Annotated in this window: 57 protein-coding genes and 1 pseudogene (1 of these 58 cut by a window edge); 17 read left to right on the top strand and 41 right to left on the bottom strand. The window is 69.2% G+C overall.

All coding sequences use genetic code 11. From position 1 onward, the window contains the following. Positions 1-149, bottom strand: partial view of a DUF4229 domain-containing protein gene (locus tag MOQ72_RS06280; protein ID WP_242181124.1) — the 5' portion only. The gene continues 163 nt to the left of window position 1, outside the view; only the first 149 of its 312 coding nucleotides appear in the window; the start codon lies at positions 147-149; its stop codon lies off the left edge, out of view. 196 nt (positions 150-345) lie between these two features. On the opposite strand from MOQ72_RS06280, the gene MOQ72_RS06275 reads away from it, so the two are divergent. After that, the gene (locus MOQ72_RS06275; RefSeq protein WP_168585575.1) at positions 346-570 is read left to right on the top strand and encodes a BldC family transcriptional regulator; all 225 of its coding nucleotides are present in this window, start codon (positions 346-348) and stop codon (positions 568-570) included. A 395-nt stretch (positions 571-965) separates the two neighbouring features. Further along, positions 966-1157 carry a hypothetical protein gene (locus tag MOQ72_RS06270; protein WP_242181123.1) on the top strand — a complete coding sequence of 64 codons (192 nt, stop codon included), beginning with the start codon at positions 966-968 and terminating at the stop codon, positions 1155-1157. Between the two features lie 37 nt (positions 1158-1194). On the opposite strand, the gene MOQ72_RS06265 is transcribed toward MOQ72_RS06270, so the two are convergent. The 16 genes from MOQ72_RS06265 to hemB all read right to left on the bottom strand — a co-directional run bounded on the left by MOQ72_RS06265 (position 1195) and on the right by hemB (position 15190). Beyond that, positions 1195-2778: an AAA family ATPase gene (locus MOQ72_RS06265; protein ID WP_242181122.1), complete on the bottom strand. Its 1584-nt coding sequence runs from the start codon at positions 2776-2778 to the stop codon at positions 1195-1197. 236 nt (positions 2779-3014) lie between these two features. Then, a complete protein-coding gene (gene ccsB, locus MOQ72_RS06260; RefSeq protein ID WP_242181121.1) occupies positions 3015-4016 on the bottom strand; it encodes a c-type cytochrome biogenesis protein CcsB in 1002 nt (333 codons plus the stop codon). Beyond that, the gene (gene resB / locus MOQ72_RS06255) at positions 4016-5638 is read right to left on the bottom strand and encodes a cytochrome c biogenesis protein ResB (RefSeq protein WP_242181120.1); all 1623 of its coding nucleotides are present in this window, start codon (positions 5636-5638) and stop codon (positions 4016-4018) included. Before resB ends, ccsB begins: the two co-directional genes overlap by 1 nt. Beyond that, positions 5638-6420 carry a cytochrome c biogenesis CcdA family protein gene (locus MOQ72_RS06250; protein WP_242181119.1) on the bottom strand — a complete coding sequence of 261 codons (783 nt, stop codon included), beginning with the start codon at positions 6418-6420 and terminating at the stop codon, positions 5638-5640. The genes resB and MOQ72_RS06250 overlap by 1 nt, the downstream gene beginning before the upstream one ends. A 493-nt stretch (positions 6421-6913) precedes the next feature. Next, positions 6914-7504 carry a TlpA family protein disulfide reductase gene (locus MOQ72_RS06245; protein WP_242181118.1) on the bottom strand — a complete coding sequence of 197 codons (591 nt, stop codon included), beginning with the start codon at positions 7502-7504 and terminating at the stop codon, positions 6914-6916. Then, on the bottom strand, positions 7501-8136 hold the full coding sequence (locus MOQ72_RS06240) for a histidine phosphatase family protein (protein WP_242181117.1): 636 nt from the start codon (positions 8134-8136) through the stop codon (positions 7501-7503). Before MOQ72_RS06240 ends, MOQ72_RS06245 begins: the two co-directional genes overlap by 4 nt. Beyond that, entirely contained in the window at positions 8133-9482 is a 1350-nt protein-coding gene (gene hemL / locus MOQ72_RS06235) for a glutamate-1-semialdehyde 2,1-aminomutase (protein ID WP_242181116.1), read from the bottom strand. The genes MOQ72_RS06240 and hemL overlap by 4 nt, the downstream gene beginning before the upstream one ends. Before the next feature lie 34 nt (positions 9483-9516). Next, complete coding sequence (locus MOQ72_RS06230; protein ID WP_242181115.1) at positions 9517-9879, bottom strand: hypothetical protein; 363 nt, start codon at positions 9877-9879, stop codon at positions 9517-9519. Between the two features lie 51 nt (positions 9880-9930). Then, positions 9931-10596 (bottom strand): hypothetical protein, encoded by a 666-nt coding sequence (locus MOQ72_RS06225; protein WP_242181114.1) that lies wholly within the window; start codon positions 10594-10596, stop codon positions 9931-9933. Between the two features lie 199 nt (positions 10597-10795). Next, positions 10796-11230, bottom strand: a complete 435-nt coding sequence (gene mce1N / locus MOQ72_RS06220; protein WP_242181113.1) for a transport-regulating membrane protein Mce1N — start codon at positions 11228-11230, stop codon at positions 10796-10798. Beyond that, positions 11223-11642: a hypothetical protein gene (locus MOQ72_RS06215; protein ID WP_242181112.1), complete on the bottom strand. Its 420-nt coding sequence runs from the start codon at positions 11640-11642 to the stop codon at positions 11223-11225. Before MOQ72_RS06215 ends, mce1N begins: the two co-directional genes overlap by 8 nt. After that, positions 11642-12301 (bottom strand): hypothetical protein, encoded by a 660-nt coding sequence (locus MOQ72_RS06210; protein ID WP_242181111.1) that lies wholly within the window; start codon positions 12299-12301, stop codon positions 11642-11644. The genes MOQ72_RS06215 and MOQ72_RS06210 overlap by 1 nt, the downstream gene beginning before the upstream one ends. A 52-nt stretch (positions 12302-12353) precedes the next feature. Beyond that, positions 12354-12914 carry a hypothetical protein gene (locus tag MOQ72_RS06205; protein WP_242181110.1) on the bottom strand — a complete coding sequence of 187 codons (561 nt, stop codon included), beginning with the start codon at positions 12912-12914 and terminating at the stop codon, positions 12354-12356. A gap of 134 nt (positions 12915-13048) precedes the next feature. Beyond that, complete coding sequence (locus MOQ72_RS06200) at positions 13049-13585, bottom strand: hypothetical protein (protein WP_242181109.1); 537 nt, start codon at positions 13583-13585, stop codon at positions 13049-13051. Positions 13586-13625: 40 nt separating this feature from the next. Then, complete coding sequence (locus tag MOQ72_RS06195) at positions 13626-14210, bottom strand: hypothetical protein (protein WP_242181108.1); 585 nt, start codon at positions 14208-14210, stop codon at positions 13626-13628. Beyond that, positions 14207-15190 carry a porphobilinogen synthase gene (gene hemB / locus MOQ72_RS06190; protein WP_242181107.1) on the bottom strand — a complete coding sequence of 328 codons (984 nt, stop codon included), beginning with the start codon at positions 15188-15190 and terminating at the stop codon, positions 14207-14209. The genes MOQ72_RS06195 and hemB overlap by 4 nt, the downstream gene beginning before the upstream one ends. A 322-nt stretch (positions 15191-15512) precedes the next feature. On the opposite strand from hemB, the gene MOQ72_RS06185 reads away from it, so the two are divergent. From MOQ72_RS06185 to MOQ72_RS06160, 6 genes and pseudogenes are all read left to right on the top strand, one after another. Beyond that, positions 15513-16700 (top strand): ROK family protein, encoded by a 1188-nt coding sequence (locus MOQ72_RS06185; RefSeq protein ID WP_242181106.1) that lies wholly within the window; start codon positions 15513-15515, stop codon positions 16698-16700. Continuing rightward, positions 16697-17980: an extracellular solute-binding protein gene (locus tag MOQ72_RS06180; RefSeq protein ID WP_242181105.1), complete on the top strand. Its 1284-nt coding sequence runs from the start codon at positions 16697-16699 to the stop codon at positions 17978-17980. The genes MOQ72_RS06185 and MOQ72_RS06180 overlap by 4 nt, the downstream gene beginning before the upstream one ends. Before the next feature lie 39 nt (positions 17981-18019). Beyond that, the gene (locus tag MOQ72_RS06175) at positions 18020-18967 is read left to right on the top strand and encodes a carbohydrate ABC transporter permease (RefSeq protein ID WP_242181104.1); all 948 of its coding nucleotides are present in this window, start codon (positions 18020-18022) and stop codon (positions 18965-18967) included. Continuing rightward, the gene (locus MOQ72_RS06170) at positions 18964-19797 is read left to right on the top strand and encodes a carbohydrate ABC transporter permease (RefSeq protein WP_242181103.1); all 834 of its coding nucleotides are present in this window, start codon (positions 18964-18966) and stop codon (positions 19795-19797) included. Before MOQ72_RS06175 ends, MOQ72_RS06170 begins: the two co-directional genes overlap by 4 nt. Before the next feature lie 16 nt (positions 19798-19813). Continuing rightward, positions 19814-21292 carry a glycoside hydrolase family 3 protein gene (locus tag MOQ72_RS06165; protein ID WP_242181102.1) on the top strand — a complete coding sequence of 493 codons (1479 nt, stop codon included), beginning with the start codon at positions 19814-19816 and terminating at the stop codon, positions 21290-21292. Beyond that, positions 21238-21920: pseudogene (locus MOQ72_RS06160) on the top strand (DUF2891 family protein). The gene MOQ72_RS06165 and the pseudogene MOQ72_RS06160 overlap by 55 nt, the downstream one beginning before the upstream one ends. A gap of 254 nt (positions 21921-22174) precedes the next feature. Here the strand turns inward: MOQ72_RS06160 and MOQ72_RS06155 are convergent. The 5 genes from MOQ72_RS06155 to MOQ72_RS06135 all read right to left on the bottom strand — a co-directional run bounded on the left by MOQ72_RS06155 (position 22175) and on the right by MOQ72_RS06135 (position 27514). Next, positions 22175-23707 (bottom strand): bifunctional uroporphyrinogen-III C-methyltransferase/uroporphyrinogen-III synthase, encoded by a 1533-nt coding sequence (locus MOQ72_RS06155; RefSeq protein ID WP_242181100.1) that lies wholly within the window; start codon positions 23705-23707, stop codon positions 22175-22177. 14 nt (positions 23708-23721) lie between these two features. Continuing rightward, positions 23722-24660 carry a hydroxymethylbilane synthase gene (hemC, locus tag MOQ72_RS06150; protein WP_242181099.1) on the bottom strand — a complete coding sequence of 313 codons (939 nt, stop codon included), beginning with the start codon at positions 24658-24660 and terminating at the stop codon, positions 23722-23724. After that, entirely contained in the window at positions 24657-26042 is a 1386-nt protein-coding gene (locus MOQ72_RS06145) for a glutamyl-tRNA reductase (protein WP_242181098.1), read from the bottom strand. Before MOQ72_RS06145 ends, hemC begins: the two co-directional genes overlap by 4 nt. Further along, positions 26039-26884 carry a redox-sensing transcriptional repressor Rex gene (locus MOQ72_RS06140; RefSeq protein WP_372495300.1) on the bottom strand — a complete coding sequence of 282 codons (846 nt, stop codon included), beginning with the start codon at positions 26882-26884 and terminating at the stop codon, positions 26039-26041. The genes MOQ72_RS06145 and MOQ72_RS06140 overlap by 4 nt, the downstream gene beginning before the upstream one ends. Positions 26885-27277: 393 nt before the next feature. Continuing rightward, positions 27278-27514: a glutaredoxin family protein gene (locus MOQ72_RS06135; protein ID WP_242181319.1), complete on the bottom strand. Its 237-nt coding sequence runs from the start codon at positions 27512-27514 to the stop codon at positions 27278-27280. Between the two features lie 395 nt (positions 27515-27909). Here MOQ72_RS06135 and MOQ72_RS06130 point away from each other — a divergent pair, with 395 nt between their 5' ends. Then, positions 27910-28542, top strand: a complete 633-nt coding sequence (locus MOQ72_RS06130; RefSeq protein WP_242181097.1) for a sigma-70 family RNA polymerase sigma factor — start codon at positions 27910-27912, stop codon at positions 28540-28542. A gap of 214 nt (positions 28543-28756) precedes the next feature. After that, positions 28757-29620 carry an HAD family hydrolase gene (locus MOQ72_RS06125; protein ID WP_242181318.1) on the top strand — a complete coding sequence of 288 codons (864 nt, stop codon included), beginning with the start codon at positions 28757-28759 and terminating at the stop codon, positions 29618-29620. Between the two features lie 60 nt (positions 29621-29680). Here MOQ72_RS06125 and MOQ72_RS06120 read toward each other — a convergent pair whose 3' ends face one another. From MOQ72_RS06120 to proC, 7 genes are all read right to left on the bottom strand, one after another. Beyond that, on the bottom strand, positions 29681-30088 hold the full coding sequence (locus MOQ72_RS06120) for a VOC family protein (protein ID WP_242181096.1): 408 nt from the start codon (positions 30086-30088) through the stop codon (positions 29681-29683). A gap of 241 nt (positions 30089-30329) precedes the next feature. After that, positions 30330-31262 (bottom strand): ClpB D2-like domain containing protein, encoded by a 933-nt coding sequence (locus tag MOQ72_RS06115; RefSeq protein WP_242181095.1) that lies wholly within the window; start codon positions 31260-31262, stop codon positions 30330-30332. Between the two features lie 27 nt (positions 31263-31289). Continuing rightward, positions 31290-32213 carry a lysophospholipid acyltransferase family protein gene (locus tag MOQ72_RS06110; protein ID WP_242181094.1) on the bottom strand — a complete coding sequence of 308 codons (924 nt, stop codon included), beginning with the start codon at positions 32211-32213 and terminating at the stop codon, positions 31290-31292. 152 nt (positions 32214-32365) lie between these two features. Further along, positions 32366-33400 carry an NAD-dependent epimerase/dehydratase family protein gene (locus MOQ72_RS06105; protein ID WP_242181093.1) on the bottom strand — a complete coding sequence of 345 codons (1035 nt, stop codon included), beginning with the start codon at positions 33398-33400 and terminating at the stop codon, positions 32366-32368. 173 nt (positions 33401-33573) lie between these two features. Beyond that, positions 33574-33675 carry a 30S ribosomal protein bS22 gene (locus MOQ72_RS06100; protein WP_010241351.1) on the bottom strand — a complete coding sequence of 34 codons (102 nt, stop codon included), beginning with the start codon at positions 33673-33675 and terminating at the stop codon, positions 33574-33576. 341 nt (positions 33676-34016) lie between these two features. Beyond that, the gene (locus tag MOQ72_RS06095) at positions 34017-34241 is read right to left on the bottom strand and encodes a helix-turn-helix domain-containing protein (protein ID WP_242181092.1); all 225 of its coding nucleotides are present in this window, start codon (positions 34239-34241) and stop codon (positions 34017-34019) included. A 243-nt stretch (positions 34242-34484) separates the two neighbouring features. Continuing rightward, complete coding sequence (gene proC, locus MOQ72_RS06090) at positions 34485-35306, bottom strand: pyrroline-5-carboxylate reductase (RefSeq protein WP_242181091.1); 822 nt, start codon at positions 35304-35306, stop codon at positions 34485-34487. Positions 35307-35460: 154 nt separating this feature from the next. Here proC and MOQ72_RS06085 point away from each other — a divergent pair, with 154 nt between their 5' ends. Next, a complete protein-coding gene (locus MOQ72_RS06085) occupies positions 35461-37089 on the top strand; it encodes a long-chain fatty acid--CoA ligase (protein WP_242181090.1) in 1629 nt (542 codons plus the stop codon). A gap of 441 nt (positions 37090-37530) precedes the next feature. On the opposite strand, the gene MOQ72_RS06080 is transcribed toward MOQ72_RS06085, so the two are convergent. The 7 genes from MOQ72_RS06080 to MOQ72_RS06045 form a co-directional block, all read right to left on the bottom strand. Further along, a complete protein-coding gene (locus tag MOQ72_RS06080; protein WP_242181089.1) occupies positions 37531-38322 on the bottom strand; it encodes a thioesterase family protein in 792 nt (263 codons plus the stop codon). Between the two features lie 259 nt (positions 38323-38581). Beyond that, complete coding sequence (locus MOQ72_RS06075) at positions 38582-39439, bottom strand: sugar phosphate isomerase/epimerase family protein (protein WP_242181088.1); 858 nt, start codon at positions 39437-39439, stop codon at positions 38582-38584. Positions 39440-39647: 208 nt separating this feature from the next. Beyond that, positions 39648-40709 (bottom strand): Rv0497 family membrane protein, encoded by a 1062-nt coding sequence (locus MOQ72_RS44345; RefSeq protein ID WP_277953638.1) that lies wholly within the window; start codon positions 40707-40709, stop codon positions 39648-39650. Further along, a complete protein-coding gene (locus MOQ72_RS06060; protein WP_242181086.1) occupies positions 40706-41740 on the bottom strand; it encodes a Ppx/GppA family phosphatase in 1035 nt (344 codons plus the stop codon). The genes MOQ72_RS44345 and MOQ72_RS06060 overlap by 4 nt, the downstream gene beginning before the upstream one ends. Positions 41741-41869: 129 nt before the next feature. Then, entirely contained in the window at positions 41870-42550 is a 681-nt protein-coding gene (locus tag MOQ72_RS06055) for a response regulator (protein ID WP_242181085.1), read from the bottom strand. Continuing rightward, positions 42547-43770 carry a sensor histidine kinase gene (locus MOQ72_RS06050; protein WP_372495298.1) on the bottom strand — a complete coding sequence of 408 codons (1224 nt, stop codon included), beginning with the start codon at positions 43768-43770 and terminating at the stop codon, positions 42547-42549. Before MOQ72_RS06050 ends, MOQ72_RS06055 begins: the two co-directional genes overlap by 4 nt. A gap of 262 nt (positions 43771-44032) precedes the next feature. Further along, positions 44033-44776, bottom strand: coding sequence for a phosphoglyceromutase (locus tag MOQ72_RS06045; RefSeq protein ID WP_242181084.1), 744 nt, complete (start codon positions 44774-44776; stop codon positions 44033-44035). 848 nt (positions 44777-45624) lie between these two features. Between MOQ72_RS06045 and MOQ72_RS06040 the strand changes: the two genes are divergently transcribed. Further along, positions 45625-46467 (top strand): DUF4349 domain-containing protein, encoded by an 843-nt coding sequence (locus MOQ72_RS06040; RefSeq protein WP_242181083.1) that lies wholly within the window; start codon positions 45625-45627, stop codon positions 46465-46467. Between the two features lie 15 nt (positions 46468-46482). On the opposite strand, the gene MOQ72_RS06035 is transcribed toward MOQ72_RS06040, so the two are convergent. The 3 genes from MOQ72_RS06035 to MOQ72_RS06025 all read right to left on the bottom strand — a co-directional run bounded on the left by MOQ72_RS06035 (position 46483) and on the right by MOQ72_RS06025 (position 49757). Next, the gene (locus MOQ72_RS06035) at positions 46483-46989 is read right to left on the bottom strand and encodes a type III secretion system chaperone family protein (protein ID WP_242181082.1); all 507 of its coding nucleotides are present in this window, start codon (positions 46987-46989) and stop codon (positions 46483-46485) included. After that, complete coding sequence (gene mshA, locus MOQ72_RS06030) at positions 46986-48281, bottom strand: D-inositol-3-phosphate glycosyltransferase (protein WP_372495297.1); 1296 nt, start codon at positions 48279-48281, stop codon at positions 46986-46988. Before mshA ends, MOQ72_RS06035 begins: the two co-directional genes overlap by 4 nt. Before the next feature lie 321 nt (positions 48282-48602). Then, positions 48603-49757 (bottom strand): L,D-transpeptidase, encoded by a 1155-nt coding sequence (locus MOQ72_RS06025; RefSeq protein ID WP_242181080.1) that lies wholly within the window; start codon positions 49755-49757, stop codon positions 48603-48605. A gap of 239 nt (positions 49758-49996) precedes the next feature. Here MOQ72_RS06025 and MOQ72_RS06020 point away from each other — a divergent pair, with 239 nt between their 5' ends. After that, entirely contained in the window at positions 49997-50743 is a 747-nt protein-coding gene (locus MOQ72_RS06020) for an SDR family NAD(P)-dependent oxidoreductase (RefSeq protein ID WP_242181079.1), read from the top strand. Positions 50744-50930: 187 nt separating this feature from the next. On the opposite strand, the gene MOQ72_RS06015 is transcribed toward MOQ72_RS06020, so the two are convergent. Together MOQ72_RS06015 and MOQ72_RS06010 are read right to left on the bottom strand one after the other, a co-directional pair. Beyond that, positions 50931-51938, bottom strand: a complete 1008-nt coding sequence (locus MOQ72_RS06015) for a chymotrypsin family serine protease (RefSeq protein ID WP_242181078.1) — start codon at positions 51936-51938, stop codon at positions 50931-50933. Between the two features lie 89 nt (positions 51939-52027). Continuing rightward, positions 52028-53143, bottom strand: coding sequence for a UDP-N-acetylmuramate dehydrogenase (locus tag MOQ72_RS06010; RefSeq protein WP_242181316.1), 1116 nt, complete (start codon positions 53141-53143; stop codon positions 52028-52030). Between the two features lie 37 nt (positions 53144-53180). Between MOQ72_RS06010 and MOQ72_RS06005 the strand changes: the two genes are divergently transcribed. The 4 genes from MOQ72_RS06005 to purU all read left to right on the top strand — a co-directional run bounded on the left by MOQ72_RS06005 (position 53181) and on the right by purU (position 56386). Next, positions 53181-53699, top strand: coding sequence for a DUF2505 domain-containing protein (locus tag MOQ72_RS06005; protein WP_242181077.1), 519 nt, complete (start codon positions 53181-53183; stop codon positions 53697-53699). A gap of 46 nt (positions 53700-53745) precedes the next feature. Continuing rightward, entirely contained in the window at positions 53746-54615 is an 870-nt protein-coding gene (locus tag MOQ72_RS06000; RefSeq protein ID WP_242181076.1) for a class I SAM-dependent methyltransferase, read from the top strand. A gap of 33 nt (positions 54616-54648) precedes the next feature. After that, positions 54649-55392: a maleylpyruvate isomerase family mycothiol-dependent enzyme gene (locus tag MOQ72_RS05995; RefSeq protein WP_242181075.1), complete on the top strand. Its 744-nt coding sequence runs from the start codon at positions 54649-54651 to the stop codon at positions 55390-55392. Positions 55393-55513: 121 nt separating this feature from the next. After that, positions 55514-56386 (top strand): formyltetrahydrofolate deformylase, encoded by an 873-nt coding sequence (gene purU, locus MOQ72_RS05990; RefSeq protein WP_242181074.1) that lies wholly within the window; start codon positions 55514-55516, stop codon positions 56384-56386. Positions 56387-56506: the final 120 nt, after the last annotated feature.

The raw sequence follows: 56506 nt of genomic DNA, 5'->3' as shown, positions 1-56506 counted from the left end.
AACGCGACCAGCACGGGCGCCACCTGCATCAACACCGCGGTGACCGCCGCCACCATCCCCAGCCGGAGGACGGTGTAGAGCGCGATGTCCCGCGCGAGGTTCGACTTCGAACCTTGGCCCGGAGTTTCGGCGTCTCGCTGTTCCTGCACGTCATCCAGGGTAGAGCAACCGGATGAGCGCCTGGCCGGGCGCCTGCGGGCACGGCTTGCGACCTCGCCCGAAGCGCCGTTTTCGTCCCTTACCTTCCCTTTACCTAAACCCAAATGTTCGAGTACCTGACCATCCAGGTGCCAGGATGCGACCGGAATGCCCGAATAACCATTTCTCGCAACGTGGAGGTCACCTGTGACCGCGACGACCCAGCAGCCTCGCCAGAACGGTCAGGAGCAGCTCCTCACCCCCGGTGAGGTCGCGGCGCTCTTCCGGGTCGATCCCAAGACCGTGACGCGGTGGGCGACCGCTGGCCGGATCGGCTCCATCCGAACCCCCGGAGGCCACCGCCGCTTCCGCGAGTCCGAGGTCCGCACCCTGCTCGCCGAACTGACCAACGACGTCAACCGGTCGGCCTGACGGAAGGCCACCCGCATTCGCTGAAAAGGATGCTCAGATCGGCTCGCACAGCGTGCCGATAGCGGAACCTCAGACGCCGCCTCGCCCCAGGAATCACCGTCACCACGCGGGGGGCCCTGCACCAGCGAGACGACGCCTGAGAATCCGCGAAGGTCCGAGTCAGCGGCGTGCGCGCCGCCCACCTGGGACCGAATGGGGATGCCCACAACCGCTGGAGCGCCCCTGACGAAGATCTGAAGATCGCTGGCGGTCCGCCGACGACCGCCGATCGAGGTGGTTCCTCGCCCACCAGCGAGGCGCCACCTGGATCCGCCGTGCCACCGTGCCACCTACGACGACGACAACCGCAGCTGGGATTGGCTAATCTCGAAGCGGGACAGTTGGAGGTGGCCACGATGGTCTATGTGCTGGCAGCGATCGGTGCGCTCACCATCGTCGTGCTGATGTGGAAGGCGTTCGGCCCCGACCCGACCGGGGCGGCGCGGCGGCGTCCCCGGCAGGCGCCGATCGCGCCGGATGACGATCCCGATTTCCTGCGTCGGCTCGACGAGCAGAAGCGCAAGCCGCACCCGGGGGAAGAGGACTGAACTCCGGCGGTGTGGGCGCGAGCCGCCCACACCGGCGTCAGGAGTGCCGATTGCGGCCGGGCGCGTGCGGGAAGTCGTCGGCCACGATCGCGGCCAGTTCCAACAGCGCCATCCGGGTCGGCGCGTCGAGCCGGTCCAGTTCCACTTCGGCACCCTCCTCCAGGTGCGGGTCGAACGGGATCTTCGACACCGCGCGGCAGCGCGCCGCGAAGTGCGCCGCCAACTTGTCCACGTCGACCTTGCCGGAGGCCGGGCGCACCGAGTTGATCACCGCGACGGACCGGGCCACCAGATCGCCGTACCCGTGCGCATCCAGCCAGTCCAATGTGGCCGAAGCGCTGCGCGCGCCGTCGATCGAGCTGGACGAGACGATGACCAGCGAGTCGGCCAGGTCCAGCACGCCCTTCATCGCGGAGTGCATCAGACCGGTGCCGCAGTCGGTCAGCACCACGTTGTAGAAGTGCTCCAGCAGCGTGACGGTGCGTCGGTAGTCGTCCTCGCTGAACGCCTCGGAAACGGCTGGGTCCTGCTCGCTGGCGAGGATCTCCAGTCGACTCGGCCCCTGCGAGGTGTATGCGCGGACGTCGCTGTACTTGCGGATCCGGTGCGCGTCCCGCAGCAGGTGGCGGACCGTCGCGGTGGTCTCCAGCGGGATCTTCTGGCTCAGCGTGCCGCGGTCGGGGTTCGCGTCGACGGCGATTACCCGATCGCCACGCAGCGAGGAGAAGGTGGAGCCGAGCGTCGCGGTGGTCGTGGTCTTGCCGACCCCGCCCTTGAGACTCAGCATCGCGATCTTGTAGCAGCCCTGCAGCGGTTGGTTGACCCTGGTGATCAGCTCGCGGCGCCGCCGGTCGGCCGGTCCTTCGCCGAAGTTCACCGTCTTGCCACTGGCCACGTAGACGGCCTTGCGCCAACCCGATTGGGGTGACCTTTTGGTCTGCCGGAGTAGCTGAGCGGACGAGAGGTCCTGGCCGAATGGCCGATCCCCACTGCCTGCGGATGGAGCAGCCTGGGGATATGACGAAAACGACTGCTGCGGGCCGGGTTGCGGCACGCCCTGCTGGTTCTGCTGTCCGTACGGCTGCCCTGGGAAGGGTTGGTCGCCTGTCGAGTACGGTCCGGACGGCCCACCGGAAGCTGGTGGGAACGGTCCGGACGGTCCACCGGAAACCGAGTAGGGCCCCGACTGCGCCCCAGGTACCGAGTGCGGCCCCGAAACGTTCGGTTGGTGGTGCGGGCCGGATGCCGTCGCATCGCCGTAGTACGGCGCCGCTGGAAACTGCTGCGGACCGGACTGGCTCGGGTCGACGTACTGGGGTGGCGCCGCGGCGCCGGTCGGTGCGCCGCCCGGGTAATACGGTTGCGGCGGGGCGCCGATCGGATATGGCCCGGAATGCGGACCTGACTGCTCGACCTGCGATGGGTCCACATACGACGGTGTCGGGTGCTCGGTGGCCGGATGCGGTTGCCCCGGCGACGTCTCCGGCTCGACGTACTGCCCTTCCGAAGTCGGCGCCGCGCCGTTGCCCGTGGCTTGGGGCTCGGCGAGCGCACCATCGGCCTGCGCCGCGGCAGCTCCGGTCTCGCGCCGCGCTTCGGACTCTTCGTACTGTCCGGTCACCGTTGCCGTCCCTCCAACAATCGAGTCGGGCCCTGCCGGACCGAATCGAGATCTCCCCGCCCCAGCAAGGCACGGTAGTCCCAGATATACCCGCAAGTCACCGGGGGTGGGCGGTCGGCTCCGCCGCCGATCAGGGCTCGCGGAGCCGGGATTGCGCAGGTGGCGGGCAGTGCACCGGGCGATGCGACCGGTGCGGCCAACTCGTGGCGGTGCCCCGGCGCACCCCGATCATGAACTCACAGTCCAGCGTACGAGTGAAGACCGGCGACAACGATGTTGATGAAGAACAGGTTGAAGATCATGACCGCCAGACCGAAGATGTTGATCCACGCGGCACGGATGCCCCGCCAACCGGCGGTGGCCCGAGCGTGCAAGTACGCCGCGTAGACGACCCAGGCGATGAACGAGCAGGTCTCCTTCGGGTCCCAACCCCAGAAGCGACCCCACGCCGCCTCCGCCCAGATCGCGCCCGCGACGATGGCGAACGTCCAGACCGGGAAGATGATCACGGTGGCGCGGTAGGCGATCCGGTCCAGCGCCTGGCTGGTCGGCAGCCGGGAGCCGAACCGGGTCAGCTTCAACGGGTTGTTCTCGTACCGGGAGCGCAGCAGGTACAGCACGCTGGCGACACCGGCGAACAGCAGGGCACCGCTGGAGATGATCGCCGCGGTCACGTGGATCACGATCCAGTAGGACTGCAGCGCTGGCTGCAGCGGCGCGGCCTGGGCGTAGAGCACCGTGCCGGACAGGAAAAGCAGCACGACGACCGGCAGCATCAGGAACCCGCCGAGCCCGCGCAGCTGCGCCGGAGTGGCTTCGCGCCGCTCGGTGCGCAACTGCCGGAACAGCACGATCAGCCACGCGATCACCGCGGCGAGGCAGATCGCCGAGCCGAATTCGTACATGTTGCCCCACGGCACCCGGCCGGTGGCGACACCGCGCAGCAGAAGGGAGGCAGCGTGCACCAACGCGCCGAGCACGGTCATGGAGACGGCCATGCCGCCCAGTCGTTCGGCCAGCGGGCGCTTCTTCGGGGTCTCCACGTGCCCGATCACGCCGGTCGCGGTGGACTCGCCGCGGCCAGCGTTGACCAGCACCGACTCACGTCGGCGGCCAACCGTCCCGGCCCGGCCGTAGGCGAATTCGCCGAAGTACAGCAGCATCGCGGCGATGTAGATGACCACGGAGGTCGCGTACGCCATGTCGCTGTAGGTCGACAGCGTCTGGTTGACCGACATCAGCTCTTCCTTTCGCGCGCGGGTCCAGCGACCGCGCGGGACTGCGGCGAGTGGTCGACACCCGTAACCAGCAGGTCGGCGGCCAGCTTGGTGAACTCCTCGCCGTAGCCAGCCTGATCGGTGCGGGCGAGTCCGCCGACTTCGACAACGGTACGCGCGGAACCGGATTCATCCGGTTCCGGGCTCGGCCCGGCTCGAACCCACACCCGACGTCGCTTGATGGTCAGCGAAGTGCCGATGCCGAAGATGATCGTGATGGCGAAGCCGAGCACCCACGGCTGGAACGGATCGTGCGAGATCTGCAGGTTCGCCCAGCGCTCGACGCCGTCGAAGCGGATCGTGGTGCCGTCGTCGAGGCGGATCTCCTGGCCGAGGCGCAGGTTCTGGCGGGCGACCCGCTTGAGCCTGCCCTGGTCCACCATCGACTGGTCCACCCCGAAGATCGACTGGCCGCGCCCGGAGTCGAGCCCGAGGTCGCCGCGCAGCACGTCCACGGCCACGGTCGGGTCCAGCAGGTCCGGGAAACCGGAGCTCAGCACGGCTCCGTCGAAGGTGGCGGTGGGGGCGAACAGGCCGGTGATCGCGAGTTGGTTCTGGCGGCGCTGCGCCTCGTCCTGCACGCCCGGCGGATCGAACTTGGTGGCGCCTTGCGAAAGCATCGTCTGCGTGGAAACCGGCTGCCACTGGACGAGTCCGGTGCGCTGCTGACCGTCGGGGAAGGTCACCGTGAACTTCGGGGCGTATCCGTTGCCGCTGAGGTAGATGCGGTCACCGGCCGTGCGCAGCGGGTGGTTGACCTGCAGCAGGTAGGGGCGCCACGTGTTGGTCGCCAGGTCGTCACCGGACTGGTACTGGGTGTCGACGCGGAAGCTTTCGACCTGCCCGGTCGGCAGGTACTTCACGTCGAAGTCGTTGACGCGCACGCAGAACGGGCTGAGCTGGGTGCCGTCGACAGTGAGCCCGGCGCGGAAGGAGTCGTAGTTGTAGGTCCCGGAGTTGCAGAACTCGGAGCCGTCGGCCAGCACGATGACCTGGCCCTCGTAGCCGTACAGCTTGCCGCCCGCTACCCCGATGAGGAGGCCGACCAGGGCGAAGTGGAAGACGAGGTTGCCGATTTCGCGCAGGAATCCGCGCTCGGCGCTGATCGAACGCGAGCCGTCGGCTTCGTCGCGTTCGACCATCCGCCAGCCGCGCAGCCGCTTGCGCGCCGCGGTCATCACCTCGTCGACCGAGGCGTCGAGGGTGGCCGTCTCGTGGTGCGGCATCCGGCTGAGGTTGCGCGGCGTCCGCACCGGCTTGCTGCGCCACTGCTTGTAGTACTCGTAGCAGCGCGGAAGCAGGCAGCCGATCAGGGAGATGAACAGCAGCACGTAGATGGAGGCGAACCAGACCGAACTGAAGACTTCGAACGCGCCGAGCTTGTCGAGGATCGGCGCCAGCGTCGGGTATTCGCGGAAGTACCGGTCCACTTCGGACTGGTTCAGCGAGCGCTGCGGGATCAGCGCGCCGGGCAACGCGGCCAGCGCGAGCAGGAACAGCAGCACCAGCGCGGTGCGCATGGAAGTCAACCCGCGCCAGGTGTTGCGCAGGAACGCCAGGGTGGTGGTCAGGTAGCCGCGCATCAGATCGGCGTCTCGAAACCGGCGATCGGGCCACGAAGCATGGCGATCAGCTCTCCCCACAAACCGGTGACGAGCAGCAGGCCCACCACGACCAGCAGCGCCCCGCCCGCGATCTGGATGGCGCGCCCCCGCCGACGCAGCCAGCTCGCGCTGCGGACCGCCCACCTCGCACCGATGGCGAGCAGCACGAACGGCACGCCGAGCCCCAGGCAGTAGGCAATGACCAGCAGCACGCCGCGGACCGCGGTGCCCGTGTCGACTTCGGTGCCTGCCGCGACCGAAATGACGCCGACCAACGTCGGCCCGAGGCAGGGAGTCCACCCGAGTCCGAAAACCGCGCCCAGCAGCGGTGCGCCCCAAACCCCGGCGCGGGGCACGCTGTGCACCCGCACATCACGTTGCAGGGCAGGCACCAAGCCGAGGAACACGAGTCCCATCGCAACGGTGACGATCCCACCGATGCGCTGCAGGACCAGTTCGTTGGCCAGCAGAACGTCCGACAACCCGAGGAGGAGCACAGCACCGGCCGCGAACACCACGCTGAACCCCGCCACGAAGAGCAGGGCGGCCCCGGCCACCCGCCAGCGTCCGCGACGGCCTTGCTCGGCTTCCACGACATCAACCGGCGGGGCATCGGCGCCGACGACACCGGCCAGATAGGCCAGGTATCCGGGCACCAGCGGCACCACGCAGGGCGAGGCGAAGCTGATCGCCCCGGCGAGCGCTGCGACCGCCGCCGCGAACAGCAGCGGACCGGACGCGGCGAGCTCGGTGGGGTTCACGCTTCGAGGGTAGGAAAGTCAAGACCACGACCACGCACCGGGCTGGGTGAACCGGCCCACATCGTTCCTGGTGAAGGCGTTGCCCAGGCACGAGGCAAGGCTGCCAGGGCCTTTGGTCCCGCGTTTTCGGGACCACCGGCCACCCGCGCTGACCAGCTAGGAGGCGAGTATCACACCCGAAGGAACGGCCGCGTGTGCCAGCGAACGGCGAACGCTGCGTCCCCTGGGCGGCGCGGGTCCAGGCGGAGCCCGCAGTGGAGGCGGTCTGAGCTGAGTGCCTGTCTTTGATCTTGTTTTTGAAGCGGCGCCAGCCGCTTAGCCCACGTGCGCAACTGGCACCGCCGCGGGTTCTCAGGGGCTTTCTCGCGAGGACAGCCACGACGCGGTGTATCGGACATACATGATGTCGGGGATCCCGGAGTCGAGAAAGCCCCTGAGGTTCCGCTACCCGCACCGCAACGCAAAACGAGTTCGAGGACAGACTCTGAACCGGTCAACGCGGTTCGGCGGCGACCTTCTGCACCTCGGGGAGCAGGTCGCTTTCCAACATCGCCTCCAGGAAGATCGCCGCGACCCGGTGTTGCCGGTCGAGCACGATCGTCGCTGGCACGGTGCTGCGCGGGAACTGGCGCAGGGCCAATAGCGATCGCCCCGCCGGGTCGAAGATCGACGGGTAGGTCAGCTGCCGGTCGCGGTGGAAGTCGGTCGCCGCCGAGCGGCTGTCCCGCACGTCGACGCCGAGCACCTGTACCCCTTGGCTGGCGGTCTTGTCCTGCACCGCCTGCAGATCGTCGGCTTCGGACCGGCACGGTCCGCACCACGAGCCCCAGATGTTCAGGACCACGACCTGGCCCTTGAAGTCGTCCAGCCCGATCTGCTTGCCCGGTTCCAGGAGGCTTTCGCCAGCCAGCCCGGAGACCCGGCCGCGCTCCTGCTGCGGGTAGAAGAGCCGGGTCTGCCCGCCGGGCGAGACGAAGGTGAACTCGCTGCCCTGCGAAACTGCGTCGTCGCCCTGGGTAGCGCACCCGCCGACCAGGGCTAACGCCGCAGCGACCAGCCCGAAGCGCACCAACAGCTGTTTCATGCCCCTGTCACCTTCGGATCGGTTCCCCCGGCGGGTTCCACGTAGGCGATTCGCACCAGTTCCTCGCCGCGGAAGACCAGGCTGGTCAGCGACGCCAGCGAGCACTGCCGCCGCCGCGGGTCGTGCCACATCGGCTTGCCCTCCAGGAAGCGGCGCAGCGTCCAGATCGGCAGCTGGTGCGAAACGCACACCGCTTCCCGACCGGACGCCGCCGCACGGGCCCGGTGCGCCGCGCCCAGCATGCGGTGCGCGATCTTCAGGTACGGCTCGCCCCACGACGGCCGAAGCGGGTTCCACAGCTTCGGCCAGTGCTTGGGCGACCGCAGCGCACCGTCCCCGACGGAGACCTTCAGCCCTTCGAAGCGGTTGTCGGCCTCGATGAGCCGGTCGTCGGTGGCGACGTCGAGCTGGCACATCGCGCTGATCGGCAGGGCGGTCTGCTGGGCCCGTTGCAGCGGCGAAGCGACGACGTGGGCGATGTCACGCCCGGCCAGAAACTCGGCGACGACCTTGGCTTGCTGTTCGCCGCGGTCCGACAACCCGTATCCCGGCAGCCGCCCGTAGAGGATCCCCTCGGGGTTGTGCACTTCACCGTGGCGCAGGAAGTGCACCACGGTCTTCACGTCGCTCATGCTCCCGCCTCCGGCGCCTTCGCCGCGGCGGCAGCCCGGGCCGCGTGCGGCAGCGCATCGGCGATCGCCTCGAACGCCGCGTCGTCCATCGCCGCGTTGACGAACCAGCACTCGAACGCGCTCGGCGGTGGGTAGACGCCGCGCTTGAGCAGCTCGTGGAAGAACGCGGGGAACCGCCAGACCTGCTGGGCCTGGGCCTGCTCGTAGTCCCGCACCGGCGTCTCGCTGAAGAAGACGCTGACCATGTTCGCCGCGAACGCGACCTGGTGCGGCACGCCTTCGGCGGTCAGCGCCTTGCCGAGCAGGTCGCCGAGCCGCTCGCCGTTGCGGTCCAGCGCCGCGTAGACCTCGGCGTCGGCAGCGCGCAGGTTGGCGAGCCCAGCTGCCACGGCGACCGGGTTCCCGGACAACGTGCCCGCCTGGTACACCGGGCCGGACGGGGCAAGGCGGTCCATGACGTCGGCTCGACCACCGAACGCCGCAGCGGGCAACCCGCCGGACATCACCTTGCCGAAGGTGTAGAGATCACCCGCGACGCCGTCGATGCCGAACCAGCCAGCCGCGGAGACCCGGAAACCGGTCATCACCTCGTCCATGATCAACAGCGCCCCGGCTGCGCTGGTGATCTCCCGCAGCCCGGCGTTGAAACCGGGCAGCGGCGCTACCGCGCCCATGTTGCCCGCTGCGGCTTCGGTGATCACGCACGCGATCTCGTCACCCTGGTCGGCGAACACCTGCCGCACCACGTCGAGGTCGTTGTAGGGCAGCACGATGGTGTCGGCCGCCTGGGCACCGGTGACCCCCGGCGAGGTCGGCAGACCGAGGGTCGCGACCCCCGACCCGGCGCTGGCCAGCAGCGCGTCGACGTGGCCGTGGTAGCACCCGGCGAACTTGACGATCTTCTGCCGTCCGGTGAAACCGCGTGCCAGCCGGACGGCGCTCATCGTCGCCTCGGTGCCCGAATTGACCAACCGGACCTGTTCGACCGGCTCGACGCGGTCGATGATCTCCTGCGCGAGGTCGATCTCGCCGACACCCGGGGTGCCGAAGGAAAGGCCGTGCGAAGCAGCCTCCTGAACAGCCCGAACCACGTCCGGGTGCGCGTGCCCGTTGATCATCGGTCCCCACGACGACACCAGGTCCACGTACCGGTTGTCGTCGGCGTCCCAGAGGTAGGCACCTTCGCCGCGCACCATGAACCTCGGCGTTCCGCCGACCGAGTGGAACGCTCGGACCGGCGAATTGACGCCGCCCGGCGTCACCGCGAGAGCGCGTTCGAACAGCTGCCGCGACCGCGGAGCCGGATCGTCGTTCGTATTCGATGCGGGGTTCGCAGAAGCTGTCACGTCCCCAGTTTGACAGGCGCAGCGCAGCGGCCGGTCACACCCCGTGGGACTCCCGACGGCGGGCCCGCGAGGCCAACATCAACTGCCGAACCGCATCGAGCAGCAGCAACCCGGCCAAGGTCACCGCGCCCACCGCAGCCGCCAGCCAACTCCCGATCGACCTGGTGACGACATCGACGGCGCCGTGCGGGCCGGACAGGTAGATCGTCACCGCGCCATGCCGCCACGCCCACCAAGCCGCCAGCAACAGGCCAACCGCCACGACGAACTCGATCCCGGCCACAGCAGCCCGCCAGGGTTGGTTCAACCTGGCCGAACCGACGGAATAGTCGACGGGTTCGGCTGCGTCGGCGCTGTGCTTCGGCCCATCCGAAGGCTGCGGTTCGGGATTCGTCACGCAGCGAAGCGTCTCACGACGTGCCGTGCGCACCCCAACCCAGCCGCGCGTCTACCCCATCCGAGGCCAAACCTCGTCGCGCCGTTCGAGGACGTCGGTGATCAGGTCGGTCCGGCCAGCGTGTTCGGCCGCGTCCGGCGACAGGTAACCCAGCAGTCGATAGATCCGCTGGTGGTACTCCGGCAGGTCGAGGTAGAAGATCGGTTCGTGGTGCATGACCCGGTTCCGGAAGTCCAGCATGCCCATGAAATCTCCGTGGAGCGCATGCCGAGAACCCGCGTAGTTCGGAAAGGACTTGTGCAGCACCGGAACCCAGAACATGCGGTCGTGGACCCGGCTGAGCAGCGAAACCCAGAACCCGAAGGTGAGCTCGGCGACCACGTCATCCGGGGAGAACTGCCCGACTTTCTGCTGACCGAGCTTCCGGCGAGCACGGGAGACCTTGAGCCGACCGTTGTCCGTCAACGGCGCTGCTGACCACCAGTCATCTTGACCGTACCGATGGCGCAGCCGGTGGTTCAGCGCGTTGCGGAGGGAAACCTCAAGCCAGTGCAGCGGGCCGAAGAACGCCGCTGACACCTCGACGTTCCAGTCGTAAAGGCGGACGGCTACGTCGATCTCGCCACCAGCGGCCTTGAGGTACCGATCGAAGCGGGATTCCGACAGCAGGGTGCGGACCCATTCCGGCAGTTCGGCGTGCGTCGTTCGTCTGGTCAAGCCGGATCTCCTCCGCTGCCAATGGTCTTGTGGTAAATTGATCCGCGTAGGCCCCGGGTCCGCCTCTGCTCTGCATGCCGCCCGGGGCACTTTGCTGTCCGGGTCTGCTCCCGCCGCTAGACAGCGGAGATCATTCAAGCGCACCACAGCGGGCTAGCTCACTTAATTCGATCAGGTGTTCGTAGACCCGAAAGCATGGCTACTGCTCCACTAGGCGGGCCAGTGCCCTCGTCAGTGCTTCGGGGTTCCTCGCCCAGGCCAGGACTACTTCGTCGGCTTCGATTCGAAGCGGTACTTCGCCCGTTCCCTTCGGGACCGTCCAGCTTCCGCCGAGCACCCGTGCCCCCACCGGCGCTCCCACGTCGGTGACAGCGGTGATGCGGCTGACCGCGAGTTCTTCCCGCCCCTGCGCCAGCTCGGTCGGTGTGAGCCGCACCGAGACCAGCCGACGGCGACCGTAGACCCAGATCGCTGCGGTGACCGCGAGCGCACCAGCGATCAGCAGCCACGTCGTCAGGTGCACCGGGCCAGGCGTCAACGCCTCGACGCCCAGCCCGAGCACCGCGAACGCTGGGCCCCACAGCACCGGCCACCAGCTGCTGCCGCGCTCCGCGTACAACACCGGCTCAGTCATGTTCACCCGTCAGCCATTCCGTGCTCGGCCGCCGCCACATGAGCACCGCCGCAGCCACGCCGAGGATCAGCAAGATCGCGTTCGTGCTGAACACCGCCCCAGTACCCAGCAACAACACCAGGTGCACCAACGCGAACGCCGACAGGGCGATCCGCGCCCACGGCCGCCGGTTGAACAGCATCGCCCCCAACAGCAGGTAGGCGCCCGCGAGAACGGCGGCGAACCCGGTGTTGACCAGCAGGAGCTGCTCCGCGCGGGCAGCAGCGTCCGCCGCCGTCGCCTGCCGCCCTTCGATCAGCCGTTGCGGCAAAGCGTCGCGACCGACCCACATCAGCACCGTCTGCAGCACCAGGACGAACGCCACCACCCACCACAGGACGATGGCGTAGCGCAGCGGTCGCGGCGATTCCATCAGTGCCGGTTCGCCGCCTGGAAGAACCAGTTCGACGGCTTCAGGAAGACCAGCGTGATGAACACCGCCATCGCGACCAGGCCCAATCCGGACTGCGCGTAGGCCATCGCGTAGTACGAGCCGGGCACCTCCAGGTCGCCCAGCGAGCCGGTCGTGGTCATCGTGCCGCCCTGGATCAGGCCGACGACGCCGGACAGCGCCCAAACGCTGGCGAACACCGTGAGCGTGATCCGCGCCCAGTTCCGGCCGACCCGCATCTTGAAGCCGAACAGGATCCACAACGCGGTCAGGACCAGGTAGATGATCGTGAGCACGATGAAGAAGAACAGCATGACGCCGTTGGCGACGGACGAGATCTGCGCGTCGATCTCCGTCGAGCCGCTGCCCGCGCTGCCGATGGCGTCGTTCACGACGCCCTGCAGCAGCAGATAGCTCACCACTGAGAGCACCGTCGCGAGCAGTGGCACCACGACCGCGATCCAGAACGCGATCTCGATGGTCATCGGCCGCCGAACCGCGCCCATCTCGTGCGCCGACACCGGCGGCGCCGCGAACGGGTTCTGCCGCGGGTACTGCGGGTATTGCTGCGGAAAACCGCCGGAAGGAGTCCCGCTCTGCGGGTACCCACCTTGTTGCCAAGGATTTTGTGGCGAAGTCACAGGGCAAACAGTATGAACACGGCTCACCCGCTGTCCACTTGGTTGGCGAAACTCATCGGCCGCGCATGAGCTTGAAGTAGTCGTTCGACGGTTTCAGGAACACCAGAACCAGGAAGAGCACCGTTGTGACGAACACCAGCAACATCTGCACGACACCGATCAGCATGGTCGGGTAGCGGATGACCATTCCCAGATCTCCGCCGGTGTTCACGAAGAACATGACGATCGAGTAGAGGTCGTAGAGCAGCCAGAGCACGGCCAGGATCGCCAAAGTGGTCCGCGCCCACCCCCGACCGGCCCGCATCCGCAGTGAGAACACCACCCACAACACGCTGAGCACCACGGCGGAGAAGGTGAAGGAGGTGTTCCAGGCGACGACGCCCCACATGCTGCTCAGGTACTCGCCGATTTGCACGAACATGAGCGCGAGGCTGACGACGCTCAACACGGCGGAGAGGAGCGGAACCGCGATGCCGAGCAGGCTCGCGAAGGCCACCGCGCCGGGTGGCTTCGGGCCCGCGAACTGCGGCGGATAACCACCGGCGAAGCCGGGTTGTGGCGCGAACTGCGGCGGATTCGGCGCGTGCTGCCAAGGGTTTTGCGGAGACGTCACGCGCCGACCGTAATACAGCGAGTACCAGTTGGGTGGGGCTCCGACATTAATGCGCGCTCAAATGCCAGCGAAAGCGGCTGGCTTTTGTACGCCGCGCCACGCCGGGGCTGTCCTCGCGAAAACCTCCGACGACCTCAACCGCGCCGGGCGAGTTGGAAGTACTGGTTCGACGGTGCGAGATGAGCGAAAACCACCGTCGCCGCCACCGCCAGCAGTTGGAGCACCGCGAGCAGCGCGGTGGTGATGTCGCCCGCGGAACCACCGACCACTGACGGGATGGTCAGCAGGAACCACAGCGCACCGGCGACCGTGATCACGATGCGGGCCCAGTTCCGCCCCCGGCGCATGAAGAACAGGAACATGATCCACAATCCCGCGATGACCGCGACGATCGCGGTCATCACCGCCACCACCGCGAGGTAGATGCCGCGCGCCTGTTCCAGGGTGATCCGCTGGCCCTGGACCTCGGTCTCCCGCACCACCAGTTGCAGTTCCGCGTCGGACACCAGCAGGAAGGCCGCCGCCAGCATCGCGAAACCGACGACCACGCTGGCGATGCCCGCCCAGAACGAGTAGTCGACCGTGTTCGGCCGACCCGGCCCGGACAGCTCGTTCGCGGATACCGGCGGCGCGGCGAACGGCTCGCGTTCAGGTTCCTGCGGCGACGTCACATGCCTCAGATTAGGAACCGGACCAGCCGCTGTCCAGGCACTATGACCAACCGTTACCAACCGGACCCGGCGGGTGACCGGCTCGCCGCCGGTCGCGCGCCGCCCGGATGAACTGGTTGGACTCCGGGCGGTACATGAACACGACCGCGGCGATCTCGATGACCATCACGACCAACGAGAAGGCGACGTCGACGCCCGTGATGGCGACCCCGCTGAGCTCCCGGACCAGCGCGGTGCCGACCAGCGCGACCAGGAGCACCGTGAGCAGCGCGTTGAACACCCCGAACCCGCCGAAGACGGTGAGCACGACGCGGGCCCAGTTGCGGCCTTCCAGCAGCCGCCTGGACAACAGCACGTACACCAGCAGGATCATCGCCTTGAGCAGGAACGTGAACATGATCCCGCTGTTGGCCGCGGCGTCCAGGTCCTGCTGGCTCATCTCCGGTTGCAGCTGGCGAAGTTCGGCGATCAGCCTCGGCCGGTCGACGAGCTGGATGAACGCCTGCACGACACCGACCAGCACCGCCCCGATCCACAGCCAACGCGCCAGCAGCAACGACCGCGGCACCGACGGATCCGGTTGCGGTCGGCCGAATGCGTCCACCTGCTGCCCCAACTCGGTCATGCCCGTGCGTCCCGCAGCCACCCCGCGGCCTCGACCGCCCAATAGGTCAGGACGATGTCCGCACCTGCCCGGCGGATCGAGGTCAGCGTCTCCAACACGGTGCGCTGCCGGTCCAGCCAGCCGTTGGCGACCGCAGCCTCGATCATCGAGTACTCACCGGACACCTGGTAGGCGGCCACCGGCACGTCGGCAACTTCCGCGACGTTGCGCACAACGTCCAAATAGGACATCGCCGGTTTGACCATCACCAGGTCGGCGCCCTCGGCGAGGTCCAGGTCCACCTCGCGCAGCGCTTCCCGGCCGTTGGCCGGGTCCTGCTGGTAGGTCTTGCGGTCGCCCTTCAACTGCGAGTCGACCGCGTCGCGGAACGGGCCGTAGAACGCCGAGGCGTACTTCACCGAGTAGGCGAGGATCGAGGTGTCGCTGAAGCCCGTCGCGTCCAACGACTCGCGGATCACGCCGACCTGGCCGTCCATCATGCCGCTGGGACCCACCACGTGTGCCCCGGACTGGGCCTGCGCCACGGCCATCTCGCCGTAGAGCTGGAGCGTGCGGTCGTTGTCCACGGAGCCGTCGTCGTCCAGCACGCCGCAGTGCCCGTGATCGGTGAACTCGTCCAGGCACAGGTCGGCCATCAGGACGGTGTCGTCGCCGACCTCGGCGGCAACGTCGCGCAGCGCGACGTTGAGGATGCCGTCCGGGTCGACCGCGCCCGAACCCACCGCGTCCCGCTGCGCGGGCACGCCGTAGAGCATCAGGCCACCTACCCCGGCGCTGACCGCGTCGACCGCGGCCTTGCGCAGCGAATCCCGGCTGTGCTGCACGACACCGGGCATCGACGGGATCGGCACCGGCTCGCCGACGCCCTCGCGAACGAACATCGGCAGCACCAGGTGCCGCGGCTCCACGGACGTCTCGGACACCAAGCGGCGCACGGCGGCGTTTCGCCGCAGGCGACGCGGACGGTGCGAGGGATACATAACAGCGGCTCCCCAGGCAGACTCGGCGGGGTGACACCACGAGCCTAACGACCCGAGGAACCCTCGGGTCGAGGGCGTCGGATCAGCGATCCGGTCGCGGCTCGCCGGACCCTGTCGACCACCCGCGGGGAACTGCCCTGTTTCGAAGCGACGCCGCTCCCGCTGGGGTGCAGCCACCCGAAACGAGCACGGAGACGGGTTGTCAGCCTTTACCCGAACGTAATGACGAGGTCTGGCCGGAAGCCGGGTGGACCAATTAGAGTCAGCGCATTCAATTCTTCTCACTGTGAGAGTAATTGTGGCCGACACTTCCCTTTCCCGCGTGTCCAACCGCAGCACCGTCCTGGCGGCGCTGCTGTCCGGCCATGAGATGGATCGCCAGCAACTGATCCGCGACACCGGCCTGAGCCGGGCAACGGTGTTCCGCATCGTCGACGACCTGATGTCCGGCCAGCTGGTGCTGGAACGCCGCCGCATCCTGCGGGAGGGCCCTGGGCGCAATTCCACGGCCGTCGGGTTCAACGGCCGTTCCGCGGTGGTGTGCGGCGTGGACCTCGGCGGCACCCACTGCCGCGTGCTCGTTTCCGATGCGCTGGGCCGACCGCTGATCCGCAGCCGGGACGCCACCCCGCGGCAACTCCCGGCCGAAGCGCTCGCGCGGTGGGTCGCGGAGCGCATCAGCGGGCTGGTGCGTGACCACGGTGCGGGCATCCCCCTGCACGCGGTGACGATCGGCCTACCCGGTGCCGTCGCGGGGGACAGCAAGACGGTCGTCGGTTCGCACAACCTCGAACAGATCCAGGGAACCGCCTTCATAGCGGAAGTCTCGCGGCTGCTGCGGGTCCCGACGATCATCGCCAACGATTCGAACCTGGCCCTGCTCGGCGAGCGCCAATACGGCTCGCTGCCCGAGTCGGAGACCGCCGTGCTGCTGAGCATGGGCACCGGGCTGGGGGTCGCGATCTCGATCAACGGCCAGATCCTCACCGGCGCGGGCGGGCTGCTCGGCGAGTTCGGCCGACTGCGACTGCCGGGGCGGACGCACCGGCTCCGGGACCTCATCTCCGGGGCTGGTCTCGCCGCGTACGCGCGGGACCGGGGCATCGACGTGGCGTCCACCTCATCGCTGTTCGCCGACCGCGAGAAGTACGGTGCGCTGCTGCACGAGGTCGACGAGGCGATCACCCACCTCGTCTCCATCGTCGCACTCGCCTACGAACCGCGAACCGTGGTGCTCACCGGCGGCTTCTCCGATTCCTTCACCGGGGCAGCGCTGCACCGCATCAGCGACGAGGTCGCGGCGACGGTCGGCGTCCGCACCGTCATCAAGAAGTCCGCCCTCGGTGACTCGGCCGGGCTGCTCGGGGCGATGGCCTCCTCGCTGTCCCGCCTGTACACGGCCTTGGGGGTCAGTCCGGATCACCTCGCCTCGATCGACGTCGACCGCGAGCAGATCCTCGGCCAGCTCGAAAGCTGCGCAATCGACGAACCGAAGGAGCGAAAGGAATGAGCCGAACACGATCGCGTTTCGCGCTCGCCGCACTGTCGGTCGCGGTCCTCGCGTTGAGCGGGTGCGGCGGCGCGGGCCCCAGCGGCGAATCGGACAACACCCTCACCATCTGGATGATGACCGGCGGCCCCGGTGATAGCCCGCTCGTCCAGGACGTCAACGCCGAGTTCGCCCGCCAGCACCCCGGCGTCCAGGTGCACGTCGAGATCCAGCAGTGGGACAACATCGTCACCAAGCTGACCACGGCGCTGGCCACCAACAACCCGCCCGACATCGTCGAGATGGGCAACACCCAGACCCCGCTGCAGACCTACTCGGGCGGGCTCGCCGAACTCGACCGCAATTCCTTCGAGGACTCCGCGAACTGGCTGTCCGGACTGGCCGCGCCATCGGAGTACGACGGGAAGTTGTACGCGACGCCGCTGTACGGCGGGACCAAAGTGGTGATGTACAACAAGGAACTGTTCGCGGCCGCCGGTATCACCGAACCCCCGAAGACCATCGAGCAGCTTGAGCAGGACTGCCGGGTGCTCGCGGCGAAGAACACCGCGGTGCCCAACTTCTCCGGCTTCTACATGCCCGGCGAGTACTGGTTCGCGGGCGTGCCGTTCCTCTTCGGAAAGGGCGCGAACGTCGCGAAGCAGTCCGACGGCAAGTGGACCGCGACGATGAGCGACGCCAAGTCCGTCGAGGGCCTGCAGGCGTGGCAGAACTTCCAGAACACCTGCTCCACCCCGTCGTCGGTGGGCGTCAACACGACGGACCCGGACCAGACGCAGATCTTCGCCGACGGCAAGGCCGCGATGCTGTACGTGAAAGCGTGGGAACCGGCCAGCGTGCTGGAGAAGAACCCCGCGCTGGCCGACAAGATCGGTTTCTTCCCGATGCCCGGATTCACCGCGGACGCGTCGCTGCCGGTCATCGTCTCCGGTTCCACGATCGGCATCGCCACCAACAGCCCGGACCAGGCGCTGGCCAAGGACTGGCTGCGGATCATCACCTCGAAGACGTTCCAGCAGAAGATGGCGCAACAGTTGAACCTGCTGCCGATCGTGCCCGGTTTCCTGCCCGCCGAAGGAGTTCCGGAGCAGCTCACCGTCGCCGCGCAGGCCAGCGGGCACAGCTTCCCGCTGCCGAACAGCCCCGGCGAGGCGACGTTGGAGAACGAGCGCTACAACGAGCAGTTCTTCTCGAAGATCGCCAGCGGCGCGGACATCGCCCAGTCGGCCGCCGAGTACGACAAGCACGCCACCGACGTGTTCAACAAGCAGGGCGGTTGAGCCCGATGAACCCCGTGCGGTCACGGTGAAGTGGCGGTGATGATGCTCGAACGGCAACGAACGCCCGCGGTGCGGCAGCTCCGGCGCCGGAGCGCCATCCAGTCCTCGGGTCTGCCCTGGGCGATGATCGCGCCAGCCGTGCTGGTGATCCTCGTCGTGCTCGGCTACCCGCTGGTGCGGCTGGCGATCCTGTCCTTCCAGGACTTCGGGTCCCGGTCGTTGTTCACCGGGGAGGCGGACTTCGCCGGACTGGAGAACTTCACCCGTGCGCTCGGCGACTCCGAGTTCTGGGAAGTGCTGGGCCGCACGGTCGTCTTCACGGTGGTCTGCGTGACCGCCCTGATGGTGCTGGGCTTCCTGATCGCCCACCTGCTGCTGGGCGTGTCGCCGTGGGTGCGGGTGGTCACCACGGCGTGCCTGGTCCTGGTGTGGGCCATGCCCATGGTGGCGGCCACGCTGGTGTGGCAGTGGATGTACCAGCCGCTGTACGGCGTGGCGAACTGGCTGCTCACCCAGTTGCGGGTGCTGGGTGATCTCTCCGCGCACAACTGGCTGGCCAACCCCACGGAGGCGCTGGGCCTGATCGTCCTGCTGGTGGTGTGGAAGGGGCTTCCGTTCATCGCCCTGACCATGTTCGCCGCGCTGGGTCAGATCCCGGAGTCGCTGTACGAGGCGGCCCGCCTGGACGGCGCGGGGACCTTCGCCACCTTCCGCCGGATCACCATCCCGATCATGCGGCCGGTCCTGGCGGTGCTGGCGATCCTGGAGGTGATCTGGTCGGTGAACTCGTTCACGCCGATCTGGGTCCTCACCCAGGGCGGTCCGTCCGGGCAGACCACGACCCTGGGCGTGTACGCCTACCTCACTGCGTTCAACGCGAACGATTACGGCGCGGGTGCGGCGATCGCCGTGCTGACCGTCATCCTGCTCGCCGTCTTCGCCGCCGTGTACGTCAAGAAGGTCGCCGCCCAGGGAGAGACCCCATGAGCAGCCGTACCAGAACGCGCCGAAACGCCAAGAACGTCCTCGCGCTGCTGGTGGCCGCGGTGATGATCTTCCCGGTCTACTGGATGTTCGCCACGTCCCTGAAGACTCCCGGGCAGATCCTCAGCGACGTGCCGCAGTTCATCCCGTGGCCGCCCAGCGTGGAGAACTTCCGGCGCGCGCTGGACCAGCCGGAGTTCTGGACCTTCGCGCGCAACTCCCTGGTCGTGTCACTGTCCACAGTGGCGCTTTCCATGCTGATCGCGCTGGGCGCCTCGATCGCCGTCGTCCGCTTCTCGTTCCGCGGGCGACGGCTCTTCCTGGTGGTCCTGGTGCTGGTGCAGATGATCCCGCAGTCGGCCATGATCATCCCGATCTACCTGATGCTGCGCTCGGTCAACGCGCTGGACTTCCTGCCCGGCCTGGTCGCCACCTACCTGACCTTCGTGCTGCCCTTCACGATCTGGACGCTGCGCGGCTTCGTCGCGGGCGTGCCGGTCGAACTGGAGGAGGCAGCGATGGTCGACGGTTGCAGCCGCCTGCGCGCCTTCGTGCAGATCCTGCTGCCGCTGCTGATGCCGGGTGTGGTGGCCACGTCGATCTTCGCCTTCGTCTCGGCGTGGGACGACTACCTGTTCGCCTACGTGCTGATGAAGTCGCAGGGCAACTACACGCTGCCGGTCTGGCTCGTCTCGTTCCAGACCCAGGAGGGCGTCGACTACGGCGCAATGATCGCCGCGTCGTCGATCTTCTCCGTTCCGGTGCTGGTCTTCTTCCTGTTCGTGCAGCGCAGGCTGGTCGGCGGGATGACCGGCGGCGCGGTGAAGGAGTGAGAACAGTGAGGACCGCATGAACGACCTGTCCCGACTCGCCCACGGCGTCCTGTTCCCGGCGCTGGGCCGGACCACCGTCACGCGCTGGGCCAAGGAACGCATCGAGGCCGGACTGGGCGGATTCGTCCTGTTCGGCAAGGACATCAGCTCCGGCGAGCAGTTGCGGGAGCTGACCGCGGCGCTGCACGGGCTCGGCGACCACGTGCTGCTGGCGATCGACGAGGAAGGCGGCGACGTCAACCGGCTGGAAGACCACGGCGGCACTTCGGTTCCCGGCAACCACGCGCTCGGTCGGCTGGGCGATCCGGACCGGACCAGGCAGGCCGCCCTCCAGATCGGGCTTTCGCTGGTCGAGGCCGGGATCGACTGGGACCTCGCGCCCGCGGTGGACACCGCGGTCAACCCGATGAGCCCGAACGGGATCCGCTGCTTCGGCTCGGACCGCGCGCTGGTCAGCGAGCACGCGGCGGCCTGGGTCGAGGGGCTGCAGGAGGCGGGCGCGAGCGCCTGCGCGAAGCACTTCCCAGGACATGGCCTCAGCGGCACGGACGCGCACCTCGGCACGCCCACCGTTGCGCTCTCGCGGGCCGAACTCCTAGACCACTACCTGGATCCGTTCCGCTCGGCGATCGCCGCCGGCGTCGACAGCATCATGGTGTCGCACGTCCGGCTGCCCGAGATCGATGAGGTGCCCGCCACCATCAGCGCGGCGGTGCTCACCGGAATCCTGCGCGGCGAACTGGGATTCGACGGCGTGGTCATCACCGATGCCCTGGAGATGCACGGAATCCGGGATGTCGCGGGCCTTCCCGAGGCCGCGGTGCGGGCCATCGCGGCTGGCGCCGACGCGCTTTGCCTCGGCGCCTGGGCGTACAACGAAGACGTCGACGCGGCCGTCAGCGCTTTGGTGGGCGCGGTGCGGGACGGCACGTTGAGCGAGCAACGGCTGGCCGAGGCCAACGAGCGGATCGCCCGGCTCGGCAACCGGCCGAAGTCCACCGCGAGTCACGACGACTCGGTGGGGCGGCAACTCGCGGAAGATGTCGTTGTCGTGCACGGCGATCCGGTGCTGCGCGGGAAGCGGGCCCTGGTCATCCGGCTGGACCCGACGCACTCACCGGCCGCTGGCAAGGCGTCCTGGGGCGTCGAGCAACCGCTGCGGGACGCCGGTGTGGACCTGGAGGTGGTGGCGGTCAACGGCAGCACCTACAACGGCGACGGCATGGTCCGGGCGGAACTCGGCCAGTACCTCGACGAGTGCGGCCCCGACGCGGACGTGGTCGTGCTGACCAGGAGTTCCCACCGGTTCGACTGGCAGCGCCCGATCCTGGACCGGCTGCGGGAGCGCCACCCGCAGGCGGTGATCGTCGACATGGGCGTCCCCGGTGACGACTTCTCGGGCTTCCGAGGCTGGATCCAAACCTTCGGAGCAGCAAGAGTGTGCTCGCAGGCGGCGACCCACCGCCTGCTCGGAACCCGCGGCTTTTCGAGGTGAGGGGCACCCGTGACCAAGTAACTGGGTCACGGGCGCCCCTCACCCATCACTCGAAAGCTGGACAGGTACCGGATCTGCTCACCAGCTGTGGTGAACTCACGATCCCGCATCGTGCCGTCGGTTTGACGTTGCTGCACAGCGGCTTCCGCGCCCTGGGACGCGCGGACGTCGCCGACGTGTGCGCCGACGCGGCGCGGCGTTGGTTCGCCGCGGACCGCGCCTATCCCTTCGCCTGGGAGCTGTCCGGGCAGGACTTCCTCTCACCCGGTCTCTGCGAGATCGAGCTGCTGGGCGAGGTGCTCGCGCGGACGAATTCCGGCCCTGGTTCGAAGAATTCGCCGGGAACCTCTTCGGCGCGGACGGGCGGGTGGTGCTGGAACCAGTGGCGGTGCGCGATCCGACCGACGGCCACTTCGCCCACCTCCTCGGGCTCAACCTCTCCCGAGCAGCGCAGCTGTTCGGCCTCGCCCGGAAGCTCGGCGCCGACGAGCGGGCGGCTGCGCTGCGCGAATCAGCCCAGCGACACCTGGCGGCGGGTCTGCCGTTCGCCGACGGGGGCGATTTCGTCGTGTCCCACTGGCTGGCCACGTTCGCGCTGCGCGCTCTCGAAGCACGGCAGAACAACTGAGTGATCTTGTTTTTGAAGCGGCGAAGCCGCTTGGCCACCCTCGCAGCTGGCACCGCCGCGGGTTCTCAGAAGCCTTCTCGCGAGGACAGCCCCGACGTGGCGTATCGGCATACATGATGTCGGGGATCCCGGAGTCGAGAAGGCTTCCGAGGTTCCGCTACCCGCACCACAACGCAGAACGAGCTTGGACGACAGGTTCAAAACGGCGGCTGGGCGGAGGTTTCCCCACCCAGCCGCCGTTTCGGCTGAAGCGATCAGCTGCGGCGTGCGCGCTTCGCCTTGCGCGGCGGCGGTAGCGCGCCTTCGGCGCGCAGCCTGGCCGCGTGCGCGGCGAGCGCATCCACCAGGTCCTCCACTCGCGGGACCTCCGGCTGCACGTCCACCCGCAGGCCGAACTCCTTGGCCGTTTCCGCGGTGTTCGGACCGATGCAGGCCACCAGCGTCCGGGCGTGCGGCTTGCCCGCTATGCCGACCAGGTTGCGGACCGTGGACGACGAGGTGAAGCACACCGCGTCGAACCCACCGGTCTTGATCATCTCGCGGGTTTCCGCTGGCGGCGGCGCGGCCCGAACCGTGCGGTAAGCCGTGACGTCGTCGACCTCCCAGCCGCGCTCGCGCAGCCCGGCCGACAGCGTCTCGGTGGCGATGTCCGCACGCGGCAGCAACACCCGGTCGACCGGGTCGAGGATGTCGTCGTGCGGCGGGAAGTCGTGCAGCAGGCCCTCGCTGGACTGGTCACCGGAAGGCAGCAGCTCCGGCACGATGCCGAAGGAACGCACCTTCGCCGCGGTGGCGTCGCCGACGCAGGCGATCTTGACCCCGGAGAAGGCCCGCGCGTCCAGCCCGAACTCGCCGAACTTCTCCCACACCGCGCGCACCGCGTTGGCCGAGGTGAACACCACCCACTGGTAGCGGCCGTCGACCAGGCCCTTGACCGCGCGCTCCATCTGCGCAGGGCTGCGCGGCGGCTCGACCGAGATCGTCGGCACCTCGTGCGACACGGCGCCGTGCGACCACAGCCGGTCGCTCATCGCCCCGGCCTGTTCCTTGGTGCGCGGCACCAGCACCTTCCAGCCGTACAGCGCGCGGGACTCCCACCAGGACAGCTTGCCGCGCTCGGAAGCGATGTCGCCGATGGTCACCACCAGGTGGCCTTGCAGCTCACCGGCATCGGCGGCCAGCGAGGCCAGCGTCGTGTCGATGGTGCGCTGCGCGACCGTGGTGCCGGAGGCGGTCACCGCCACCGGGGTCTGCGCGGGATTGCCGTGCTCGACCAGCCGCGACGCGGCCTCTGCCAGGTGGCTGCCGGTGGTGTGCAGCACCAACGCGCCGGGCACCGCGGCCAGCGACGCCCAGTCCACATCACCTCGGACATCCACCTCGGTGTGCACCGCGCCGAGCGCGACACCGGCGTAGGCCGGGACCGCGCTGCCGCTGGAAACACCGGGGATCACGTCGAAAGCGGCGCCGGTCTTGGCGACCTCCCGCACCTCGCGGACCACCGCGTCGGCGGTCAACGGGTCGCCAGCGACCAGCCGCACCACCGTGCGGCCGGTCGACGCCTCGTTCGTCAGGTCTTTGGCCACGTCCGCCGGGTCGCCCACGGCGGGGCGCACCTCGGCGCCGTCAGCGGCCAGGCCGATGATGTCGGCGGGTACGTCCGGGTCGGTCACCAGCAGGGCGGCTCGGGTGATCACGTCCCGGCCCCGAACGGTGAGCAGTCCCGCGTCACCGGGACCGGAGCCCACGAAAGCAATCCGTCCGGGGGTCTTGCGTGCTCGGGTCATCAGGGCACTCCCCATCAACTACTGCCGGGACCGCTGAGCAAAGCGGCCCTGGCTTCGAGCAGCTGGGCGGCCAACTCCCGGCCCAGCTGTTCGGCGGCGGTCGTCTCACCAGTGATGGAGGCGCGCACCAAACGATCGTCGTCGGTCGCCACCACCCCGCGCACGGACAGCCGCAGCGCCACGCGCCCGTCCTCGTCGAGGTCATCCACCACTTCGGCCAGCGCGCCGACCGGCGCACTACAGCCCGCTTCGAGCGCGGCCAACATGGCGCGCTCGGCGGCCACCGCGGCGCGGCTGGCCTGATCGTCCAAAACGGACTGCAGCAGGTGCTCGGTGTCCACGTCGTCGACGCGGCATTCCACCGCCAACGCGCCCTGAGCGGGCGCGGGCAGCATCAGCAGTGGATCGAGCGTTTCCGTGATCACCGCAAGCCGACCCACACGGGCCAGCCCGGCTCTGGCGAGCACGACGGCGTCCAGCTCACCGTCGGTCACCTTGCGCATGCGAGTGTCCACATTGCCGCGGATGCCGCGCACCTCCAGCCCCAGGCCAAGGGCCCGCAGCTGGCTGGCGCGGCGCGGCGAACCGGTGCCCACAACGGACCCCGGAGGCAATTCGCCGAGCGTCAGACCGTCCCGCGCCACCAGGGCGTCCCGCGGGTCTTCCCGCAGCGGGACGGCAGCCAGTGACAGCCGGGGGTCTGGTGCGGTCGGCAGGTCTTTGTAGGAGTGCACCGCGACATCCACCTCGCCGGAGGCGAGCGCTTCGCGCAGCGCGGAAGTGAAGACGCCGACGCCGAGCTCGGCGATCGGGGCCATCGAACGATCGCCCGGTGTGGTCACGGTGACCAGCTGGGTCGGGTAACCAGCCTTCTCCAGCTCCTCGGCCACCTGCGAACTCTGCGCCATTGCCAGGGCGCTGCCGCGGGTACCGATGCGGAGGGTCTTGTTCAACGGTCCTCACCGTCCTGTCCAGCTCGATCGCGCAGCCGAGCCTGGGCGACGGTGGCTCCACCGGGCAGGCCGTCGTCGGCCTGCGGGATCCCGAGCACCGCGGTGGCCTGCGGATCGAGTTCGAAAAGCTCTCGTAGCGCGTCGGCGTACCCGACCCCACCGGGTGTCGACGCCAGTTGCTTGACCCGGACCGTCGGCGTGTGCAGGAGCTTGTCCACCACGCGCCGGACCGTGCGCGTGAGTTCGTCGCGCACATCGCCGTCCAGCTCGGGCAGCCGCGAGTCCAGCCGCAGCAGCTCGCTGTCCACCACCTCGGCGGCCCGCTTGCGCAACGCGGTCACGGTCGGGGTCACCTCGGCCGAGCGCTGCGCGGCGAGGTAGTTGCGCACTTCTTCGGCGACGACCTGCGCGGCCCGCTCGGACTCGGTGCCGCCCTGCTTGTCCCACAGCCGCTGCTGCAGGCTCTCCAGGTCGACGACGGTCACGCCGGGCAGATCGGCGACCTCGGCCGCGATGTCGCGAGGCAGGCCCAGATCGCAGCACAGCAGCGGCCGGTCGTCGCGAACGGTCAGCGCGGCGGCCACCACGTCTTCGGTCACCACGGCACCGACCGCGCCGGTGCAGGTCACCACCAGATCGGCGGCGGCGATCGCGCTGCACAGATCGGCCAGGTCCGCCGCGCGGGCCACGACACCATCAGCGCGCAGCGACTCCGCCAGCCGAGCACCGTTGGCCGCGGTGCGGTTGGCGATCACGACCTCGCCGATGCCGGCGCGCTTGAGCTGCGCGGCGGCCAAACCGCCCATCGAGCCCGCGCCGATGACCAGTGCGCTGCGCCCGGCCAGGCCGTTGAGCGCGATCTCGGCGTCGGCGAGCGCCTCGGACACCACCGACGCGCCTTCACCGTCGATGCCGGTCTCGGTGTGCACCCGCTTGCCGACCCGCAGGGCCTGCTGCGCGAGCTCGTGCAGCGTCTTGCCGACCGTGCCCGCCTCGTCGGCGGTGCCGTACGCCTGCCGCAGCTGGCCGAGTATCTGCGCCTCGCCGACGACCATCGAGTCCAAGCCCGCGGACACCGAGAACAGGTGCTCCACCGCGGCGCCCGCGTAGAAGACGTACAGGTGATCAGCGAGTTCGGCGACTTCCGCGCCCGCGTGCCGGGCCAGCACCGAGGTCACGTCGTCCAGGCCGCCGTGGAAGGTCTCCGCGACCACGTAAACCTCGACCCGGTTGCAGGTCGAGAGGACCAGCGCCTCGCACACGTGCTCGCGCCGGAGAAGTTCGTCGAGGATCTTGGTGACTTCGTCCGCGCTGATCGCGACGCGCTCCAGCGCCCGGACCGGGGCGCTGTGGTGGGAAATCCCGACGGTGAGCAGGTTCACAGCCGTTCCACCATCCTGTCCGCCGATCCGATTTCACCTGGCACCTGGCCGCCGGGGCCCGGCGGGCCGATGTCCGCGCCGTCCACTTCGGACCGCCCGGCCGCTTCCTGCTGACGCCGGGCCACGTGAAACGACAGGATCTGCATCTCCACCGCCAAGTCGACCTTGCGCACCTCGACGTCCTCGGGAACCTGCAGCACGACGGGCGCGAAGTTCAGGATGCACGTAACGCCCCCAGCGACCAAACGATCACAGACCTCCTGGGCGCCCTGCACCGGTGTGGCGATGACGCCGATGGTCACTTCGCGGTCGGCGCAGACCTCGACGATGTCATCGATGTGGTTGACCGGGATACCGCCGACCGGCACACCGATCAGGTCGGGGTCCAGGTCGAACAGCGCCGACACCGGGAAGCCCCGGCTGGGGAAGCCGCCGTAGTTGGCCAGCGCGTGACCGAGGTTACCGATCCCGACCACCGCGACGCTGTGCTTGCGGGTCAGCCCGAGGGTGCGCTCGATCTGCCCGATGAGCACCGCCACCTCGTAACCGACACCACGGGTGCCGTAGGAGCCGATGTAGGACAGGTCCTTGCGCAGCTTCGCGGAGTTGACCCCGGCGGCGACGGCGAGTTCGTCGCTGGACACCGTGCCAACGTTCTGGTCGGCCAGCCCGGACAGGGCGCGCAGGTAGACAGCTAGCCGGGCGACGGCCGCCTCCGGGATCGCCCTGGCACGTTCCCGCGCCGCGGGCACCTCGACCGCTGGCGACTGCTTGGGCTCGGTCCGGGATTCGGCCTCGGCCTGCCCATCACCGTCCTGCACGTCCGCTCCGTGGGCCGTCACGCTGGATCTCCCTCGCCCTGCCTGCTGCACTGGCCTAACTTCTGCCTGGCCGCCGCGCTCCCGCACGCAACCGCCACCGTCCACTTCCCGACATCGCTGCGCGGACCGGGGAGCCGACGCCGACCGGTCTGCTCTCTCGGCGGCCTCGGCGTTGCCCGCGAGCACCGCTGGCAAAACCGGCGGCCCGACACACCTGATCCGCTGATCCACACCGAGAATCCGGCGACCCGACCCGTACACGTTAGCCAATTTGTGAACGCATGCACAAAGTCGCTGGGCCGAACTGCCACCGGAGGTGCAAACCCGCCCTCCATCATTGCCGATAGCCCCCCGACGTGCCAAAACGCGTGGTCCAGGGCACGTGAGCGACGTCGCGACGGCAAGATCACCTCTTCAGCGCGCCAGGGCCCGGCGCAACCGGTCCTCCTCGACCTTCCAGTACCCGTGCTCGGCACCATCGATCAAGATCACCGGGACCCGGTCGCCGTATTCGGCGCGCAGCTCCGGGTCGGTGTCCACGTCCTCCGCCGCCCAGCGCACACCGAGCTCGGCGCAGATCCGCCGCACGTCCGAGATCGCGTCCGCACATGCGTGGCAACCCTCGCGGGTCATCACCGTCACCTCGTGCATGCCTTCGCTCCAGGAGAAATTCGGGCCGGTTCGCGACTTCCAACCTACCCAGCGGACCACGACCGCAGGGACGGCGAGCACATCACCGATCGCACTGGTCACGTGTCCAAAATCACCTATCAGAATTACACGCCAGCCCCAAGCGAACACTCTGCGCAACCAAACCATCACCGAGAAGTACTACCTACTTCTGAGTAACAACACGTATGCTGCTCCAACGCACACGCCCCCGGCGTCACCCAGGCCGAGTCTGGAGGCCCGAATGAGCGACACCCCCGCGCTCTACGCGGCTGTCGGAGGCGGGTGTCCCGCAGGACACCGCGACATGACACCGGCACCGGTGCGTCCCACCAGCACCAGGCCGGTCCGCCAACGACGGCAGGAGGTCGCAAGAGATGAGCAGCCCGAAGACGCTCGCACCCCCCGCCCCGACCGCCCCGTTCCGCAGCGTCGACGCCCCGGTTCCCCCGCCAGGAACCGGGAGCTGGGCCTACGTCAGCGCCGCGCAGCAGGGCGACAACGACGCCTTCGGACACCTCTACGACGAATACGCCCAGATCGTCTACCGCTACGTGCTGTTCCGGGTCAGCGACCACTGCCTGGCCGAGGACATCACCAGTGAGACCTTCCTGCGGGCGCTGCGCCGGATAGCCTCGATCAGCTACCAGGGCCGCGATGTGGCGGCGTGGTTCATCACCATCGCCAAGAACCTCATCCTGGACCACATCAAGTCCAGCCGGAACCGGTTGGAGATCCCCACCTCGGACCTCACCGACAACGTGCCGGTGCACCGGGCGCACCTCGGTCCGGAACAGCTCGTGCTCACCGAAGCCACCCATCGCGAGCTGCTGCGCTGCGTTCGACAGCTCAACGCCGACCAGCGGGAATGCATCCGGCTGCGGTTCCTGCAAGGGCTGTCGGTTACCGAGACCGCTGTCGCGATGCAGCGCAACGAAGGCGCGGTGAAGGCCCTGCAGCACCGGGCGATCCGACGATTGGCCCAGCTGCTGCCGGATGATCTCCGCTGACCGCTGACCGCCCCGGCGGTGGTGCGCAAGCGTGCTTGAAGTCAGGTCTTAAGCTAGAACCCTGCTTCAGCCGGTTCGGCCCGGATCGGCGAGCCGAGAAGACTTCGCACGATCACACCGGAGGACCCCCGGGGGAGGCGCGGCGGTGCCGACACGTCAAGGCTCAGCCGATGGCGCGGATCAGCACGGCTCGCGCGCGCCCGGAGCAAACCAGATCGACAGCGCGAAGGTCGCCGGTCGCGCGTCCGCCGAAGCCGCCGTTGCCGCCGCGCCCGGCCTGGACGGCTCGCTGGCCACTCCGCCGGACCTCACCGCCGCAGCGTTCTTCGACGTCGACAACACGATGATGATGGGCGCCTCGCTGTTCCACTTCGCCCGCGGCCTGGCCGCCCGGAAGTTCCTCACCGCGACCGATTTGGCCGGGTTCGCCTGGCAGCAGCTGAAGTTCCGGGTCGGCGGCCGGGAGAACCCGCAGGACATGCAGGCCAGCCGGGAGCAGGCGCTGTCGTTCGTGGCCGGGCGCAAGGTTGCCGAACTGGTCGAGCTCAGCGAGGAGATCTACGACGAGCTGATGGCGGACCGGATCTGGGCGGGCACCCGAGCGCTGGCCCAGATGCACCTGGACGCGGGCCAGCGGGTGTGGCTGGTAACGGCAACTCCGGTGGAGCTGGCGCAGATCATCGCGCGGCGGCTCGGGCTCACCGGCGCGCTTGGCACGGTCGCGGAGAGCGCGGGCGGCGTCTACACCGGGCGGCTGGTCGGCGAAATGCTGCACGGCCGGGCGAAGGCGCACGCGGTGCGCGCGCTGGCCACCAGCGAGGGCCTGGACCTGCGCCGCTGCACCGCGTATTCCGACTCGGCCAACGACATCCCGATGCTCTCGGCGGTCGGCACCGCGGTCGCGGTGAACCCGGACCAGCGCCTGCGCGACATCGCCCGAGCCAGGGGCTGGGAAGTCCGCGACTTCCGGACGGGGCGCAAGGCGGCCCGGATCGGTCTGAACTCGATGCTCGGAGCCAGCGCCATCGCCGGAGCTGTGGCAGCGGGCCTCGCCTACCGCCGCCGCGACCGGTCGTGACCCAGTCGTGAGTGCGCAGCCGGGCTCCAGCCCGGTTGCGCACGCACGACCCCTGGCCGATCACTCGCCGCCGATGTCGACCATCCAGGTGATGCCGAACTTGTCCGCGCACATCCCGAAGACGTCGCCCCACATCTGCTTTTCCAGCGGAACCGACACCGTGCCTCCTTCGGCGAGCTTCTCCCAGTAGCGGCGCAGGTCGTCAGCGTCGTCCCCGCTGAGGCTCACCGAGATGTTGTTGCCCGGTTTGTGTTCCATCCCGGGCGGGGTGTCGGCGCCCATGAGCGTGAAGCCGCGGTCGGTTTCGAGCATGGCGTGCATGATCTTGTCGGCCTCCGGTGCGTCCTTCGCGCCGAAGTCCCCGAAGGTGTTCAGCACCAGGTTGCCGCCGAAGACGCTCTTGTAGAACTCCATGGCTTGCCGGGCATTTCCGTCGAAGCTGATGTACGGGTTGAGCCGTGAGGTCACCGGATTCTCCTCAGCAGTAAGGAAATCGTCGTAACGTGGTCGGTCCGGGCAGGCTAACCGGATGCGGCGAACGCTGCCCGGCACGACATCTTGGCAACCATCCCCGACAGAACGGCCGTGACGAGAGTTGGGCCGGTGCGGTGGCATCCCCGTCCATCGCACCGGCCCGTCCGAAGGCCGGGCGCGCCCCTCCCGCCTGCGCGCCCGGACATCGGGGGCATCGAGGAATTCGGCGGGATGATCACCCCGAGGATCGACTGCCGCGCCACCGCTCGGGGCGGATCATCCTGCGCATAGCTCGTGATCCATCCTTGCCATGCCGGTGGAGTTCGCGCATTTCCGAAGCCCGCGGATCAGCGGACCGGGTGGCCGGGGTCAGCGCCGCGCCGTCTCCCGATCCTCGCCACCGGCCTGCTCCGGCACGCTGGCCGGGCGGGCCAGGGCGCGGATCAGTTCGTCGTCCTCGACCGAGGCGACGATGGTGTCGCCGGGCTGGGACCTCGCCGCCGAGCAGCAGCCGGCAAATCCGGTTGTCCAGTTCGGACTGGATGGTGCGGCGCAGCGGCCGGGCGCCGAACCGCGGCTGGTAGCCGCGCTTGGTCAACCACTGCTTGGCCCGGTCGGTGATCTCCAGGTCGACCTCCTGGGCGCGCAGCAACCGCTTGCTGCGGTCCAGCAGCAGGTCGACGATGTGCGCGAGGTCGTCCTGGGCGAGCCGGTGGAAGATGATGATCTCGTCGATGCGGTTGAGGAACTCCGGCGCGAACCCGGCGTGCAGGTCGTCCAGCAGCGCGTCGCGGATCTCCTCCACCGGGCCCTCGTGCGCGAGGATCCGGTGCGCGCCGATGTTGCTGGTCTCCTCGGCCCGGCCGACCACCAGGTCGAGCATGCCCGCGCGGGCTTCGGTGGTGAGGTCGCGGCCGTACTCGTCCAGGGTCGGGGTGTCGCTGCTCGGCGCGGTGACCGGCGTGCCCTCGGCTGCGGCGGAGCGTTCGACGCGCTCGCGGAGCCGGTCGGTGTTGATCTCCTGCGAATCCAGCAGCTGCACCGCGGCCGCGTCCGGATCGTCGAGCAGCGCGGCGAGGATGTGCTCCGGTCCGATGCAGCACAAATAGACCAACGGACCGACCCGTCCGCAACGCGGCACCCACCAGAACCCCGCCTTGCAATCCACCGCCCGCGGGCTCCGACCGGTGCGGGATCAGCCGAGGAAGACGTTGGTGCGTTGGGAGAGCAGGCGGTAGAGGGTCTGCTGGATGATCTCGCGGACCTGGTCGCTGAGGCCGAACACCAGCATCGGGTCGTCCGCCGCACCCTCCGGGTACGACGAGGTCTCGATCGGCTCCCCGAACTCGATGTACCACTTCGACGGCAACGGCACCGCACCCAACGGCCCGAAGTGCGGGAACAACGGCGTGACCGGGAAGTACGGGATGCCGAGCAGCCGCGCCAGCGGCTTGATGTCCGCCAACTTCGGGTAGATCTCCTCGGCGCCCACGATGGCGCAAGGCACGATCGGCGCCCCGGTGCGCAACGCCGCCGAGACGAACCCGCCGCGCCCGAAGCGCTGCAGCTTGTACCGGTCCTTGAACGGCTTGCCGATGCCCTTGAATCCCTCCGGCCAGACCCCGACCAGTTCGTCGTTGGTCAACAGCCGCTCCGCGTCCGGATTGCAGGCCAGCGTGTGCCCGGCCTTGCGCGCCAGCGCGCCGAGCACCGGCAGCTCGAACACCAGGTCGGCGCCGAGCATCCGCAGGTGCCGGTGCGCGGGGTGGTGATCGTGCACCGCCACCGTGGTCATCAGCGCATCCCAGGGCAGCGTGCCGGAGTGGTTGGCGACCACGAGCGCACCTCGCTCGCCGGGCAGGTGGTGCCCGCCGATCACCTCGACCCGGAACCACTTCTCGTAGAACGGCCGCAGCATGCGGAGGAAGACCTCGTCGGTCAGCTCCTCGTCGAAGCCGAACTCGTCGACCCGGTAGTCGCCGAGCAGGCGTCGGCGGGCGAACGCCAGCACGTCGATGACGGCGTCTTCCCAACCCGGCTCGCCCGGAACCGGCGGTTCGGGAACGCCGGTGCGCTCCCGGTCCGCCGGGCGCAGCGGGATCACCTGCGCATCCGCCATCACGCCTCCGTATCTCGCGGCGCACCCGGTCGGCTTACACGAGCGCGGAACACGCAATTGTCGCTCATGACGCCCCAGCATCCCGTGGGACACCCACACCCGGTCGGCTTACACGAGCGCAGAACGCGCAATTGTCGCTCATGACGCCTCCATCACCGCAGCTTCGCCAAGAGTTCCCCGGCGCTGCGTTCCACTGCCATGACGTTCTCCGGATCGACCACCGGTTTCAGCCCCCGGCCGCGGACGAAGTCGTCGAACGCCTGCAGGGTTGTCCAGCGCGGGGTGAAGCCGAACTCCTCGCGGAGCTTGGTGGTGTCCAGCACCCGGCCGAAGTTGAGGTACCGCAGCTGCTCCGGCGAGAAGTCCACCAGCCGCGCGCTGCGGAAGAACTGGGTCAGCGGCGACACCGCCATGCTGGGCAGCGGCATCGGGATCCGACCGGCCCGCCGGATGGCCTGCGAAAGCATCAGCACCCCGTCACCGGCGACGTTGAACACGCCCGGCTTGTCCGCCAGCGTCGCCCGCTCCAGCACCGCCAGCGCGTCCTCGGAGTGCAGCAGTTGCAGCCGCGCGTCGAAGCCGAACACGGTCGGCACCACGGGCAGCGCGAAGTAGCGGGTGAGCATGGCGTCGATGCGCGGGCCGATCAGGTTGCTGAACCGCAGCGTGGTGATGTCCACCTCGGGCCGCCGCCGACCGAAGCCGCGCACGTAACCCTCGATCTCCACCGCGTCCTTGGCGTAACCCGACGACGGCAGATCCCTCGGTTCCATGTCCTCGGTGAACACCGCTGGATCCCGCGAGCTCGACCCGTAGACCGCGCAGGTCGAGCGGACCACCACCTTGCGCACCAGCGGCGACTGCTGGCAGGCGGCCAGCAGCTGCATGGTGCCGATGACGTTCATCTCCTTCATGGTGACCCGACCATCGGGCCCGGAATGGGAGTTGACCGCCGCGTGCACCACGGTGTCGACCTTGGCGTTCGCGATCACCTTGGTGATCAGCGGGTTGCGGATGTCGGCGCGGACGAACTCGGTGCGGCCCATCCGGCGCAGCAGATCGCGGCCGGGTTGCACGGTGTCCACCCCGAGGACGCGCTCCACCGCCGGGTTGGCCGCCAGCCGCGCGGCGAGGTGACCGCCCAGGAAGCGGCTGACCCCCGTCACCAGCACGACATTCGGCCCCATGTGTCCCCCTGCGCTGCTCCGGCACGGTCGCCGACTGCGATGCTACCGCCGAACGGCCCGATCACCTGCGTACGACGGGGTTACCAGACCGGGTCGGTTGCACGTCCGACGTGAACTCCTGGGCACGCAAAAACAACCGCCGCCGACCCAGCTCGGTCGGCGGCGGCAGTGGGTCACTTGCCCAACTTGCGGCGCTGAACGCGGGTCTTGCGGAGCAGCTTGCGATGCTTCTTCTTGGACATGCGCTTGCGGCGCTTCTTGATGACCGAGCCCATGCGGACTCCTTCACTCTGGACGGCGGTTCGAACGTCTTCCGTGCCGGTGCAGCCGCATGAGCGCGCGCACCTGGCACGACCGACCCAAAACTTTACCTGCCCAGGTACTCGGCCCTTTCGCCGTGGTCCTCGAAACGCCGGGCGCGGTGACCGGACACCTCCGCCGCGGACCGCGGCACATCGCGTCGCGTCCGGTGGAGGTGCCAGTCAGCTGGTTTCGCGCACCTGTCCTCGATCTCGTCCGGGCAGCCGCTCAGCCCACCCGCACGACTCGCGCGCCGCGGGGTGCCACCACCCCGCACGGCTGGGCCAGACGAGCTCAGAACAGATTTTTCCGCTGGTCAGCCCGCGTTGTAGTAGGCGCTCTCCAGATATGCGTGGACGTCCTTCTCCGCCACTCGAAACGACCGCCCCACGCGTGCTGCGGGGAGCTCACCGGCGTGCACGAGCCGGTAGACCGTCATCTTCGACACCCGCATCAGCTTGGCGACCTCGGCGACGGTGAGAAACCGCACCTGGCCCATCGTCGGCGGCGCCTGCTGGCTGGGTTCGGAGTTCGCAGACATGCTTCACCGTGCCCTTCGGCACGTGTCGCGTCCGTCGGCTTCCCCTCCGACGGAAACCTCACGCACGTGCTCTATCGAGAGTAGCGGGACAGCTGGGATGCCTGCGATGGCCGAACGACCCGGCCTGTTCCGCCTCTCCGCGATTCACAGTGGTGGTTGCGTCCAGCACGGATCTCGCGTTTCGCGGTTTCTTGTGGCTGGCTTGCGTCACGGTCCCCTGAGGTGCGGTTGGCACGGGGTTGGTCATGCGGGCTCTTCGTTTTCGTGGGCCTCGCCCAGCTCGACCGACCGGTCTCGGGCCGCCTCGATGGCGTCGATGAGCGCCGCTCGCACGCCGTGCTTCTCCAGCTCGCGGATCCCGGCGATGGTGGTGCCCGCCGGGGAGGTGACGGCCTCGCGCAGCATCACCGGGTGGCCGCCGCCCTCGCGGAGCATGGCCGCCGCGCCGACCGCGGACTGGACGATCAGCTCGGCGGCGGTGGTCCGCGGGATGCCCAGCAGGATGCCCGCGTCGATCATGGCTTCGACCAGGAAGAAGAAGTACGCCGGGCCGGAGCCGGACAGCGCGGTGACCGCGTCCTGCTGGCTCTCCGGAACCCGCACCACCTTGCCGACGCTGCCCAGCAGTTCCTCGACGAGCCCCAGGTGCGCGTCCTCGGCGTGCGCGCCGCCGGAGATCGCGCTCATCGCCTCGCCGACCAGCATCGGGGTGTTCGGCATGACTCGGACCACCGCGGTTCCCGCAGGCAGGCGGCGTTCGAACAGCTTCGTCGGCAGGCCCGCGCACAGCGACACCACGAGCTTGCCGGTCGGCAGGGCAGGCGCCACCTCCGCCAGCAGCGGATCGATGTCCTGGGGCTTGACGGCGACGACGATGACGTCCGCGCGCTGCACCGCTTCACCCACGTCGACGTGGGTGATCCCGTAGGTCTTGGTCAGCTCGGCGGCGCGCGTCGCGAACCGCTCGGTGAACAGCAGGTCCGCCGGGGTACGACCTGCCTTGAGCAGCCCCGACAGCAGGGATTCCCCGATCTTTCCGGCTCCGAGTACGGCGATCGTCGTCATGCCGCTCAGGGTGCCAGACCACGCCGCGCATCCGGCACGAGCGTGGGTGCGCCCTGCGTGACGAGATCTCCCGGAGGGTGATCTCAGCCGCTACTGTGGCTGCCACCACAGCCACGGCCGAGCGATCTTTGACCGGACCAAAGGAGCTCCCACCATGTTCAGCACGATGCAGGATGGCCACCTCTCGATCGCGCGAATCCTCCAGCAGGGCAGCGAACCGCACGGTGTCTCCGCCGAGGTCGTGACCTGGACCGGCGACGGCGCGCGGCGCACCAGCTACGCGGCGGTCGGCCGCCGGGCCGCCCAGCTGGCGCACGCGCTGCGCGGCCTCGGCGTGACCGGTGACCAGCGGGTCGGCACCTTCATGTGGAACAACTCCGAGCACCTGGAGGCGTACTTCGCGGTGCCGTCGATGGGCGCCGTGCTGCACACCCTGAACATCCGGCTGTTCCCCGACCAGCTGGTCTACGTCGCCAACCACGCCGAGGACGAGGTGGTGCTGGTCGACTCGACGCTGCTGCCGTTGTTCCAGAAGCTGCTGCCGGAGCTGGCGACGGTGCGGCACGTGATCGTCGTGGGCGCTGACGGGGCCGCGCTGGAAGCACCCGCCGGAGTCGAGGTGCACGGGTACGAGGAACTGCTGGCCGAGCAGCCGGACGAGTTCGACTGGCCAGAACTCGACGAACGTTCGGCCGCCGCCATGTGCTACACCTCCGGCACCACCGCCAACCCCAAGGGCGTCGTCTACTCGCACCGCTCGGTCTACCTGCACTCGATGCAGGTGTGCATGACCGACGGGATGGCCCTGTCGCAGGCGGACCGGTCGCTGGCCGTGGTGCCGATGTTCCACGCGATGTCCTGGGGCCTGCCGTACGCGGCGTTCATGGTCGGCGCCTCGCTGATCATGCCGGACCGGTTCCTGCGGCCCGAGCCGCTGGTGCGGATGATCGCCGCGGAACGCCCGACGATGGCCGCGGCGGTGCCGACGATCTGGCAGGGCGTGCTGCAGCACCTGGCGACCAACGCGGAGGACGTGTCGTCGCTGCGGGAAGTCGTGGTCGGTGGGGCGGCGTGTCCGCCGTCGCTGATGAAGGCATTCGAGGAGAACTACGGAATCTCCGTGCTGCACGCCTGGGGCATGACCGAGACGTCGCCGCTGGGCAGCGTGGCCAGGGCACCTGTTGGCGTCAGCGGTGAGCAGCGCTGGACCTACCGGGCCAGCCAGGGACGGCTGCCCACCGGGGTGCAGGGCCGGTTGGTCGGTGAAGGCGACGTGGTGCTGCCGTGGGACGGCGCGAGCGTCGGTGAGCTGCAGGTCCGCGGGCCGTGGGTCGCGAAGGCGTACTACGGCGAGGACGATCCGGAGAAGTTCCACGAGGGCTGGCTGCGCACCGGCGACGTCGGCTACATCACGCCGGACGGGTTCGTGCAGCTGACCGATCGGGCCAAGGACGTGATCAAGTCCGGCGGCGAGTGGATCTCGTCGGTGGACCTGGAGAACAAGGTGATGGGCCACCCAGCGGTGGCCGAGGCGATGGTCATCGGGGTGCCGGACGAGAAGTGGTCGGAGCGGCCGCTGGTGGCCGTGGTGCTCCGCGACGGCCAGCAGGTGGCAGCGGCCGAGCTGCGCGAGTTCCTAGCCGACTCCGTCGCGAAGTGGCAACTACCGGAGTACTGGACGTTCATCCCCGAAGCCCCGAAGACCAGCGTCGGCAAGTTCGACAAGAAGCGCCTCCGCCAACAACACGCCGAAGGCCGCCTGAACATCACCCACGTCCAATAACCCGAAGAACGTCCCGCCCGGAACCGGCACGCCACGTCGGGTGAGCGGAACTTTCAACCGGCCCATCCGGGCGAGAAGTTCCGCTCGTCCGGAATCCGCGCGCACTGTCGCAGGGGGAGGGACTTCTGATCGGCTTAGCCAGATGGGAGTCCCGTTCGCAACGAGCGGCACGCCACGCTCGGCGCGAAGGCAAGCGGCGTAGCCGCTTTCGGCGGTGATCCGCCGCCACGACGAGCAACTGAATCACTGCCGAGCCGTCGCAAGCGCCGAAGGCGCTTAGCCCACGCCAGCAACTTGCACCGCCGCGGGTTCTCAAACGTCTTCTCGCGAGGACAGCCCCGACGCCGCGTACTGGGTCATACGTAAGTCGGGGATCCCGGAGTCGAGAAGGCGTCTGAGGTTCCGCTACTCGCACCGCTAAGCAAAAGACCCGGGCAGTCTCTACAGCGGGGCGATGGCTAGTTGGCGGGCTTGGCATACCAGTCTGCCCACCGAGTCGATCACCGTGACGTCCTCGTCGAACCACTGGCCGTGCAGCGCGCGGCAGCCCACCACCAGCCGCAGCCAGCCGTTCGCCGGGTGCGCCCGCACCAGCGCGGTCAGCTGGACCGTCGGCACCCAGCCGAATCGGCCGAGGTTCTGCGTCACCGGCAGCGTCAGGTCCCCGGCGACCAGCGCGAACAGCAGATCCGGCTGGGCTTCCCGCGGCTTGACCCAGAACCGCATCCGGGGCTCGCCGACTCCGCCGGAGAGGAACTCCGCGGTGTTGGCGTCCAGCCGCATGTCGCAGACCCGCGAAAGCCCGAAGTACTTCCGGACCTCGGTTGCGGCGAGGTCGATCGCGTTCGACGGCGGGTTCACCGGCATCTCGGGCACGTCCGACCACTCGGGCTCGGCGGTGGGCACCTTGCCGAGGGTGATCGTGGCATCCACGCAGGTCTGCCCGCTCTGCTCCAGCGCCGCGCGGGCCGCCGTCACCGTCTTGCCCGTCTTGAGCAGCTCGGTCCGGATCAGCACCGGACCGACTCGTGGCGGGCGGAGGAACTGCGCGCTGACCGACAGCGGCGCAAGCCCGGTCGCGTCACCGAGGGCGCGGGACAACAGCGCCAACAGGTAACCGCCGTGCGGGCGTTCTCCGACGGCCCATTCCGGATGGAGGTTGGCGACGAAGGTGCCGTCGCCAAGCGAGCGCACCGAAGTGGCCGCCGCGAAGGGATCCAGGACCTCAGTCACGTCGGGTCCAGCGGTCGGAAGCATTCGGCGGCCAATGCGCGCAACGGGTTCATGGTCGCTGATTCTAGTGACCTTCAGAGAAGTTGATCATCAGGCACCGGTTAGCCCTCCTAATCGCCGGAAGATCAGATGGCTGGCCCCCGAACGCCACCGAGCCGCCAGCCGCCGGGGTTCCGCGGATCCGCCTGCGGAGCGGCCCGCGCGGTGCCACCACGGCGATTTCGCGCGGAATCGGCGCTTCCCTGGGCAGGGGGCGTCGTCAGGTCGCGCGCAGCGGCTCCAGGTGCAGCCGGGCGAACAGCAGGGCTTCGGCCAACAGCGCCGCTCGCTGCGCGGGACTGCGCGCCTTGCGCGTGTTGACCTCCAGCACCACCGCGCCCGCGTACCCGTCGGCGGCCAGCGCCTCGCACACCTCCGCGCACGGCTGGTTGCCCTGTCCGGGCACCAGGTGCTCGTCCCGCGGCGCTCCTGTCCCGTCGGCCAAGTGCACGTGGGCCAGACCGTCCTTCATCCGCTTCAGCAGCTCGATGGCATCCATGTGCGCGGCAGCGGCGTGCGACAGGTCCAGCGTGTAGTTGCGGAACCCGACCTCGGTCGGATCCGGCGAAGGTTTGAACGCCGACAACCCGCTGGTCTTGCCGCCGCGCAACCGGTTCAGCGTGCTCGGTGGGCGCAGCGGGAACATGTTCTCCACCGCGATCGCGATGCCGCTGGTCTCCTCCAGTTCCGCCACCAGCTCGCCGAACCCCTCCGCGTAGCGGCGCTGCCAGCGGAACGGCGGGTGCACGACCACCGTCGACGCACCCAGGTCGCTGGCGACCACCACCGCCCGCCGCAACCGCTCCTCCGGCTCCGGTGACCAGACCCGCTGCGTGATCAGCAGGCAGGGCGCGTGGACGGCCAGGACCGGCACGCCGTGCTGCTCGGAAAGCCGGTGCAGCGCGCCGACGTCCTGGCTGACCGCATCCGCCCAGACCATCACCTCGACCCCGTCGAAGTCGAGGTCGGCGGCCATCTCGAAGGCCGTCCGCGCCGGTTGCGGCCACACCGATGCGGTGGACAGCCCGACCGGGACACGTCCGGCGGCGTCCTCGCGCGGTGGCGGTTGCACTGTCATGTCCTGCCAAGCATGACCGACGGTTGGTGGGCGGTCGTTGAAGAGGGTGCGCGGATCAGCTCGCGAAGGTCATCCGCCGCGGCCCCCCGATCCGGCGCACCTCGGGGCCGTCCGAAGAACCCGCGGGTGGTCGAGCACGGAGAAGCACCGCGTGCCGGGCGCCGAAGCGCAGTTGACCACGTCGCACTTCCCAAACCGTGAACTCCCGCTAGTGGTTGATCAACACCAGTGCCGCCGGGGAAACCGTGCAGAACAAACCGACCAGCACCGACAGCAGGATCGTCTGCAGATCGTTGGTGCGCAAGAACTTCCACGAGATGAGCACCAGACAACCGGTGATCACCAGCGCGGCGACGAGCGCGGCCACCGCGTTGTTGATCCACAGCCACTGGAACCCGACCCAGACCGCACCACCGGCGACCAGGCCGACGACGCCCTGCCCCACGAGCCTGCCCCACTCCTTGCCGGGGGAGGTGGGCTCTTCTTCCTCGTCGGCCTGGTAGTCGTCGGAGTCCAGTCCGGCGGGCAGCTCCGGGTCGTAGTCGTCTTCCTCGGCGTATTCGACCTCGGGGTCGTCGTAGGAATCGAAGTCGTACGGGTCGTCGGGTTCGACCTCTTCGTCGGCCTGCTGCGCTGGCGGGTAGGCCAGCATGGCGGTGCCGAGCGGACCGGGATCCGAGGGGGTTGGCACGCGCGGCAACTGCTCGGTGACGCCCTCCGGCGGAGTGCGCTTCGGCGGAGCCGGTGGGGCGGGCGGCGCCGGGGGCAGCTCCGGCTGCGGAGCTGGGCGACGCAGCGCGGGCTGTTGGATCGTCGCCTCGGCATCGCCTTCCGGCGGCGCCATCGGGGCTGCCGCCTTGTCCTGCCCTGCGCTGGAGAAGCGCTGCGCCCAGTAAGTCGCGCTACCGACGGCGGGCTCGGCAGGCGGTTCCGGCGCCGGTGGTTCGGGCACGGGCGGCGCTGGCGCTACCGCAGCCTGCGGCGGAGGAGGCGGTGGTTGGGGCGCAGCCGGAGGTTGCGGGGCGGCGCCTTCTGGGCCCGCGCGGCGGCTGCGCCGCTGCGGTGGCTCGGTGTCGGGCTGCACGGCGCGCATCTGGCCGCTGTCCGACAGCACCCGGTTGATGATCGCCTGCGGGGCGGTCTCGCTCGGGTCCTCGGCCCGCCTGCGACGTCGCCGGGAACCCTTCTGGGCGTTGCCGCCGCCGTATTCGGCGAGCAACTCCGCCACGGTGCGCTGGGTGGGCTGATCGGCCCCACTTTCCCGACTCATCGCTCCCACCGTGCCCCGTGCTGGGTCTGCCGTCCAGTTCCGTCCGCGGGCCCCGCCTCCGCGTGGCTCAGGGTGGCCCGAGCCTGAATGGCAGTGTGACTGTCTCCATTCGTGTGGTCCAGCCGCCGTAGGATCACACCTTCGCGCAACGCCCACGGGCAGATGTCGAGCGACTCCAGCTCCAGCGCGTGCATGGTCGCCTCGGCCACCAGCGCACCACCCACCAGTTGGTGCGCCCGCGCGTTGCTCACACCATCGAGGGCGGCCAGATCGGATGACGACATCCGGGTGATGAACGCCAGCAGTTGCCGCAGGCCGGTCTCGGTGAGCGTGCGCGGCACCCGCGGTCCCGCCGACGACGGTGCCGCGCCGGTCAGCCGGGCCAGCGATCGGAACGTCTTGGAACTGGCCACCGCCCGGTCGGGCCGGGCCATCTTGCGGAAGCGCTTGGCGGTGGGCGCCAACTGGCCCTGCAGCCATTCGCGCAGCTTCTTCACCTCGTCCTGGCGCGGCGGGTCGTGCAGCATCGTGCGGGCCAGCCGACCCGCGCCCAGCGGCAGCGACACCGCCAGGTCGGGCTGCTCGTCGATGCCCACCGCGAGCTCCAGCGAACCGCCGCCGATGTCGAGCATCAGCAGGTTGCCCGCCGACCAGCCGTACCAGCGGCGGGCCGCCAGGAAGGTGAACCGCGCCTCGTCCGCGCCGGGCAGCACCTCCAGCTCGATGCCGGTCTCGGTGAGCACCCGGTCCAACACCTCGGCGGCGTTGTCCGCTTCGCGGATCGCCGACGTGGCGAAGGCCATCAGCTCCTCGCAACCAGCCGCGACGGCGGATTCCTGCGCGTCGGCGACGGTGCGGATCAGCTCCGCGGCGTCCTCCTCAGCGAGTCGGCCACCGTGCGCGCCGATCCGCTCGGCCAGCCGCAGCACGGTCTTCTCCGATGTCATCGGGGTCGGATGGGCACCACGATGTGCGTCCACCACCAGCAGGTGGACCGTGTTGGATCCGACGTCGAGCACCCCTAGGCGCATGTTCGACAAATTACCGGCTGCGCACGTCATCAGGGGCGGGGTGGGCAGCAAACGGGCCATCCCGCCGCCCCGCGCACGCCGCAGACCAGGCCGACCAGCGCAGCAGTGCGGCACGTCACGCGGGCAACATCACGCTTCGAACTTGTACCCGAGGCCACGGACCGTGATGAGGTAGCGCGGATCCGCCGGGTTCGGCTCGACCTTCGAGCGCAGCCGCTTGACGTGCACGTCCAGCGTCTTGGTGTCGCCGACGTAGTCCGCACCCCACACCCGGTCGATGAGCTGACCGCGGGTGAGCACCCGGCCGACGTTGCGCAGCAGGTACTCCAGCAGGTCGAACTCCTTCAGCGGCAGGTTGACGTCCACGCCGTCCACAGTCACCACGTGCCGCTCGACGTCCATCCGCACCGGCCCGGCTGCCAGCACCTGCGGTTGCAGCTCCTCGGCCTCGCCGCGGCGCCGCAGGACCGCGCGCACCCGCGCGATCAGCTCCCGCGCCGAGTACGGCTTGGTCACGTAGTCGTCCGCGCCGAGCTCCAAGCCCACCACCTTGTCGATCTCGCTGTCCCGAGCGGTCACCATGATCACCGGGACGGAGGAGCGTTGGCGAAGTTGCTTGCACACGTCCGTGCCGCTCATGCCCGGCAGCATCAGGTCGAGCAGCACGATGTCCGCGCCGTTTCGGTCGAACTCGTCCAACGCCTCCGGACCGTTCGCGGCGACTGCCGCGGTGAAGCCCTCCTTGCGAAGCAGGAAGGCAAGCGGGTCGGCGAAGGACTCCTCGTCCTCCACGATCAGCACCCTGGTCACCGGACTCCTCCCGTTTCGACGGTTGTGACCCCGTCCGCACTCTCGGTCTTGGACCGGGCTGGTTTCGCCGCCCGGTCCGGCTCTGCGGCCGGTTGGCCGTCGGTCGCACCGTGCCTGGGCACTCGGAGCGTGAAGGTGGAGCCGGTTCCGGTGCGGCTCCACAACTTGACCTCGCCACCGTGGTTGGCGGCGACGTGCTTGACGATCGCCAGCCCGAGACCCGTACCGCCGGTCGCCCGCGACCGCGCCGGATCCACGCGGAAGAACCGCTCGAAAACCCGCTGGTGGTATTGGGGCTCGATTCCGATGCCCCGATCCGTAACCGCGATCTCCACGAAGTCGCCGGAGAGCCGACGGCTTATCGACACCGGGCTGCCCGGCGGCGAGTAGGACACCGCGTTGTCGATCAGGTTGGTGAGCGCGGTGACCAGCAGCGTTCGGTCCCCGTCCAGCAGGTAGCCGCTGGATTCGTCGACGGCGATCTCGATCCCGGCCGACTCGGCGGCCAACCGGCACCGACCCAGCGCCTCTTCCACGACGGCATCGACGTCGACCGTGGTCAGCTCGGGCAGCCGCTCGGCGCCCTGCAGGCGCGACAACGCGATCAGCTCGGAGACCAACGTCCCCAGCCGGGTCGACTCGTGCAGGATCTTGGTGGAGAACCGCCGGACCTCTTCGGCGTCGTCAGCGGCGTCCAGCACCGCCTCGGCGAGCAGCGCGAGCGCCCCGACCGGGGTCTTCAGCTCGTGGCTGACGTTCGCGACGAAGTCGCGGCGGGTGGCCTCCAAGCGGACGGAGTCGGACTCGTCCGCGGCGTCGACGACGGCGAAGCCGTCGCCGAGCGGGCGGACCTCGCCGAGCACCGCGGCCGGGCCGCGACCGCGCAGCGGCGCGGCGCGGTTCAGCGGGGTGAGGTCGACGGGGACCGGCTCGCCGGTGACCAGCGCCTGCTCCGCGGCCTTGCGGGCGCGCGGGTCGGCCTGGTGGTCGCGGATGAGGCCGAGTTCGTCAGCGCGCGGATTGTGCAGCACCACGTCGCCGAATTTGTTGAGCACCACCACGCCGTTGTAGCTGGTGTGCACCAGCCGCTGGAGAAGTTCGGCAACGGTGGGACCTTGGGGCTTCGCGCCGTTCCGGGATCCCCGACCAATGACGAAGCCGCCGACCGCGCCCAGCAGGAGCGCGGCGATCATCAGGGCGGTGTAGCCCAATGCGGTCACGTCTGCATCGTAAGCAAGCGGGGGTGGGGAAAGGCCAGTCTACGAGGGCGTTCCGTGATACCCGTGACACGAAAAGGGGCCTTCTTCACCTCGACTTCACCCGGCGCTGGGACCCAGTTCACGTACCACCCGATCGACCGTCGCGCTCCGTTCGCCGCCTAGGCGACTCCTCGCCACGCATCACCCACCTGAGTGATGAGTGAAGGGCACCTTTGACCGGCTTACTCGGTCGAAGGTGCCCTTCACCTCGACTCGATCGGGGTTAGCGGCCTTGGTTGGCGACTGCTGCCGCGGCGATGGCGGCGGCCTCCGGGTCGAGGTAAGTGCCGCCCGGATTGGTCGGCTTGAGGTCGGCGTCGAGGTCGTAGCGCAGCGGGATCCCGGTGGGGATGTTCAGGCCCGCGATGTCGCCGTCGGAGATCCCGTCCAGGTGCTTGACCAGCGCGCGCAGCGAGTTGCCGTGCGCGGCGACCAGCACCGTGCGACCGGCCCGCAGGTCCGGCACGATCGCGGACTCCCAGTACGGCAGCAGTCGGGCCACCACGTCCTTCAGGCACTCGGTGCGCGGCATGTCGCCGCCGAGGTCGGCGTAGCGCGGGTCGGCGTCCTGGCTGAACTCGCTGCCGAGCTCGATCTCCGGCGGCGGGGTGTCGTAGGAGCGGCGCCAGAGCATGAACTGCTCCTCGCCGTAGGCTTCCAGCGTCTGCTTCTTGTTCTTGCCCTGCAGCGCGCCGTAGTGGCGCTCGTTGAGCCGCCAGTCGCGCCGGACCGGGATCCAGTGCCGGTCCGCGACGTCGAGGGCGATGTTCGCGGTGGCGATGGCTCGCCGCAGCAGCGAGGTGTACAGCACGTCCGGCAGCACCCCGGACTCGCGCAGCAGTTCACCGCCGCGCGTCGCCTCGACCTCGCCGTTGTCCGACAGCGGTACGTCCACCCAGCCGGTGAACAGGTTCTCGGCGTTCCACGTGCTTTCACCGTGCCGCAGCAGCACCAGGGTCGCAGTCATAAACCCCAGGCTATAGAGCCGTCCGCGATTCCTCGTCCAGGAGGTCTGACAGCCGGTCCGCCCACGCCGCCACCGCACCGAGCACTCCCGGAGTCGTGCCAGTTTTGCCTAAAACCAACAACCGAAAAACAGACAAATCGCCAGTCAGGTTTCGGTAGAACTGGCGCCGAGAAAGTGGAGTTCCGCATCATGGAGGGGAGGTCGGTTGCGAGTCGAGATGGGGCTTGCGGGCCATTGCCCGGCGGTGTTTCGATTCGGCGTTTCGCCGCTGCGCGTCGTGGCGCGCGAAGCGACTCATCTCCGCCGAGTCCGCCCAGCTGGCGTGCGCACTTGTCGGCGGATTTCGTTGTCCGCTTCACCCGACAGTTATGTGATCATCGCGGTGCCGTGACACGAAAGTGGCGCCGGTCACTTCCGTTGACGAATTGAAGGTAGTTTGATTCCTGTGCGTTATTTTTCTCTCCAAACATCACACTAATGGAGCAATGTGGCGGCCTTGTGGCAGCTGCAGGACTCTGCGAAGTTGACAACGCTCTCCTTGATCGGCTCCCACGCACTCCCCGATCTCGGGAGAGCACGAGCGCGGTTCGTATCCCCCATCGGGCCGCGCCCCGCCGGGCCCAGGGTGCCCCCCGCCCACCGGCCCGTCAGGCGGGACCCCCACGCGGGGCGGCTTGAGCTCGTGACTCCCCCTCTCTCCCAAGCCGCCCCGCGCGGTCCCCCTCGGAAGGTGCGCGGATTGACTTGCGCAGCGCGTTCCGCTGCGCGATCCCCAGACCGCCGGTGCAACCGGAAGATCGTCGGGCTCCGTCTTCGCCGTGTTCACGGCGAAGACGGAAGGCAGTGGCATGCACAAGCAGCGATTACGTTGGCCGATCGTGGCGGTGGTCGCGGTCGGCCTGCTCGGGGGATGTTCCTCGGGGGCCGAACAATCAACGAACGGGGATTCCCGCGCCGTGGCGCCGCAGTCGCCGCAGGAACGCAACGGCTCGGGCAGCAGCTCCGAAACCGGCACGACTTCCAGCCCGGCCATCGGCCCGCGCGAGGTGATCCGGACAGCCGAGCTGGACATCGAGGTCAACGAGGTCGAGCCAGCCGGTGCCGAGGTGCGGCGGCGCAGCGAGGCCGTCGGGGGTCACCTCGAACAGGAGAGCACCCGCAGGGCGGGCACCACGATGACGATCCGGGTTCCGGCCGCCAAGTTGGACCAGGTGTTGGGCGAGCTGTCCGGGCTGGGGCGGGTCACCTCACGCAGCCAGCAGACCCAGGACGTCACCGATCAGCTCGTCGACACCCGAAGCCGGATCGACTCGCAACGCGCCAGCGTGCAGCGGTTGCGGACGCTGATGGAACGCGCCGCGACCGTCGACGAGATCGTGTCGATCGAAAGCGAGCTGACCTCGCGCGAAAGCGAACTGGACTCGCTCGAACGGCGGGCGGCCGGGCTGACGGGTCAGGTCGAGATGGCCACCATCACGGTTCGCCTGGAACGCCCCGGCGCGGTCACCGACGAGGACACCGGCTTCCTGGCGGGACTTTTCGGCGGCTGGCGGACGCTTTCGTCGGTCGGCGCATTCCTGCTGACGGCCTTCGGCGCCGTCCTCCCGTTCGCCGTGGTGCTGGCGATACCAGGTGCGGCGGCCTGGCTGCTGCTGCGCCGCCGCCGGGCATTGCGCAGCGGCAGCCTGTAGCGCACGCGGCGGAGCTCAGTCGCTCAGCGGCCGGACCGGGCCGTCCCGTTCCACCAGCTGCCGGAAGGGCTGCAAGTTGGCCAGCGATTCGCCGCGCGACTCGCGCCAGCCCCATTCCCGCCGGATCGCGGTGGCGAAGCCGAGCTCCAGCAGGGTGTTGAAGTCGCCGTCGGCGGCTTCCAGGACCTGGCCCAGCACCCGGTCGAGTTCTTCGGCGGTCACCGCGTGCAGGCCGATCCGGCCGACCAGGTAGATGTCGCCGTTGCGGTCGATCGTGTAGTGCACGCCGTAGAGCCGGGCGTTGCGGCGCAGCAGGAACCGGTACACCTCTTCGTGCGCCTCGTCCGGCTGCCGACACACGAAGGCTTCGACGACCAGGGCGTGTTCGGCGACGATGAGCCAGCAGTTGGTCTGCAGCTTCTTGCTGCCGGGCAGCGTGACGAAGAACCGGCCCTCGCCCTCGGTGACGTGCTCCAGCCCGTTGGCGTCCAAAGCCGACCTGATGACCTCGTCGAGGCTCACGCGGTTACCTCCCGGATGCGCAGTTGCGCGTGGAAGGCCATCTTCGCCCGCGCGTAGGCATCCAGCAGTGCCCCAGTGGTGCGTTCCCAGGAGAAGCGCGCGGCGTGCGCGGTGGTGCCTGCGGCCAGCCGAGTCCGCAACGCGGGGTTCCGCACCACCGACCCCAGCGCCTCGGCCCACTGCTCGGCGCCGTGACCGTCCACCAACAACCCGGACACCCCGTCGTGGACCGCGACCGGCAGGCCCCCGACCGCAGCGGCCACCACCGGCGTGCCGCATGCCTGGGCTTCGAGCGCGACCAGTCCGAAGGACTCGTTGTAGCTGGGCACCGCGACGACGTCCGCAGCACGGTAGACGCTGGTCAGCGAGGTACCACTGCGTGGCGGGAGGAACCGCACCACATCGGTGATGCCAAGTTCCGCCGCGAGTTCGTGCAGCGCCCGAGGACGTTCCAGTCCGCTGCCGGATGGTCCGCCGACCACCAGCACCACCAAGCGCTCGCGGCTGTCCGGATGCCGGGCGAGCAGCTCCGCGGTGGCCCGCAGCAGCACGTCCGGGGCCTTCAACGGTTGGATCCGACCGACGAAGGCGAGCACGACGGCGTCGGCGGGGAGGTCGAGCGCGGCGCGGGCAGCCGTGCGATCACCAGGGGTGAAGCAGTCCAGATCGACACCGGGCGGGATCGTCGCGACGGCGTCCGGATCGGCGTCGTAGCGGTTGATCAGGTCAGCGGCCTCGAACTCGGTGTTGGCCACCAGCATGTCGGCCTCGGCGACCACCTGTTCCTCGCCGAGCACCCGCACGCGCGGCTCGGGGGAGTCGCCCTCAGCGAGGTTGGCGTTCTTGACCTTGGCGAGCGTGTGCGCGGTGTGCACCAGCGGGACGCCCCAACGCTCCCGCGCGAGCCAGCCGACCTGCCCAGACAGCCAGTAGTGCGAATGCACGATGTCGTAGTAACCGGGCTCGTGGCGAGCTTCGACCCGCAGCGCACCGGCGGCGAAAGCGCACAGCTGCGACGGCAGATCGTTCTTGTCCAGCCCTTCGAAAGGTCCGGCGACCACGTTTCGGACCAGGACGCCAGGAGCGAGCTCAGCGATCGGCGGGACGTCCGAGGAGGTCGCCCTGGTGAAGATCTCGACCTCGGTGCCGTACTCGGCGAGCCGCCTGGCGGTCTGCGCGATGTAGACGTTCATGCCCCCGGCGTCGCCAGTACCGGGCTGTTCCAACGGGGAGGTGTGCAACGAGAAGACGGCGGCGCGGCGCGGCCGCATGCGTAAGGTTCTGGAGGTCATCTGCTGCCCATCGCAAGCCGGTCGGCCCGAGGTTTTCGGACGCACGTCAACCCCGACACCCGGCGAGGCGGAAACATTCCCGCCGCACTCCCTTAACACAGCTGTCGGCGCCAACGCTCGACGCTACCGCCTCGGTGCCGCGGAACCGTCGGATCCAGCGGCACCAGGTGGCCCTCCTCACACCCAGGACCGCCGGGCACGGAGCACGCCGCGAACAAGTCCAAGAACAGAACCCTCGTGTCTGTTTTTGTTCTTGTTTTTGAAGCGGCGAAGCCGCTTAGCGCCGCACCGCTACGCAAAACGAGTCCGAAGACAGTCTTCTCAGACTGCGGACTTCTGGGTCCATTGATCCCAGGTGAGCAGCCAGTCGAGGACGTCGAACTGGGGTGGCATGCTGCTGGCCGAGCCCGTCACCTCGACCGGGTCGCCGAGCAGGGCGCCGTCGTAGTACTCCTTCGCGTCCGCCGCGCTGAGGTTGATGCAGCCGTGCGAGTTGTTGACCTTCCCCAGCGCCGCTGCGTTCTCCTGGTTCTCGTGGATGAACTCGCCGTGGTTGGAGAACCGGGCCGCCCACGTCTTGCGCACGTCGTGGTAGCCGTACCTGGGGTTGTCCATGATCTCGACCGGGTTCTTCTCCATGACGATGTAGGTGCCGTTGGGGGTGTTGCGGCCCGGGTCGTACTCCTCGCCGTAGCTCGCCGCGTAGTTGGCCACCTGCTGGCCGTCCCGGATCACGACCATCCGGTGGGTCCCCACGGCGGCTTTCACGATCTGCGCCCGGCCGATGTTGAACTCGGTGCTCAGGTCGGCCAGCCCGTAGGAGCCCTCGCCGTAGGCGACGCCGTAGAGCTTCGCGTTGACGCTGACGTGGGTGTGCGCTGGCCAGTACGCCTTCGGCCGCCAGTCCACCTGCTGGTCCGACAGCCAAGCCCAGGCGCCCTCCACCGGAACCGAGGTTTGCACGGTCAACGCCCGCTGGATGGCCGCCTTGTCCTTGACGGGCTTGTCGAACTTCACGCTGATCGGCATCGCGATGCCGACCTCGGCGTCGTCGGTCGGGTTGATCGTGGCGCGGATCGTCCGCTGCGGCTTCAGCGTGCTGAACTGCCCCTGGACCGGCACCTGCTTGCCGTCCTCACCGGTGACCTGGCCGGACCACGTGTAGCTCTTGCCGTAGCCGAGCGCCACGGTGGGGTGCCAGCTCTTGCCGTCCGACGACAGTTCCCCCGCGACCTGCTTGCCGTCGCTGTTGGTCAACGCGATGCTGTCGAACTTGCCGCGGTCGACTGTGGCATTTATCGGCGCGGCGGGATTGACATCACCCGCACCAATGCCCGGTTCGAAAGTCACCTTGGCGACCGGGTCGGCAGGTTGCTGCTGTTCGGGTGCGGGCGAACCGCAGCCGGAAATCAACAGCACCGCCGTCAGCGCTCCCACCAGCGCAGCCCACAGCAGCCGCAGTTTCGAACCGCTCACTTTCTGACCTCTATCCCTTTTTGAGAACTTGCGGCGAAAATGTCCTTTTCCTCGGAAAGGATCGGACTTCCGCCGAAATGCGACCCATGTTCAAAGACGTGCGGGGGTCGGAAAAGATGTCTTGAGCCCCTAGTGTGTCCCGTCACATCAATCGGGTGACGGGGAGGTCCCGCTCACCCGGCCGGACGTGGTCGGATGGAGACCGGTGCAACTGGCCATCTCCTGGGAGGAAGAAGACGTTGAGCACAAGTTCTGCAGGCCGCTGGGCCGTGGTCACCGGGGCGAGTTCCGGCATCGGTGCGGCCACCGCGCGCCAACTCGCCGCCGCGGGTTTCCACGTGGTGCTGGGTGCCCGGCGACTCGACCGGCTGACCGAACTCGCCGAGGAAATCGGCGGCACCGCGCTGCGGTTGGACATCACCGACGCGGATTCGGTGACGGCGTTCGTCGAACAGGTGCCGGAGTGCCACGTGCTGGTCAACAACGCCGGGGGCGCGAAGGGCATGGCCAAGGTCGCAGATGCGGTGGAGGACGACTGGCGCTGGATGTGGGAGACCAACGTGCTCGGCACGCTGCGGATCACCAAAGCGCTGATGCCCAAACTGGTCGCCTCCGGCAATGGGCACGTGGTGACGGTGACCTCGGTGGCCGCCTCCGAGGTCTACGACAACGGCGGAGGCTACACCTCGGCCAAGCACGCGCAGGGCGCGCTGCACCGCACGCTGCGCGGCGAGCACCTGGGGGAGCCGGTGCGGTTCACCGAGATCGCACCGGGCTTGGTGGAGACCGAGTTCTCCGAGGTGCGCTTCAGCGGGGACAAGGAACGCGCCGCTGGGGTGTACCGCGGCATCACCCCGCTGACCGGCGACGACGTCGCGGACATCATCACCTTCGCGGTGACCCGCCCGGACCACGTCAACGTGGACTACCTGGTCGTCAAGCCCCGCGACCAGTACTCCGCAACCCGCGTGCACCGCAGGGATTGATCCCACCTGGCGGCCGTGAGCGCGGTGGCACCGTCACGCGCTCACGGCTCAAAGCCTGTCTTCCAAGCTCGTTTTGCGTGGCGGTGCGGGTAGCGGAACCTCAGACGCCGTCTGAGAACCCGCAGCGGTGCAAGTGCCGTAGGTGGGCCAAGCGGCTTCGCCGCTTCAAAACCAAAAGGACAAGCACTCAAACCCGGATCTGCTGGGATTCGGTGCACAGTTCCACGTCGAGTTCGGCCAGCACGTCGGCGATCGGGCTGGCGAAGCCGACCGCGCCGCCTCGGCTGCCCGCGACGTGCAGGCCGATGATCCGACCGCTCGGATCGAGCACGGCCGCCCCGGCGTCCCCCGGCCCGCAGAACCGCAGTTCCGCGGCAGCGACGCGAATCTGCTCCCGCAGCACCCGGACGCCGAGGGCTTCGCCGTGGTCGATGCGCACGGTCGCGTCGACCGAGACGACGACGCCGGGGGTCAGCCCGGTTCCGAAGCCGTTCTTGCGGACCAGCTCGCCCGGATAGGCCGTGGTGTGCCCGGTGACCGGCCCGATGCCGTCGACCGTGCACGAGGTCTCCAAGCCCGGTGCGATGGTGACCGCGGCCGCGTCCACCCGCCCGGACAGCGCCGCCCGCGCCAGCTCGGCGTGCACCCGGCCGCCTTCCGGATCGACCATCCGATCGCCGACCGCCCAGGCGTCGTCGAGGCAACCCACGTCGAAGGTGGTCAGGCCCATCGGGACCACCGTCGGCGCGGTGCCGGTGACGACTGCCCCGAGCGTGCCGATCCGGCGGTAATCGCCCGCCTCGGCCACGGTGGGCGGCGCCAGGTAGACGGCCCGGCACGGGGTGAGCCCGCTTCCGCCGCGCACCACGCCGGTGCGCTCGCTGCGCCGCTGGCGCGGCGTCAGCGGCTCGTTCCGGGCGCAGTGGATGTGCTGCAGTACCGGCTGCTCTTCGATGACATCGGTCGGGATCCCGAAGACATCGCCGGGGATGCAGGTGCCCGGCACGAGCAGCTCGCGCGGCTTCTTCCGGATTACCGAAACGACGATGACTTGCTGACCGGTGCTCGCCCCGGCACGGTGTTTCACACCGATGTCCACACCGGTCACCCCGGGCAGGTCCAAGAGCTGGTCCTCGACCGCCCGCTTGATCGGACGTATCACCGCTCGATCTCTTAGCTCCCTGATGCTCAGCATGGTGGCCCCCTCCACCTACCCCATTTAACACTCAGGGTTACGCATCAGTCACGAAGAGTCACCCTTACGGCCGTTCGGCTCTTCGGCTGCTACAGCGAACAGTCCACCAACACCGGCTCAGGTGCCAGTGAAACGCCGAAGGCCACGCGTACTCCGTCCCGAACTTCACGCGCAAGAATTAGCAGGTCGCGGGTCGTCGCGGCACCTCGGTTGGTCAACGCGAGGGTGTGCTTGGTGGACAGCCGCACCCGACCGCCGGGACCCGGATGCCCCTTGGCGAACCCGGCGCGTTCGATGAGCCACGCCGCGGACAGCTTGGTCCCGCCGTCGGCCGCCGGGTACTGCGGCACCCCCTGGTCCGGGCCGACCGCGGCGGAGATGCGCGCCAGCACCTCGGGCAGGTCGGCGCGGTCGACGATCGGGTTCGTGAAGAACGAGCCCGCGCTCCAGGTGTCGTGGTCTGCGGCGTCGAGCACCATCCCCTTGCCGCGACGCAACGCCAGCACCGCCTCCCGTGCGCTGGCCACGTCGACCTGCGTGCCCGGCTCCGCGTCCAGCGTGCGGGCGAGTTCGGCGTACTTGATCGGGGCGGACCGGCCTCCGTCGCGCAGCAGGAACCGGGCCCGCAGCACCACTGCGGCCGCATTGTGCTTGAGCACGCTGTTGCGGTAGGTCAGCCCGAGTTCGCCAGCCGGGACCGTCCGCACCCGCCCGGTGCCGCGGTCCAGCAGATCGACCGAGACCAGCAGGTCGGACACCTCGACGCCGTACGCGCCGACGTTCTGCACCGGGGTGGCCCCGGTCAGGCCGGGGATGCCGGACAGGCATTCCAGCCCGCCCAGGCCCTGGCGGACCGCATCGGCCACCACCTCGTCCCAGTCCTCACCCGCCTCCGCGGTGAGTTGGACCAGCCCGTCGCCGACGCTGTCGTACCGGCGGCCCTTGGTGGCGATCCGCACCACTTGCCCGGCGAAGCCCTCGTCCGCGATGACCAGGTTCGAACCGCCGCCGAGCACCAGCAGGCGGTGGCCACCAGCATCGGCCGCCCGCACCGCCGCGGTCAGCTCGTCGGGTTGGCGGGCGACCACCAGGCCGGTCGCCGGACCGCCCAGCCGCAGCGTGGTGTAGCCAGCCAGCGGCAGGTCGCCACCAGCGCGTTCGCCGGGCGGCGAAGTGTCACCGCGCACTTCTTCGGCACCGGACATGGATGGGTTCACGGTTGCCAAAGGTAACCTCCGCAGCATGGCACGCCGCATCGAGCACCGAAGCACCTCCGAGTGGCCCGCCGCCAGGGTGTACGAGGCGCTGATCGACATCGACTACCTCACCGACCGGCTGCGGGAACTCGGCGGCTCGAACGCCGTACTAGTGCAACACGTGGCGACCGAGGACGGCGCGCGGTTCCAGATGCGCCACGGCGTGTCCGCCGATTCGCTGCCGTCGGTGGCCCGCACCGTGGTGGGCGGGGACCTGACGATCGACCGCAGCGAGTCGTGGCGGCGGGAGGAGGACGGGCACTACACCGGCGAGATCGCCGCCGAGATCGCCGGAGCGCCCTGCTCGATCACCGGCTCGATGTGGCTGCGCGACCTGGCCGAACCCGTCGGGTCCGCGATAAGCGAGTTCGTGGTGTCCGGCAGCGTGCGGGTGAACGTGCCGTTCCTGGGCGGCAAGCTGGAGGACCTGGTCGCCGACCGGGTGCAGAAGCTGCTCTCGGACGAGGAGCGCTTCACCACCGAGTGGCTGGCCCGCCGGGGATGATGTCGGCGATCGGCGGACCGCGACGGCGCTTGCCCTCCTGCGGGCGATGACGTCCGGAACACGTCCCAAGAAGCGGGCGCCTCGGCTCGCGGCTGGGCGGGCTCGTGCCCTCGGCATGCCCACGCGCGGCACCACCAACCCGAACCGGCTGCGGCGCGTCGACCGGTGGATCGTCGGCACCCCCTGGGTCGCCCGCGCGCTGCGGAACGCCGCGGAGCCGGTGGTCATCGACCTCGGCTACGGCGCGACCCCGGTGACCACCGTGGAGTTGGCGACGCGACTGCGCCCGCTGCGGCCGGACGCTCGGGTGGTCGGGCTGGAGATCGACGCGGACCGCGTCGCGGCCGGGAAGCTCGTCGCCGATCCGCCCGCGCTGGAGTTCCGCCGCGGCGGGTTCGAGCTGGCCGGACTGGCCGCCGGGGTGCGCGACTTTCCCGGCCCCGCGCTGGTCCGGGCGTTGAACGTGCTGCGCCAGTACACCGAGCCGGAAGCGTGGCGGGCCTGGGAGGAGTTGTGCTCCCGGCTGGCGCCGGACGGGTTGCTGGTGGAGGGCACCTGCGACGAGATCGGGCGGCGGTGCTGCTGGGTGACGCTGGACCGGAACGGACCGCGAACCCTCACGCTGGCCTGCCTGCCCGCCGACCTCCAACGGCCGTCGGATCTCGCCGAGCGGCTGCCCAAGACGTTGATCCACCGCAACGTGCCGGGCGAGAAGGTGCATGCGCTGCTCGCCGAACTCGATGCGTGCTGGGCGAAGGCAGCGCCGATGGCGCCGTTCGGGCCGCGTGCCCGGTGGGCGCACACCGCGCAGCTGTTCGCCGAGTCGGGCTGGCCGGTGCTGGATCGGCGCCAGCGGTGGCGGTTGGGGGAACTCACCGTCGACTGGTCCGCGGTCGCGTCCGACGAAGGTCACTGATCCGATCGCCACTGGACCTCCTACGGTGGGGGCATGGCGAGCGAGTTCCACCACCACGCATTCCGAGACCAGGCCGCCGCGTTCCGCAGTGCCGTGATCCAAGCCGGTCCAGACGCCGAGGTATCGACCTGTCCCGGCTGGGACGTCCGAAGGCTGGTGCAACACCTGGCTCGGGTGTACGCGAACGTGGCGCTCGCCCTGGAGCTGGAACCGGGCGACGAACGGCCGCGCCCACCCCGTCCGCCCGCGGATTTCGACGATGCGCTGACCTGGTGGGACGACCGGTTCACGCACCTGGTGCACGCACTGTCCACATCAGACCCAGCGCGTCCGGTGTGGTCGTTCTTCCCCGGTGGCACGGCGGAGCGCTGGACCCGGCGGATGGCGCACGAGACGGCGATCCACCGGCTCGACGCCGAACACGCGCTCGCCTGCCTCGGCCCGGACCACGTGCACGAGCTGATCTTCGATCCGGCGCTGGCCGCCGACGGCATCGACGAGATGCTGACCGTGATCCTGCCGGTGACCGTCAATTGGGCGGAACGCGAGCACGAGGGGAAGGTGCTCTACCACGCCCCGGACGCGGGTCGCGCTTGGTTGGTCGAGTACCAACCGGGTTGGCCCCCGGTGGCCGGAGCGCCGACCGATGCCGCGCTGGAGGTGGACGCGACGGTGGCCGGTACGGCCGACGCGGTGTACCGCCGGGTCTGGGGCCGCCCGAGCACGGCCCTGATCACCGGCAACACCGCACTCGTCAACCTGGTCAGCGGCCGGTGATCCACCGGGCGGGTGGCGGTTCGCAATTTCGCGAGAAATTGCGAACCTTCACCGGGTCGGGGCGCGCTGGGACGGGCGCGGTGTTCAGCACAGCCTTTGCTGCCTGGGACAATCCTTGGCTGTGAGTCCTTCGGAACGTCGTTTCGTCATCCGGCTGGGTTGCCCGGACCGGACCGGGATCGTCGCTCGCATCGCGGGCTTCCTCGCCGAGCACGGCGGCTGGATCGTCGAGGCCGGTTACCACACGGATCCCAACACCGGATGGTTCTTCACCCGGCAGGAGGTCCGCGCCGACTCGCTGCCGTTCGGCATCGACGAGCTGCGTCGCCGGTTCGTCGCCGTCGCCGACGAACTCGGCAGCCGCACCGATTGGCGGGTGTCGGACACCGGCGAGCGGCGGCGCGTGGTGATCCTGGTTTCGAAGGAAAGCCACTGCCTGCACGACCTGCTCGGCCGCGTCGGGTCCGGGGAACTCGACGTCGACCTGCGCGCGGTGATCGGCAACCACCCGGATCTGGGCCCGATCACCGAAGCGCATGGCATCCCGTTCCACCACATTCCGTTCGCGACGGATCCGGACGCGAAAACCGCGGCGTTCCAGCAGGTCCGCGAGCTCGTCGAGACGCAGGACCCGAACGCGATCGTGCTCGCCCGCTTCATGCAGGTGCTGCCGCCCGAGCTGTGCGCGGCGTGGGCGGGACGGGCGCTGAACATCCACCACAGCTTCCTGCCGTCGTTCGCCGGGGCCCGCCCGTACCACCAGGCGTACGAGCGCGGCGTGAAGCTCATCGGCGCGACCTGCCACTACGTGACCGCGGAGCTGGACGCCGGGCCGATCGTCGAGCAGGACGTGATCCGCGTGGACCACACCGACGACGTGGCCGACATGGTTCGCAAGGGCCGGGACATCGAGAAGATCGTGCTGGCCCGCGGCCTGCGCGCGCACCTCGAAGACCGCGTCCTGGTCCACGGCCGCCGCACCGTCGTCTTCTGACGGTCGTGGGGGGGGGGGCGCGGGGGGGGGGGGGGGGGGGCGGGGGCCCCCCCCCCCCCCCCCCCGGCCCCCCCCCCCCCCCCCCCCCCCCCCCCCCCCCCCCCCCCCCCGCCGGCGGCG

Origin of the sequence: Saccharopolyspora soli, assembly GCF_022678645.1 — a bacterium.
Classification (GTDB): Bacteria; Actinomycetota; Actinomycetes; order Mycobacteriales; family Pseudonocardiaceae; genus Saccharopolyspora; species Saccharopolyspora soli.
Note: the sequence above shows the minus strand (reverse complement) of the source record. Positions and strands in the feature narration are given on the sequence as shown.

What these genes read in the sequence shown, in the direction of transcription:
- MOQ72_RS06270 (WP_242181123.1), top strand. Translation starts at nt 966, where the DNA reads ATGGTCTATGTGCTGGCAGCGATCGGTGCGCTCACCATCGTCGTGCTG.
- ccsB (WP_242181121.1), bottom strand. Translation starts at nt 4,016, where the DNA reads ATGTCGGTCAACCAGACGCTGTCGACCTACAGCGACATGGCGTACGCG.
- resB (WP_242181120.1), bottom strand. Translation starts at nt 5,638, where the DNA reads ATGCGCGGCTACCTGACCACCACCCTGGCGTTCCTGCGCAACACCTGG.
- MOQ72_RS06245 (WP_242181118.1), bottom strand. Translation starts at nt 7,504, where the DNA reads ATGAAACAGCTGTTGGTGCGCTTCGGGCTGGTCGCTGCGGCGTTAGCC.
- MOQ72_RS06240 (WP_242181117.1), bottom strand. Translation starts at nt 8,136, where the DNA reads ATGAGCGACGTGAAGACCGTGGTGCACTTCCTGCGCCACGGTGAAGTG.
- mce1N (WP_242181113.1), bottom strand. Translation starts at nt 11,230, where the DNA reads ATGACTGAGCCGGTGTTGTACGCGGAGCGCGGCAGCAGCTGGTGGCCG.
- MOQ72_RS06215 (WP_242181112.1), bottom strand. Translation starts at nt 11,642, where the DNA reads ATGGAATCGCCGCGACCGCTGCGCTACGCCATCGTCCTGTGGTGGGTG.
- MOQ72_RS06195 (WP_242181108.1), bottom strand. Translation starts at nt 14,210, where the DNA reads ATGACCGAGTTGGGGCAGCAGGTGGACGCATTCGGCCGACCGCAACCG.
- hemB (WP_242181107.1), bottom strand. Translation starts at nt 15,190, where the DNA reads ATGTATCCCTCGCACCGTCCGCGTCGCCTGCGGCGAAACGCCGCCGTG.
- MOQ72_RS06180 (WP_242181105.1), top strand. Translation starts at nt 16,697, where the DNA reads ATGAGCCGAACACGATCGCGTTTCGCGCTCGCCGCACTGTCGGTCGCG.
- MOQ72_RS06175 (WP_242181104.1), top strand. Translation starts at nt 18,020, where the DNA reads ATGATGCTCGAACGGCAACGAACGCCCGCGGTGCGGCAGCTCCGGCGC.
- MOQ72_RS06170 (WP_242181103.1), top strand. Translation starts at nt 18,964, where the DNA reads ATGAGCAGCCGTACCAGAACGCGCCGAAACGCCAAGAACGTCCTCGCG.
- MOQ72_RS06165 (WP_242181102.1), top strand. Translation starts at nt 19,814, where the DNA reads ATGAACGACCTGTCCCGACTCGCCCACGGCGTCCTGTTCCCGGCGCTG.
- MOQ72_RS06155 (WP_242181100.1), bottom strand. Translation starts at nt 23,707, where the DNA reads ATGACCCGAGCACGCAAGACCCCCGGACGGATTGCTTTCGTGGGCTCC.
- MOQ72_RS06135 (WP_242181319.1), bottom strand. Translation starts at nt 27,514, where the DNA reads ATGCACGAGGTGACGGTGATGACCCGCGAGGGTTGCCACGCATGTGCG.
- MOQ72_RS06130 (WP_242181097.1), top strand. Translation starts at nt 27,910, where the DNA reads ATGAGCAGCCCGAAGACGCTCGCACCCCCCGCCCCGACCGCCCCGTTC.
- MOQ72_RS06110 (WP_242181094.1), bottom strand. Translation starts at nt 32,213, where the DNA reads ATGGCGGATGCGCAGGTGATCCCGCTGCGCCCGGCGGACCGGGAGCGC.
- MOQ72_RS06105 (WP_242181093.1), bottom strand. Translation starts at nt 33,400, where the DNA reads ATGGGGCCGAATGTCGTGCTGGTGACGGGGGTCAGCCGCTTCCTGGGC.
- MOQ72_RS06100 (WP_010241351.1), bottom strand. Translation starts at nt 33,675, where the DNA reads ATGGGCTCGGTCATCAAGAAGCGCCGCAAGCGCATGTCCAAGAAGAAG.
- MOQ72_RS06095 (WP_242181092.1), bottom strand. Translation starts at nt 34,241, where the DNA reads ATGTCTGCGAACTCCGAACCCAGCCAGCAGGCGCCGCCGACGATGGGC.
- proC (WP_242181091.1), bottom strand. Translation starts at nt 35,306, where the DNA reads ATGACGACGATCGCCGTACTCGGAGCCGGAAAGATCGGGGAATCCCTG.
- MOQ72_RS06085 (WP_242181090.1), top strand. Translation starts at nt 35,461, where the DNA reads ATGTTCAGCACGATGCAGGATGGCCACCTCTCGATCGCGCGAATCCTC.
- MOQ72_RS06075 (WP_242181088.1), bottom strand. Translation starts at nt 39,439, where the DNA reads ATGACAGTGCAACCGCCACCGCGCGAGGACGCCGCCGGACGTGTCCCG.
- MOQ72_RS44345 (WP_277953638.1), bottom strand. Translation starts at nt 40,709, where the DNA reads ATGAGTCGGGAAAGTGGGGCCGATCAGCCCACCCAGCGCACCGTGGCG.
- MOQ72_RS06060 (WP_242181086.1), bottom strand. Translation starts at nt 41,740, where the DNA reads ATGCGCCTAGGGGTGCTCGACGTCGGATCCAACACGGTCCACCTGCTG.
- MOQ72_RS06045 (WP_242181084.1), bottom strand. Translation starts at nt 44,776, where the DNA reads ATGACTGCGACCCTGGTGCTGCTGCGGCACGGTGAAAGCACGTGGAAC.
- MOQ72_RS06040 (WP_242181083.1), top strand. Translation starts at nt 45,625, where the DNA reads ATGCACAAGCAGCGATTACGTTGGCCGATCGTGGCGGTGGTCGCGGTC.
- mshA (WP_372495297.1), bottom strand. Translation starts at nt 48,281, where the DNA reads ATGACCTCCAGAACCTTACGCATGCGGCCGCGCCGCGCCGCCGTCTTC.
- MOQ72_RS06015 (WP_242181078.1), bottom strand. Translation starts at nt 51,938, where the DNA reads ATGCTGAGCATCAGGGAGCTAAGAGATCGAGCGGTGATACGTCCGATC.
- MOQ72_RS06010 (WP_242181316.1), bottom strand. Translation starts at nt 53,143, where the DNA reads ATGTCCGGTGCCGAAGAAGTGCGCGGTGACACTTCGCCGCCCGGCGAA.
- MOQ72_RS06005 (WP_242181077.1), top strand. Translation starts at nt 53,181, where the DNA reads ATGGCACGCCGCATCGAGCACCGAAGCACCTCCGAGTGGCCCGCCGCC.
- MOQ72_RS06000 (WP_242181076.1), top strand. Translation starts at nt 53,746, where the DNA reads ATGACGTCCGGAACACGTCCCAAGAAGCGGGCGCCTCGGCTCGCGGCT.
- MOQ72_RS05995 (WP_242181075.1), top strand. Translation starts at nt 54,649, where the DNA reads ATGGCGAGCGAGTTCCACCACCACGCATTCCGAGACCAGGCCGCCGCG.